This is a genomic window from Candidatus Formimonas warabiya, from assembly GCF_002777255.1.
Classification (GTDB): Bacteria; Bacillota; Dehalobacteriia; order Dehalobacteriales; family Dehalobacteriaceae; genus Formimonas; species Formimonas warabiya.
Window position 1 is genome coordinate 1,210,959 of the sequence record NZ_CP017634.1, and the last position, 57,671, is coordinate 1,268,629.

At 47.6% G+C, this 57,671-nt stretch carries 54 protein-coding genes, 3 tRNA genes and 1 other annotated feature (2 of these 58 cut by a window edge); of the genes, 8 read left to right on the plus strand and 49 right to left on the minus strand.

Translation table 11 applies throughout. The features are described 5' to 3' along the window. The 7 genes from DCMF_RS05750 to DCMF_RS05780 form a co-directional block, all read right to left on the minus strand. On the minus strand, positions 1–296 hold the 5' end (the start) of the coding sequence (locus DCMF_RS05750; protein ID WP_148133542.1) for a sodium ion-translocating decarboxylase subunit beta. Its footprint begins 955 nt before the window's first position; the window shows 296 of its 1,251 coding nt (coding positions 1–296); it begins with the start codon at positions 294–296; its stop codon lies off the left edge, out of view. A gap of 215 nt (positions 297–511) precedes the next feature. Continuing rightward, positions 512–928 (minus strand): biotin/lipoyl-containing protein, encoded by a 417-nt coding sequence (locus tag DCMF_RS05755; protein ID WP_335582388.1) that lies wholly within the window; start codon positions 926–928, stop codon positions 512–514. Further along, positions 925–1,287, minus strand: a complete 363-nt coding sequence (locus tag DCMF_RS05760) for an OadG family protein (protein ID WP_148133543.1) — start codon at positions 1,285–1,287, stop codon at positions 925–927. The genes DCMF_RS05755 and DCMF_RS05760 overlap by 4 nt, the downstream gene beginning before the upstream one ends. A gap of 17 nt (positions 1,288–1,304) precedes the next feature. Continuing rightward, complete coding sequence (locus DCMF_RS05765; RefSeq protein ID WP_148133544.1) at positions 1,305–2,855, minus strand: acyl-CoA carboxylase subunit beta; 1,551 nt, start codon at positions 2,853–2,855, stop codon at positions 1,305–1,307. 18 nt (positions 2,856–2,873) lie between these two features. Beyond that, a complete protein-coding gene (gene mce / locus DCMF_RS05770) occupies positions 2,874–3,275 on the minus strand; it encodes a methylmalonyl-CoA epimerase (RefSeq protein WP_148133545.1) in 402 nt (133 codons plus the stop codon). 38 nt (positions 3,276–3,313) lie between these two features. Next, positions 3,314–3,709: a cobalamin B12-binding domain-containing protein gene (locus tag DCMF_RS05775; protein WP_148133546.1), complete on the minus strand. Its 396-nt coding sequence runs from the start codon at positions 3,707–3,709 to the stop codon at positions 3,314–3,316. A 14-nt stretch (positions 3,710–3,723) separates the two neighbouring features. Next, positions 3,724–5,400, minus strand: coding sequence for an acyl-CoA mutase large subunit family protein (locus DCMF_RS05780; protein WP_148133547.1), 1,677 nt, complete (start codon positions 5,398–5,400; stop codon positions 3,724–3,726). A gap of 713 nt (positions 5,401–6,113) precedes the next feature. Here DCMF_RS05780 and DCMF_RS05785 point away from each other — a divergent pair. Next, positions 6,114–6,332 (plus strand): helix-turn-helix domain-containing protein, encoded by a 219-nt coding sequence (locus tag DCMF_RS05785; RefSeq protein WP_148133548.1) that lies wholly within the window; start codon positions 6,114–6,116, stop codon positions 6,330–6,332. Here the strand turns inward: DCMF_RS05785 and DCMF_RS05790 are convergent. Continuing rightward, the gene (locus DCMF_RS05790) at positions 6,329–7,576 is read right to left on the minus strand and encodes an adenosylhomocysteinase (RefSeq protein WP_148133549.1); all 1,248 of its coding nucleotides are present in this window, start codon (positions 7,574–7,576) and stop codon (positions 6,329–6,331) included. The genes DCMF_RS05785 and DCMF_RS05790 overlap by 4 nt on opposite strands. Positions 7,577–7,668: 92 nt before the next feature. Beyond that, positions 7,669–8,277, minus strand: a complete 609-nt coding sequence (locus tag DCMF_RS05795) for a DUF3786 domain-containing protein (protein WP_148133550.1) — start codon at positions 8,275–8,277, stop codon at positions 7,669–7,671. Between the two features lie 90 nt (positions 8,278–8,367). Here DCMF_RS05795 and DCMF_RS05800 point away from each other — a divergent pair. After that, positions 8,368–8,443: transfer RNA gene (locus DCMF_RS05800), tRNA-Arg, on the plus strand. Between the two features lie 127 nt (positions 8,444–8,570). Here DCMF_RS05800 and DCMF_RS05805 read toward each other — a convergent pair. The 6 genes from DCMF_RS05805 to trkA form a co-directional block, all read right to left on the minus strand. Then, positions 8,571–9,377, minus strand: coding sequence for a carbon-nitrogen family hydrolase (locus DCMF_RS05805; protein ID WP_214659130.1), 807 nt, complete (start codon positions 9,375–9,377; stop codon positions 8,571–8,573). Between the two features lie 99 nt (positions 9,378–9,476). Then, positions 9,477–10,181, minus strand: coding sequence for an HAD family hydrolase (locus DCMF_RS05810; RefSeq protein WP_148133552.1), 705 nt, complete (start codon positions 10,179–10,181; stop codon positions 9,477–9,479). Positions 10,182–10,208: 27 nt separating this feature from the next. Then, entirely contained in the window at positions 10,209–11,000 is a 792-nt protein-coding gene (locus DCMF_RS05815) for an ATP-binding protein (RefSeq protein ID WP_148133553.1), read from the minus strand. A gap of 15 nt (positions 11,001–11,015) precedes the next feature. Continuing rightward, positions 11,016–11,750, minus strand: coding sequence for a DnaD domain-containing protein (locus DCMF_RS05820; RefSeq protein WP_148133554.1), 735 nt, complete (start codon positions 11,748–11,750; stop codon positions 11,016–11,018). A 26-nt stretch (positions 11,751–11,776) separates the two neighbouring features. After that, positions 11,777–13,219, minus strand: coding sequence for a TrkH family potassium uptake protein (locus tag DCMF_RS05825; RefSeq protein ID WP_148133555.1), 1,443 nt, complete (start codon positions 13,217–13,219; stop codon positions 11,777–11,779). Between the two features lie 15 nt (positions 13,220–13,234). Next, a complete protein-coding gene (gene trkA / locus DCMF_RS05830; RefSeq protein ID WP_148133556.1) occupies positions 13,235–14,569 on the minus strand; it encodes a Trk system potassium transporter TrkA in 1,335 nt (444 codons plus the stop codon). A gap of 216 nt (positions 14,570–14,785) precedes the next feature. Between trkA and DCMF_RS05835 the strand changes: the two genes are divergently transcribed. Beyond that, complete coding sequence (locus tag DCMF_RS05835) at positions 14,786–15,637, plus strand: Asp23/Gls24 family envelope stress response protein (protein WP_148133557.1); 852 nt, start codon at positions 14,786–14,788, stop codon at positions 15,635–15,637. Here DCMF_RS05835 and DCMF_RS05840 read toward each other — a convergent pair. The 13 genes from DCMF_RS05840 to DCMF_RS05900 all read right to left on the minus strand — a co-directional run bounded on the left by DCMF_RS05840 (position 15,605) and on the right by DCMF_RS05900 (position 33,469). Beyond that, entirely contained in the window at positions 15,605–17,146 is a 1,542-nt protein-coding gene (locus tag DCMF_RS05840) for an MBL fold metallo-hydrolase RNA specificity domain-containing protein (protein WP_236860200.1), read from the minus strand. The genes DCMF_RS05835 and DCMF_RS05840 overlap by 33 nt on opposite strands. Before the next feature lie 9 nt (positions 17,147–17,155). Next, entirely contained in the window at positions 17,156–18,331 is a 1,176-nt protein-coding gene (locus DCMF_RS05845; RefSeq protein ID WP_148133558.1) for an aminotransferase class I/II-fold pyridoxal phosphate-dependent enzyme, read from the minus strand. Continuing rightward, complete coding sequence (locus DCMF_RS05850; protein ID WP_148133559.1) at positions 18,328–18,810, minus strand: Lrp/AsnC family transcriptional regulator; 483 nt, start codon at positions 18,808–18,810, stop codon at positions 18,328–18,330. Before DCMF_RS05850 ends, DCMF_RS05845 begins: the two co-directional genes overlap by 4 nt. A gap of 44 nt (positions 18,811–18,854) precedes the next feature. Continuing rightward, positions 18,855–19,314: a binding site (T-box leader), on the minus strand. 56 nt (positions 19,315–19,370) lie between these two features. After that, positions 19,371–20,954, minus strand: a complete 1,584-nt coding sequence (locus DCMF_RS05855; RefSeq protein WP_148133560.1) for a methylenetetrahydrofolate reductase C-terminal domain-containing protein — start codon at positions 20,952–20,954, stop codon at positions 19,371–19,373. Between the two features lie 166 nt (positions 20,955–21,120). Continuing rightward, positions 21,121–21,909, minus strand: a complete 789-nt coding sequence (locus DCMF_RS05860; RefSeq protein ID WP_148133561.1) for a methyltetrahydrofolate cobalamin methyltransferase — start codon at positions 21,907–21,909, stop codon at positions 21,121–21,123. 24 nt (positions 21,910–21,933) lie between these two features. Next, the gene (cdhD, locus tag DCMF_RS05865; RefSeq protein ID WP_148133562.1) at positions 21,934–22,899 is read right to left on the minus strand and encodes a CO dehydrogenase/acetyl-CoA synthase subunit delta; all 966 of its coding nucleotides are present in this window, start codon (positions 22,897–22,899) and stop codon (positions 21,934–21,936) included. A 37-nt stretch (positions 22,900–22,936) separates the two neighbouring features. After that, positions 22,937–23,689 carry an ATP-binding protein gene (locus tag DCMF_RS05870; protein WP_148133563.1) on the minus strand — a complete coding sequence of 251 codons (753 nt, stop codon included), beginning with the start codon at positions 23,687–23,689 and terminating at the stop codon, positions 22,937–22,939. 22 nt (positions 23,690–23,711) lie between these two features. Further along, positions 23,712–25,607: an ASKHA domain-containing protein gene (locus DCMF_RS05875; RefSeq protein ID WP_148133564.1), complete on the minus strand. Its 1,896-nt coding sequence runs from the start codon at positions 25,605–25,607 to the stop codon at positions 23,712–23,714. Between the two features lie 10 nt (positions 25,608–25,617). Next, positions 25,618–26,958 (minus strand): acetyl-CoA decarbonylase/synthase complex subunit gamma, encoded by a 1,341-nt coding sequence (acsC, locus tag DCMF_RS05880; protein ID WP_148133565.1) that lies wholly within the window; start codon positions 26,956–26,958, stop codon positions 25,618–25,620. A 75-nt stretch (positions 26,959–27,033) separates the two neighbouring features. Continuing rightward, on the minus strand, positions 27,034–29,211 hold the full coding sequence (gene acsB / locus DCMF_RS05885) for an acetyl-CoA decarbonylase/synthase complex subunit alpha/beta (protein WP_148133566.1): 2,178 nt from the start codon (positions 29,209–29,211) through the stop codon (positions 27,034–27,036). 36 nt (positions 29,212–29,247) lie between these two features. Beyond that, the gene (gene cooS, locus DCMF_RS05890) at positions 29,248–31,275 is read right to left on the minus strand and encodes an anaerobic carbon-monoxide dehydrogenase catalytic subunit (protein ID WP_148133567.1); all 2,028 of its coding nucleotides are present in this window, start codon (positions 31,273–31,275) and stop codon (positions 29,248–29,250) included. A 50-nt stretch (positions 31,276–31,325) separates the two neighbouring features. Continuing rightward, a complete protein-coding gene (locus DCMF_RS05895; protein ID WP_148133568.1) occupies positions 31,326–32,090 on the minus strand; it encodes an ATP-binding protein in 765 nt (254 codons plus the stop codon). A 542-nt stretch (positions 32,091–32,632) separates the two neighbouring features. After that, entirely contained in the window at positions 32,633–33,469 is an 837-nt protein-coding gene (locus DCMF_RS05900) for a DegV family protein (RefSeq protein ID WP_214659132.1), read from the minus strand. A gap of 340 nt (positions 33,470–33,809) precedes the next feature. Here DCMF_RS05900 and DCMF_RS05905 point away from each other — a divergent pair. From DCMF_RS05905 to DCMF_RS05915, 3 genes are all read left to right on the plus strand, one after another. Next, positions 33,810–33,886, plus strand: a tRNA-Pro gene (locus DCMF_RS05905). A gap of 12 nt (positions 33,887–33,898) precedes the next feature. After that, positions 33,899–33,973 (plus strand) — tRNA-Gln (locus DCMF_RS05910). A gap of 198 nt (positions 33,974–34,171) precedes the next feature. After that, entirely contained in the window at positions 34,172–34,699 is a 528-nt protein-coding gene (locus tag DCMF_RS05915; protein ID WP_236860201.1) for a Gx transporter family protein, read from the plus strand. Here the strand turns inward: DCMF_RS05915 and trpA are convergent. The 8 genes from trpA to aroF form a co-directional block, all read right to left on the minus strand. Next, on the minus strand, positions 34,658–35,500 hold the full coding sequence (gene trpA, locus DCMF_RS05920; protein ID WP_148133570.1) for a tryptophan synthase subunit alpha: 843 nt from the start codon (positions 35,498–35,500) through the stop codon (positions 34,658–34,660). The genes DCMF_RS05915 and trpA overlap by 42 nt on opposite strands. Before the next feature lies 1 nt (position 35,501). Beyond that, the gene (gene trpB / locus DCMF_RS05925) at positions 35,502–36,683 is read right to left on the minus strand and encodes a tryptophan synthase subunit beta (RefSeq protein ID WP_148133571.1); all 1,182 of its coding nucleotides are present in this window, start codon (positions 36,681–36,683) and stop codon (positions 35,502–35,504) included. Next, positions 36,680–37,321 carry a phosphoribosylanthranilate isomerase gene (locus DCMF_RS05930; protein ID WP_148133572.1) on the minus strand — a complete coding sequence of 214 codons (642 nt, stop codon included), beginning with the start codon at positions 37,319–37,321 and terminating at the stop codon, positions 36,680–36,682. The genes trpB and DCMF_RS05930 overlap by 4 nt, the downstream gene beginning before the upstream one ends. Then, positions 37,318–38,097, minus strand: coding sequence for an indole-3-glycerol phosphate synthase TrpC (gene trpC, locus DCMF_RS05935; RefSeq protein ID WP_148133573.1), 780 nt, complete (start codon positions 38,095–38,097; stop codon positions 37,318–37,320). Before trpC ends, DCMF_RS05930 begins: the two co-directional genes overlap by 4 nt. A gap of 2 nt (positions 38,098–38,099) precedes the next feature. Further along, the gene (trpD, locus tag DCMF_RS05940) at positions 38,100–39,128 is read right to left on the minus strand and encodes an anthranilate phosphoribosyltransferase (protein WP_148137756.1); all 1,029 of its coding nucleotides are present in this window, start codon (positions 39,126–39,128) and stop codon (positions 38,100–38,102) included. A gap of 70 nt (positions 39,129–39,198) precedes the next feature. Beyond that, the gene (locus DCMF_RS05945) at positions 39,199–39,765 is read right to left on the minus strand and encodes an anthranilate synthase component II (RefSeq protein WP_148133574.1); all 567 of its coding nucleotides are present in this window, start codon (positions 39,763–39,765) and stop codon (positions 39,199–39,201) included. Continuing rightward, positions 39,746–41,242: an anthranilate synthase component I gene (gene trpE, locus DCMF_RS05950; protein ID WP_236860202.1), complete on the minus strand. Its 1,497-nt coding sequence runs from the start codon at positions 41,240–41,242 to the stop codon at positions 39,746–39,748. The genes DCMF_RS05945 and trpE overlap by 20 nt, the downstream gene beginning before the upstream one ends. Then, on the minus strand, positions 41,232–41,999 hold the full coding sequence (aroF, locus tag DCMF_RS05955; protein ID WP_148133576.1) for a 3-deoxy-7-phosphoheptulonate synthase: 768 nt from the start codon (positions 41,997–41,999) through the stop codon (positions 41,232–41,234). Before aroF ends, trpE begins: the two co-directional genes overlap by 11 nt. Positions 42,000–42,744: 745 nt before the next feature. Here aroF and DCMF_RS05960 point away from each other — a divergent pair. Both DCMF_RS05960 and DCMF_RS05965 read left to right on the plus strand, forming a co-directional pair. After that, positions 42,745–42,987, plus strand: coding sequence for a hypothetical protein (locus tag DCMF_RS05960; protein WP_148133577.1), 243 nt, complete (start codon positions 42,745–42,747; stop codon positions 42,985–42,987). Positions 42,988–43,170: 183 nt separating this feature from the next. Next, positions 43,171–43,419 (plus strand): hypothetical protein, encoded by a 249-nt coding sequence (locus tag DCMF_RS05965; RefSeq protein ID WP_148133578.1) that lies wholly within the window; start codon positions 43,171–43,173, stop codon positions 43,417–43,419. Positions 43,420–43,533: 114 nt separating this feature from the next. Here the strand turns inward: DCMF_RS05965 and DCMF_RS05970 are convergent, their stop codons facing one another. The 13 genes from DCMF_RS05970 to DCMF_RS06030 all read right to left on the minus strand — a co-directional run. Next, the gene (locus DCMF_RS05970) at positions 43,534–44,709 is read right to left on the minus strand and encodes an ABC transporter permease (RefSeq protein ID WP_148133579.1); all 1,176 of its coding nucleotides are present in this window, start codon (positions 44,707–44,709) and stop codon (positions 43,534–43,536) included. Next, complete coding sequence (locus DCMF_RS05975; protein WP_148133580.1) at positions 44,710–45,390, minus strand: ABC transporter ATP-binding protein; 681 nt, start codon at positions 45,388–45,390, stop codon at positions 44,710–44,712. It abuts the gene before it with no gap. Beyond that, positions 45,387–46,997, minus strand: a complete 1,611-nt coding sequence (locus DCMF_RS05980; protein ID WP_148133581.1) for an efflux RND transporter periplasmic adaptor subunit — start codon at positions 46,995–46,997, stop codon at positions 45,387–45,389. Before DCMF_RS05980 ends, DCMF_RS05975 begins: the two co-directional genes overlap by 4 nt. Before the next feature lie 108 nt (positions 46,998–47,105). Then, entirely contained in the window at positions 47,106–48,269 is a 1,164-nt protein-coding gene (locus tag DCMF_RS05985; protein ID WP_148133582.1) for a hypothetical protein, read from the minus strand. Between the two features lie 91 nt (positions 48,270–48,360). Beyond that, on the minus strand, positions 48,361–49,839 hold the full coding sequence (locus DCMF_RS05990) for a sensor histidine kinase (RefSeq protein WP_148133583.1): 1,479 nt from the start codon (positions 49,837–49,839) through the stop codon (positions 48,361–48,363). After that, positions 49,836–50,513: a response regulator transcription factor gene (locus DCMF_RS05995; protein WP_148137757.1), complete on the minus strand. Its 678-nt coding sequence runs from the start codon at positions 50,511–50,513 to the stop codon at positions 49,836–49,838. Before DCMF_RS05995 ends, DCMF_RS05990 begins: the two co-directional genes overlap by 4 nt. A gap of 111 nt (positions 50,514–50,624) precedes the next feature. Beyond that, complete coding sequence (locus tag DCMF_RS06000; RefSeq protein ID WP_214659133.1) at positions 50,625–51,932, minus strand: hexokinase family protein; 1,308 nt, start codon at positions 51,930–51,932, stop codon at positions 50,625–50,627. 6 nt (positions 51,933–51,938) lie between these two features. Further along, on the minus strand, positions 51,939–52,619 hold the full coding sequence (deoC, locus tag DCMF_RS06005) for a deoxyribose-phosphate aldolase (protein ID WP_148133584.1): 681 nt from the start codon (positions 52,617–52,619) through the stop codon (positions 51,939–51,941). A gap of 310 nt (positions 52,620–52,929) precedes the next feature. After that, positions 52,930–54,126, minus strand: coding sequence for a cation:proton antiporter (locus DCMF_RS06010; RefSeq protein WP_148133585.1), 1,197 nt, complete (start codon positions 54,124–54,126; stop codon positions 52,930–52,932). Between the two features lie 100 nt (positions 54,127–54,226). Then, positions 54,227–55,093 carry a uroporphyrinogen decarboxylase family protein gene (locus DCMF_RS06015; protein ID WP_214659134.1) on the minus strand — a complete coding sequence of 289 codons (867 nt, stop codon included), beginning with the start codon at positions 55,091–55,093 and terminating at the stop codon, positions 54,227–54,229. A 160-nt stretch (positions 55,094–55,253) separates the two neighbouring features. Further along, a complete protein-coding gene (locus tag DCMF_RS06020) occupies positions 55,254–56,153 on the minus strand; it encodes a hypothetical protein (protein ID WP_214659135.1) in 900 nt (299 codons plus the stop codon). 13 nt (positions 56,154–56,166) lie between these two features. Next, a complete protein-coding gene (locus tag DCMF_RS06025; RefSeq protein WP_148133588.1) occupies positions 56,167–57,180 on the minus strand; it encodes a uroporphyrinogen decarboxylase family protein in 1,014 nt (337 codons plus the stop codon). A gap of 7 nt (positions 57,181–57,187) precedes the next feature. After that, positions 57,188–57,671, minus strand: the 3' portion of a protein-coding gene (locus tag DCMF_RS06030; protein ID WP_148133589.1) for a response regulator transcription factor. The gene runs 335 nt beyond the window's last position; 484 of the gene's 819 nt are visible here — the last part of the coding sequence; the start codon falls outside the window, past its right edge; it ends in the stop codon at positions 57,188–57,190.

A 57,671-nucleotide genomic window follows, 5' to 3' on the forward strand; every position in this document is an offset into this window, starting at 1 on the left:
GGTTCCACTTGAAAGGCCTGGCCATTTTGAAAAATATAATGCAGGTTCTGTTCAAAATAACTTTGCAGCAAAGGATAATTGGCGACAATATTTGTCACGGTCTGGTCAAACTCCGGCTCGTAGTGCCAAATCGACTGCAAAGGAATATTTACTAAAATGGCGCCAAACCCGATGGGCAGTAACAGCATGGGCTCATAATCCTTTTTGATGGCCAGATAGATTAAAAGTCCCCCAATGCCATACATCACCAAGTACTGCCATTTGAACATTAAAATTCCTTTAAACAATTCTTCCATTGTCATTCCCCCTGATTGTTACTTTTTTCTCTCTCTGCCTCTTGACAAATGCTTCGGCAATTTAGCCGGCCAGTAGCCATCCCCGGGTTTTCCTAAGGATACAAGTACTTTGTATGCAGTATACGACAAAAAAACAAATATCCATCGGGCCCTCCATCACCTGGGAGTGCTGGAAAACTAGCTCACCGGCATGCCGAACCCGATGGACCTCAACCTTATCCTAACGTAAATAGCAAGTCTCCCGCCTGAACACTGTCACCTTTTTTTACAGGGATCGATATGATGGTTCCCCCTTCGGGAGCTACAATTTCATTTTCCATTTTCATAGCTTCAATGATCAGTACCACATCGCCTGAATTGACTGTCTGGCCCTCCTTGGCACTAATATTCAGCACAGTACCGGGCAGCGGGCTCGTTACTTCATTTGCCGCTCCCGTCGGTGCCGGTTTTGGAGCAGCTGGCTTAGGAGCAGCAGGCTTTGGGGCTTCCGGTTGAGGAGCGGAAGCTTTTGGTGCGGAAGCAACAGCATTCGCCGCCGGGGTGGAAGGTGCGGTTGCAGGACTTCCCCCTACCTCTTCAATTTCTACCTCAAATGTTTCACCGTTGACAACAACCTTAAATTTTTTCATCATCTATTTCCCCTTTCAATGAATCTTTGGCGTGTGGCAATAATGTCTGTTGTTCCGACAAAAGACCAGACAGGATGGCTGCCTGAGACTCTCCGAATCGCGGTAAAGGTAAATTCCTCTGCGGACTTTCCGGTCATGGCACAAATAGAGGCGGTAATTGCCGCAACAAGAGCAGGTGAAATACCCTTTGGGGTCTGCACAGGAGTCAGTACCGGCGCTTTGGCCGGCACGGGCGGTTCCGGTTTCACAACTGCTTCTACTCCCGAAGTGCGGTTTTTCTTAAAAAGAGAAGGGAGTAAGGCCAGGATAATAAAAATGCCCAAACCGAGAAGTACGGTTAATGGTCCTTGTGAGATATGCATTATTTTTTACACCACCCTTAGACCGGAATGTTCCCGTGTTTTTTGCCGGGCCGGGCTTCCCTTTTCGTCAATAACGATTCTAAAGACTTAATTAAGTAATACCTGGTCTTTTCCGGCTCAATCACCAGATCGGCAAATCCCCGGGCCGCCGCACAGTAAGGATTAGAAAAACGTTCTTCATAATCGGCTATTTTTTCCTGTCTTTTCTCATTGGGATTCTCCGCACCTTCAATTTCTTTCCTAAATACAATGTTGGCAGCACCTTGGGCTCCCATTACGGCGATTTGGGCACTGGGCCAGGCAATGGCCATATCCGCTCCCAATGATTTGGCACACATGGCCAGATAGGCTCCCCCGTATGCTTTCCGGGTAATTAATTGAATTTTGGGCACGGTTGCCTCTGAATAGGCATACAACAATTTGGCCCCGTGGCGAATGATCCCGCCGTGTTCTTGACCTACTCCCGGCAAATAGCCCGGGGTATCGACAATGGTGAGCAGGGGAATGCCAAAGGCATCACAGAAGCGAATGAACCGGCTGGCTTTGTCGGAGCAGTTGATATCTAAGCATCCCGCCATGACTTTAGGCTGGTTGGCAATCACCCCTACGGACATGCCCTTGAGACGCATAAACCCGATGATAATGTTTTGGGCAAAGTGGGGCTGAATCTCAAAAAATTCCCGGTTATCAGCCAGGGCCGCAATCACATCCATCATGTTATAGGCTTTATTGGGATCATCGGGAACCACGGTCTGAAGGATTTCATCCATCCGTTCTACCGGGTCATCGGTTCCTACCACGGGAACCGGATCCAGATTGTTGGACGGAATAAAACTTAAAAGCTTTTTAATCTGGCTGATACATTCTTCTTCATTCGCGGCAAAAAAGTGGGCATTCCCGCTGGCCTGATTGTGGGCCATTGCCCCCCCCAAGTCTTCGGCACTGACTTCTTCCCCGGTCACAGCCTTAATTACTTGGGGGCCGGTAATAAACATTTGGCTGGTCTGGTTCACCATGAAGATAAAATCGGTTAAAGCGGGAGAATACACCGCTCCACCGGCACAAGGTCCCATAATCACAGAAAGTTGGGGCACTACTCCCGAAGCTAAGGTATTCCGTTTAAAAATCTCTCCGTACCCGTTTAAAGCATCTATTCCTTCCTGAATCCGGGCCCCGCCCGAGTCATTGATGCCGATGAAAGGTGCACCCATCTTGGTGGCCAGATCCATCACCTTGCATATTTTAGCGGCATGCATTTCACCCAAGGATCCGCCCAGCACGGTAAAATCCTGGGAAAACAAATAGACCAACCGGCCCTCGATGGTGCCATAACCGGTGACGACGCCTTCACCCGGGGCGTCCACATCCTGCATGCCAAATTCTACTCCCCGGTGTACCACAAATTGATCCAGTTCTACAAAGCTACCTGGATCCAACAATTTGTCAATGCGTTCCCGGGCAGTGAGCTTGCCGTCTTTGTGTTGCTTCTCAATTCTCTTCGCTCCGCCCCCGTTCAGTACCTTTTCCCGTTTGGCCGCTAATTTGTCCAACTTTTCTTCTCTTGACATTACCTTACCTCCTACACTCTAATCCCGTTCACATAATTCCACCAAAGTGCCCAAGGTTGCCTTGGGGTGTACAAAGGCAATCTTGGCGCCTCCGGCTCCGTAGCGCGGCTTTTCATCAATTAAACGTACGCCCTTTGCTTTTAGTTCTTCCAGTACCGCTTCCAGATTTTTTACCCGGAAGGCCACATGCTGAATCCCTTCCCCTTTCGTTTCAATAAATTTAGCGATGGGGCCGTCCGGTTCAGTAGATTCAAGCAGTTCAACTTCACTCTCTCCCACAGGCAGGAAAGCTACCTTTACCTTTTGTTCGGCAACCACTTCTTCGTCAGTCATTTTGATGCCTAAAACGCCTTCCCAAAATTTGCGTGCTTCCGCAATACTCTTCACAGCCACACCAATATGATCAATTTTTTCCACCATATGATATCCCTTCCTTTCTAGGGCTCATTGCACCCTTCTTATTTCACATTGGCCCGAATGTAATCAACGATTTCCTGGGTAGAAGTTCCTGGGGTAAAGATCTGAGAAACGCCCGCTTCTTTTAAAACAGGAATATCGTCATCCGGGATAATACCGCCGCCGATCACCAGGATGTCCGTAACCCCCTGCTTTTTCAAGAGTTCAACAACGGGAGGAAACAAGTGCAAATGGGCTCCAGATAAAATACTTAATCCGATTACTTGAACATCCTCTTGGATGGCTGCTTCCACAATTTGTTCCGGCGTCTGGCGCAACCCAGTATAGATAACCTCCATTCCTGCATCACGACAAGCCTGGGCAATTACTTTCGCTCCCCGATCATGCCCGTCTAACCCGGGCTTCGCAACCAGTACCCTAATCTTTTTCTCCGACATGCTTCATCCCTCCTTTAAATAGTCGCTACTGCCTGGTACTCACCGAATACTTCCCGTAATACGTCACAAATCTCGCCCAAGGTAGCATATGCTTTCACGGCGTCAATCATGAGTGGCATCAGATTGGCATCGGTCTTTGCGGCCTCTTTCAGGTTGCTTAAGCATTTTTCCACAGCCTTGTTGTCTCGTTCTTCCCGTACTTTCCGGGTTTTAGCTACCTGTAGTTGTTCCACGGCCGGATCAACGCGCATCAACTCTTGGGGAGGCTCTTTCTTCATTTGGAACTTGTTCACACCGATCACTACCTGACTTCCGCTTTCCACCGCCTTTTGATAACGATAGGCGCTTTCCTGAATCTCTTTTTGCATATATCCCCGTTCGATAGATTTCGTCGCACCGCCCAGATCCTCAATTTTTTGAATATACTCCCAAACCTTGCTTTCTATTTCATTGGTAAGCTTTTCAATAAAGTAGGATCCTCCTAAGGGATCAACGGTGTCGGCTACGCCGATCTCATAGCCGATGACCTGTTGGGTCCGTAAAGCAATCAAAACAGAATGCTCTGTAGGCAGTGCTAAGGCCTCGTCCCGGGAATTGGTATGTAAGGATTGGGTTCCCCCTAATACGGCGCTTAAGGCCTGGAATGCCACCCGCATAATATTGACATCGGGCTGTTGGGCGGTAAGCGTACTTCCCGCAGTCTGGGTATGAAAACGGAGCATCATGGATTTCGCATCTTTCGCACCAAAACGCTCCTTCATAATTTTCGCCCAAATCCGGCGGGCAGCTCTAAACTTGGCAATTTCTTCAGAAAAGTTCACATGGGCATTAAAAAAGAAAGAAAGGCGCGGGGCAAACTGGTCCACATCCAAACCGGCCTTGATGGCGGCATCTACATAAGCTATGCCGTCCGCAAGGGTAAAAGCAATTTCCTGTACGGCAGTTGCTCCGGCTTCACGGATATGATACCCGGAAATGCTAATGGTATTCCAGTTGGGAACACTCTTTGCACAATAGGCAAAGATATTGGTAATTAAGCGCATGGATTCTGCCGGAGGAAAGATATAGGTTCCCCGGGCTACATATTCCTTCAGGATATCGTTTTGAATCGTTCCGGACAATTTATCCGGGCTAATCCCTTGCTTTTCAGCTACCGCAATATACATCGCCAGTAAAACCGAGGCGGGAGCATTAATCGTCATGGAAGTACTCACCTTGTCCAGAGGAATACCGTCAAATAAAATCTCCATATCTTTTAAGGAATCTATGGCCACCCCTACCTTCCCCACTTCACCGCGGGATAAGGGTTGGTCTGAATCATAACCGATCTGGGTGGGCAGGTCAAAAGCGCAGCTTAATCCGGTCTGACCTTGTTGCAGCAAATATTTGAACCTTTCATTGGTTTCCTCTGCCGACCCAAAACCGGCGTACTGCCGCATGGTCCAATGCCTTCCCCGGTACATGGTAGGCTGCACGCCCCGGGTAAATGGGTATTCTCCCGGGAAACCCAGCTGTTCCTCATACTCAAACTCATTCAGGTCCGCCGGGGTATAGAGGCGGTCGATGGTAATCTGGGAATCTGTGGCAAACTCCGTTTTTCTTTCTGGTCTTTTCTTTAACGATGCTTCAACTTTTTCTGTCCATCCCTGCTTTCTTGCTTCAAGTTCTTTCACCTGGGTTGAATCCGACATGAAAGCAATCCCCCTTCGCATAATAAATGTGCCTGTTTGGCTTTCACCTGACTAATTTGTGCGTAGGTCTCCCGCATCATTGAGGACATTCCTGTAGCGGTCAAGGGACACACCTCTTGCAGAGGAATATCCCCAATTAGTGTGTCCCCTGACCGCTAACGGCGAGAGACAACGCCCAATTAAGTCATGTATTTGCAGTTCTAAAATTTAGATGGAGTCAAACAATCTCCATCTGAATTAAGAACTTGCTTCAACAGTTTAATATATTAAACTGTCATGAAATCATATTTCCTCCAATTTTATATTTTAAGGTAATTGTATCACTATTTGTAATTTGTACAATATTTCTGCAAAAAGATGCAATGTTAAAATAGTTTTCAACCGTCACAAATATTAGAAAAAGCTGAAAACTTGGCAATTTTGCTTTGCCAATATTATTACCTGGTCATAATCTATTATATCTTTTTTCGCACAAGTAAACAAATAAAATATCTGCAAAACTCCCGGTTCTCCCCTGAATTCCCAAATTATTCTTAAAAGCAGCTCTTCTCTCCCATCTGCGTAAGTATTTTTTGCGGCATATACAGTATATGTCTAAAAATTATACAGTTCCAATTTATAATAATTAATTCCAGCATAACTTAAAGTTATAGTATAATGGTACCATAGCTTGATTGGCCTTTTTATCTATGGCAATCGAAAATGGGAGGAATATGTGCTATGAACTTACACACTTAAGGCTATTTCATGTGCTTGCTTTACAGGGAGCTTTTACCAAAGCTGCCGAATCATTGCACATAAGCCAGCCTGCTTTGTCTGTCCAAATGAAAAAAGCCCTAGGGGCTTTTTTTCGGGAACCGGAGCCGGGTATCATATCCCCCAATAAATGCGGGAAGCGCACACCAAGGTATTATGCTCCGCATCCTCGCTAACTTCTCCAACCGGCCAAATATTCTTTTTGCTCCTCTGTAAGGCGGTCGATCTTTACATCCAAAGTATCCAGCTTCATCCGGGCCACTTTTTGATCGATTTCCTCCGGCACCGGATATACTTTATTTTCTAAACGGCCCTGATTCTCATAGGCATACTTTAAGGACAGGGCCTGCAAAGCAAAGGTCATATCCATGATTTCCGCCGGGTGACCGTCCCCCGCGGCCAGATTCACCAGCCGCCCCTCTGCCAAAAGATATACTTTTCTGCCGTCAGGCAGAACGTATTCTTCGATGTTGTTCCGCACTGTCCGTTTGGAAACCGCGACTGCACCTAAATCCCCTTTCGATATCTCTACGTCAAAATGCCCCGCATTGGCCAAAAGGGCCTGATCTTTGATGACGGCCAGATGCTCTTTCCTAATCACGTTGACATTTCCCGTCACCGTGATGAAAAAGTCCCCTAAGGGAGCAGCCTCCTCCATGGTCATGACGGAAAAGCCGTCCATGATCGCTTCCATGGCCTTAATGGGATCAATCTCCGTGACAATCACACGGGCGCCTAATCCTTTTGCCCTCATGGCGACACCTTTCCCGCACCATCCATATCCTGCAATTACTACCGTTTTGCCTGCCACGACCAAGTTTGTCGTCCGGTTGATGCCGTTCCACACCGACTGGCCGGTTCCATAGCGATTGTCAAACAGGTATTTGGAGTAGGCATCATTTACCGCGATCATAGGAAACCTCAGGGCATCACTTTTTTCCATGGATCTCAGCCGAAGGATGCCGGTTGTCGTCTCTTCGCACCCGCCGATAATCTCTTTGGTCTGATCCCCCCGATGGGAATGAAGCAGGGATACCAAATCACCTCCATCGTCAATGATGAGGTCTGGGTGGAAATCCAACGCCTGATTCAAATGCATGTGATATTCTTCATCACTGGCATTGTACCAGGCACAGGCATGAATACCATTCTTAACCAAAGCGGCTACCACATCGTCCTGGGTAGAAAGAGGGTTGCTTGCCACCATACAAACCTCCGCCCCCCCAGCTTGCATCACCGTAGCTAAATAACCGGTTTTTGCCTCTAAATGTAAGCAAATGGTTACTTTTTTCCCTTGAAATGGCTTTTCTCTTTCAAAACCGGACCGAATTAAATTAAGTAAAGGCATATGCGCCTGCACCCAATCTAATTTTAGCTGCCCGCCGGGCGCCAGATTGACATCACGAATCATTGATTCCATTGCTTCATACCTCCATATTTTTTCGGGATCTGGGGACCGGGGAAAAATAACACTTCCTCCAGTGCCATTCCCCGGATCCTGGTATCCGTGTATTATTTACTGAGACATCCTTTCAATTTGCCAAACAGCATACCGCAAAGAAAGGCATAGTCTTCCGTAGGCAGGTAATCAGATGCCGATTCATCCAAAATAATGTTGGCATTTGGGGGAAACTCTTCATCTTCCCCCCAAAGAACAAAGGTCACCGGAATCCGGGGCAAAGGATAGAAACGGAAACTGATATCGCCAAAGGCCTGTTTCTCGCCGCCAAACTTTTCTCCGGCAGACCGGAAACGATCCAAATCCTTCCCAAAAACATGGATCAGCGGTCTGATACACCGGTTGGAAAAAGGATCAATATAAATATTCCCTCCCGGAAGCTCTTTAAACGTAATATTTTTGTTCAGAATAGGACTTCCTCCGGAATGGGTAAAGTAATGAAGGATCAGAATTCTTTCAATCAGCCCGATCTCTTCTCCGGTAATTTTGTTTACCACAACTCCTTCAGGATAGGTGACCTCAACGGGTAAATTTAAAAAGGTCAAAGAGAATTTTCCGTCCCGATACTCTGTTCCTGTTTTCCAGGCCATATCCTCGGCTCTTTTACTCTTAAATTCTTCCAAAGATTTTTTTAAAGTCACATCAAGATTAAAATTAGCCAAAACCCTGTCCTCCTTCAGATATTTCCTCAGAAATTACATTTGACTTCATGCCTCATTTACGTTAAAATTATTAACTGTGAACAGTAATTTGCGCTCGTAGCTCAGTGGATAGAGTGACGGATTCCGATTCCGGAGGTCGCAGGTTCAAATCCTGTCGAGCGCACCATCTTTTTTAAAAAGCCTTTCAGGCTTTTTTTATTATGTGTACAGGATTCCCCTGTAAGTCGCAGACAGCAGTTCCCGCATTTTTACAATCACCAAACCGTAAAACCTTTCCCCGGTAACCGGATTTTCTAGAATTGACTGTTATCAATCTCATCCAAGATACTGCGCCGTTCGAACAAGGCGGGCAGAGCCTCCCGGGCTTTATCCACTTCGTCCATATCGATGTCAGCAAGGACTACTTCCTGATTGCTGGTACCTTCTTTGATCACATCACCCCATGGGGAAACAATCAATGATTTCCCCGGATAAGGGATTTCCAGGTCTGTTCCGGTGCAATTTGTCCCAAACAAATAGACTTGATTTTCCAAGGCCCGGGCTTTACAGAAAGTAATCCATTGATCCACCTTGGACTCCGGCCATTGAGCTGGAACAACGATAAACCTAGCTCCTCTCAACGCCAGGTTACGCATTAATTCAGGGAATCTCAAATCATAACAAATAATCATTCCCGCCAAACCCCAGGGCGTTTCCACCAATCCCCAATCCTCACCGCCGGAAAAAAATTTATCTTCCTCAAAACCCAAAGAAAACAAATGAATCTTGCGGTATTTTCCCACGATAGAACCCTTTTGATCGATGGCCACTGTCGTATTATAATAGACGCCGTCTTTTTTTTCCGCTATAGAGCCGGCAAAAATAAACAACTTATATTTCTTGGCCAGCTCCCTGATCGTGCTCACAGTAGGACCCTGCAGGCCTTGAGCCAAATGGGGCAAATGGAGCAGATCATATCCGCAGTTCCATAATTCCGGTAACAGGATTAAATCCGCGTGCCCTTGGGCGGCAATTTCAATCTGTTCCGTTACCGTGGTGAGGTTATGATCCAAGTCTCCCGACACAATATTAAATTGAATGAGTGCAACTTTCACAACCACAGACACGTCCCCCTCACAAAAACAATCCTTTAAGCGACTGTTTTTTATCAATGGTGCCGTTCAAAATCATAGCATATTTACTGCCAAGATGCTACTTATTTAGCGTGCATTGACATTTTTCCCTTCAATGATGCTGATAATTTCTCTTAGGTGGTCTACTTGATAGTATTCCCCCTGGGATTCCTCATGTTCAAAATCCCAAGAAGGTGTTAGGACATGAATACAATTCATCCCCGCCCGCAAAGCCGGGTTAATATCTGCTTTAATGCTATTTCCCACAGACCAGGATTGCTTGGGGGAGATGGCATGCTGCTCCATAATACCGCGGAAAACATGATCATTTTTCTCTAATACCACATAAATCCGGGTAAAAAAATCTTTTAACCCGCTTTGGGATATCTTTAAAGTTTGCAGTTCCTGGTCCCCTTTCGTAATTAAAAACAATTGATAGGAGTAAGATAATCTTTCTAAGACTTCTTCAGCCCCTTCTAAAAGTTCCGGTTTTTGATACAGCGCTTTCCAGCCAAGCTCTTCCATTTCCTTCATTTTCTCTTGGCAAGCTGCTTCTCCCCTGTGTGCGCAATAATGGAGGTAAGTTTGGACTAAGGCCTGGGGGAAACATTCCTTGGCAAATCCCCCGCACTTCTTCACATTTTCAATGTCATAATAATTTAAGGTATCCAGGATTTTTCCATCTCCTAAATTCCATTCCTGCATGGTTTGGAGAAACTTTAATTTTACATCATCAAAAATCACATTCGTATAAACCAGGGTATCATCAAAGTCAAAAAATACTGCTTTAATAGTCTCACCGCCATTATCATTTTTTACCTACAATTTACGCATGGCAACCCGGATATCTTCTTCTACGTTTAACCGGTAAATTTTACATATTTCCACAATTCGGGAAACGGTCCGTTCTCCAATCACTTCATTCATTTGTCCGATGGAAAGATTTGTTGTAATCACACAAGGGAGTCCGTAGTTCGTTCGATAATTAATTAAAGTAAAAATCTTATTTTGGGTCCACTCCGTAAAATTATGAGCGCCCAGATCATCCAACACCAAAACATCTGATCTTCGCGCGGCATCCATTAAATCCGCTTCACTAAATTCCCCTTGTTTTTGGTAGGTCGCCCTTAGATCATCCAAAAAATCAGGCACCACCAAAAACAACACTTGCTTTTCATGTTCTAAAAGGGCATTGGTAATAGCGCCGGCTAAAAAAGATTTTCCACTCCCTACGTTTCCTTCAAAAAGAATGCCAAGGCCTGTCTTTTGCTCTAAATACCGGGCGACAAACTCCTTGGCCCCGTCGAGAGCTTTTTCAGCTAATGCCCGGTAAGAAGGGCCTTCATGATCTAAACGCAAATGACGGGAATAAAACTTTAAATTGAACTTATCAAAAGTATTGGACGCCATCATGGGCATCAAGTTGGCAGAGGCAAATTTTTTTAATGCGGCTTGCTGTTTGACACATTGACACTGATAAGCTACATCGCCTTGCACAATAACTCCTTTATCTTCACAATAGGGGCAGTGATACTTTACTTCTCCCCGCCCTGTTTTATCCGGTTCCACCCGGAATAAATTCCTGTTTAAATATTGAGATATTTTTTCCATCTCTCTCACAACCTTTTACAGTTCATACAGGTCTTCCAAGTTTTTGGCGTGATTTTTCCCCGCGGTTATTTTCCTAGGTGCACTTTTTCCTTTCGCCATTCGTCCTTTTTCATGGTTTAATACTTCGTTTACCGTCCGCACATTGGATTTTTTCCATTCTAAGAGAATTTTGTCAATATAGTTTAAATTATAGACACCCCGTAAAACCGCCCTTTTTAAAGATTCTAAAACAACTTCCGGGGAATATCCCAGCTCGTCCAGCCATTCCGCTATTTTTTCGTTTTCCATGGGAGATAAAGGCCGGCCAAATTCCTTTTCGAAGGCCCGAAAAACGGTGGCAAATTCCTGTTCATAGACCACCCGGCTTTTCTCCGATCCGGCGGCAATTTCCGTTTTTCCTGCCATTTCATAAGCCCAGAGATCCATCAACTTGTCATATAAACCGTCGAAATAATACCGGGAAATAGTAGTCTTCTCCGCATCCATACTGTTTTCCGGAACAATGAATCCTTTTTCGATCAAAGCGGCTAAATTTTGTTTCACCACAGCAACTTCCAGACTAAGGATCTCAGAAATCTCAGGAGGCGATGGCAGTCCGTTTTTTCCCATCATAAAAATCTGCAGCAAAAACACGAATTCCCCTTCCGATAAACCTAACTGATGAAAATACTTGAGCAGGAGATTGGGCACGGGTGTACTGTCCCTGGTAATATCAAATAAAAATCGTTTTTCCCATTTGTTTTCTGTCAAATCATTCGCACCTCACGTCACTAAAATTAACTCTTCCACACTTCTGGAACAAACAAAACCAATACCGTAAATATTTCCAGACGACCCAAAAGCATGAACAAACTGAGAAACCACTTGCCTGCCTCCGGAATCGCCGCAAAATTTCCCATCGGACCCACCAGGCCAAATCCCGGTCCCACATTGCCCAGGGTAGTGGCAACGGAACTAAAAGCTTCAATCATATTCAAGCCGAAAGCAGCCATGACCGCTGTGCCTAAAAAAAAGATCAATAAATACAAAAAGAAAAACTGCAATACATTGATCACTACGGCATCCGGAACAGTCTTGTCCCCGATTTTCAGGCATTTCACGCTCCGGGGATGGATTAACCGAAGAATTTCAATAAACGTATGCTTTAAGAGAATTAAGATCCGCCCAACTTTTACCGCACCGCCGGTAGACCCGGAACATCCCCCGATAAACATGGTGATCAATAAAATTATTTTTGAAAAGGTAGGCCACTTTTCGAAATCTACCGTAGCATACCCGGTGGTCGTGATGATGGAAACGACCTGAAAGGCCGCATCACGTACCGTTTTCTCCAGTCCCGAGGGCTGGTTCAAGGCCAAATCGGCACAAATGAATAAAATACTCCCTAAAGTAATCCATAAATAAAGGCGGAATTCTTCATTTTGCCAAAAACTGTTTGTTCTTTTCTTCACCATTTGGTAGTAAAGAGCAAAATTAGCCCCCGCAGCAAACATAAAAATAGTGATCACCCACTGAATATAAGGGCTAGGGTAATAACCGATACTTAAATTTTTCGTCGAAAAACCTCCCGTTGCCATGGTTCCGAAGGTGTGGCACAAGGCATCGAAAAGATTCATGCCGCCAAACAAAAGAAGGATTACTTGGAGCAAAGACAGAATCACATAAGTAAGCCACAGGGCCTTTGCCGTTTCCTGAATGCGGGGTTTTATTCTTTCCGCTACCGGTCCGGGGGATTCAGCTTTAAACATTTGCAGCCCGCCGCCCCCTAACTGGGAGAGCAGAGCGACAAACAGAACCATGATGCCCATTCCCCCCAACCAGTGAGTCAAACTGCGCCAAAAAAGAATGCCGTGGGGTAGGACTTCAATATTGGTAAGAACGCTGGCACCGGTGGTTGTAAAACCCGACATCGTTTCAAAAAAAGCATCGGTAAATGACACAAAGGTTCCCGAAAAAAGATAAGGCAATGACCCAAATAAAGAGGCAAAGATCCAGCCCAGGCTCACAATGGCAAAACCCTCCCGTTGGCGAATGGTTTCCCGGGACTTCAGGAAAAATGTCATCAGCCCGCCCACAACCATTGTCACCGCCAGAGCATATAAAATGGCCAAAGCATCCGGTTCCCGGTAATAAACAGACCATCCCAGGGGAAAAATCATCGATCCCCCTATAATCAGCAGCAGCTTGCCCAAGAGATAAAAAACCAGTCTGATGCGCACACAAGACCCCCCGTATTACGAAAAAAATTGCTCGATCTTTTGAATAGAATTAGGCAGGGCAAATACGATGACCCGGTCGCCCGGGCAGACGATATCGCGACCCCGGGGAATAATAATTTTATTTTCTTGCACCAAAGCCCCGATAATGGCACCGGAAGGGAATCCTACATCCTTCAGGCATTTTCCCGCATATCGATATGATTCGGGAACGATCAACTCCATCATTTCTGCCTGGGCATCGTTTAACAAGGTTACGGAAACAATTTTCCCTTTCCGGACAAAACGCAGAATGGCACTGGCCGCCAACTTTCTGGGACTTACGGCCCGGTCAATGCCCACCTTTTCCACCAAAGGGGTGTAATCAGACCGGCGAATTTGGGCAATCGTTTTTTTGGTGCCTAAGTGTTTTGCTAACAAGGATACCAGGAGATTGATCTTATCGTCTCCGGTCACGGCAACAAATAAATCCGTGGCACCCACATTTTCATCCTCCAATAATTGGAGATCCGTCCCGTCGCCGTGAATCACCAGGCAGCGGTGTAAATTTTGGGCAATAAATTGACACTGGTTGAAATCCTTCTCAATTATTTTCACGTTCATATGTTTATGTTCCAGTAACTGAGCAAGATAATAGCCTATTCTGCCCCCGCCCAGAATGACCACATTTTGCATCCTGGTACGGCGCTGGCCGAAAAACCTCTCCACTTCCCCCATTTCTTTCGTCTGGGCTAGAACAAAGATCATGTCTCCTACCTTAATCATGTCTTTACCCCGGGGAATAATCACTTTTCCCTCGCGCAGAATGGCAGCGATCAAAAACTGTTGCGGGCACTCTAAATACTTTAATTCCAGATTACAGACAGGGGAATTTTCCATCATTTTAAGTTCTAATAATTGTACTTTTCCCCCGGCAAAATACTCTACAATCTGTGCTTCCGGTTTGGTGATCAATTTTGCAATTTCATGTGCGGTGACCCTTTCCGGATTTATGATTAAATCAATTCCCAAGGCGTTTTTCTGTGTCATCTGGTCCAGGTCCACGTATTCCGGCTCACGTACGCGGGCGATGGTCCGTTTCACCCCTAATGACTTGGCCAAAAGACAGGATACAATATTCAATTCATCAAGTTCCGTAACAGCAGCCAGTAAATCCGACTCCTCAACCCCGGCCTCTTTCAAGACAGAGGGATTGGCTCCGTTCCCGCAGATGGTCTGAACATCTAAATGCTCTTCCACAGTATGCAGCCTGGTGGGATCAATTTCAATCACAATCACATCGTGCCCCTCGGAAGAAAGCATTTGGGCGATACTGTACCCCACTTTTCCTGCCCCAACAATAATGGATTTCACAAAAGCAGCCTCCTAATCATCATCTGCCTGTCCCAAATCAGTTTAACGTTAATACATTTATTCTACCACGATTAAAATTAGAATTGAGGGGAAAATTATGCTATAATATCTCAATACTAAAATAATATTATTAATCTTTTTCATCACTTGCAACATAATTTTATTTTATTCGGCCCGGTTTTTTCTCAACTATTCGAAAAAAGGATGTATCAATCCATGCAGGTATTGGCGTTTATTGGCCCCAGCGGTACGGGAAAGAGTCATCATGCCATCTTTGTGGCCCAAGAGTATCATGCGGAAATGATCATTGATGACGGCCTTTTAATTCAAGGAAGTCGGATCTTGGCAGGAAGTTCCGCCAAAAGATCTCCCACCAAGGTGGGCGCGATCAAAACAGCCCTTTTTACGGAGGATGCCCATGCAGAGGAAGTAAAAAATCAGATTGCCGAGAGCCAACCCTCCCGCATTTTGATTTTGGGCACGTCCACCAGTATGGTAGAAAAGATTGCCCTTCGCCTGGAGCTGCCCCTTCCGGAAACCGTGATCAACATTGACGACATCGTCTCCCCGGAAAGCATAAAAAAAGCCCGGCAAATCCGGGAACAATTGGGCACCCATGTTGTTCCCGCCCCCACGGTAGAAGTAAAACAGCGGTTCTCCGGGAATATTATCGATCCTCTGCGTTCCTTTTTCAGAAAAAGAAATCCCGGCAACCGCCCTTTAACCTCCAAACACTTGTGGGTGGAACAGACCGTGGTACGTCCTACCTTTAATTTTTGGGGGAAATTTTATATCTCCAATTACGTGATTATCGAGATTATTAAATACGTCAGCCTGGATGTTCCGGGTATTGACCGTGTGATGCGGTCAAATGTGGAAAACAGCGAACAAGGCCTTGCGCTCCATGTAGACGTTTCTTTGGTCTATGGTTACTTTTTACCGGATGTGATGGTCCAGGCCCAGAAGACCATCCAAAAGCATGTAGAATATATGACTTCTTTAAACGTGATCTCCATCGATATTCATGCCGTGAAACTAGTGATGCGGGAACAAGGAACAGAAGAGTAAGGGTGTCAGGGCTACCAACTGACTATTGATCAGTTGATAAAGTTCTTCACTATGATCCGGAATTTCCTGTGTGATCGGGCAGGTTTCTTCAATAAATTGTTTTGCTGTTAAATCAAAGGCTTCTCCCATGCAGGGAACAAGCGTTTCCACATGAAAACGGTCTTGAACCAAACGAGCGAAACTCTCCGCGACCAGTTCTTCTCCATGGGTAATAAATATTTTTTCCGGCAACTTCTTGAACCCTGCTAACCAGTGCAGAAGTTCATTTTGGTCCGCATGGGCCGAGTACCCTTCCAGCATCATAATTTTGGCACGCACGGCAATCTCTTCCCCGTGAATTTTCACCTTTCGCTCCCCGTCTACAATCCGGCGGCCTAAAGTACCTTCGGCCTGGTATCCCACAAAGATGACCGTACACTCCGGACGCCATAAGTTATGCTTTAAATGGTGCTTAATCCGGCCGGCGTCAGCCATGCCGCTGGCAGAGATAATAATCGCCCCTTGTTTGATCTGGTTTAAGGCCATGGATTCCTCCGACGTGCGGGAATAATTCAGATTGGGCAGCAGGAACGGGCATTGTCCATATTCCTCCATAAATTCTGTGGTCTCGGAATCAAAATACTGGGGATGTTTGCAAAAAATTTCAGTCGCGGCAATCGCCAGAGGACTGTCCACATAAATGGATTTGGGATCAATCTGGCCTTCTTCGATCATCCTGTTCAGCGTTAGCAGCAAATCCTGGGTCCGGTCTACGGCAAAAGCCGGAATAATTACGTTACCACCCCGCCGAAAGGTGGCATTAATGGCATCGGCAAAGGCCACCTCGTTATTCTCTATTTGTTCATGAAACCGGTTGCCATAGGTTGATTCCATTACTAAATAATCTGCGGCCTCCATAACCGTGGGATCCTTCACGATGGGACGGTCGCTTCTCCCCAGGTCTCCGGTAAAGACAATTTTGGTCTTTTTACCCTGTTCCGTAAACCATATTTCCAGCATCGCCGATCCCAGGATGTGGCCGGCATCCCTCATGATCACATGGATTCCGGGAGCAGGCTCAAATTCCTCATCATAATTCATTTTACGGAAGAATTTTGTACATTCCTCCGCCTCCAATGCGGTGTAAATCGGGGCTAGCCCATTATTTCCCGCCCGGAGAAGCTTCCGGTTTTTCCGTTCTACCTCCATCTCCTGAATATGCCCGCTGTCCGGCAGCATCACTTGACATAATTCTACCGTACCCCCTGTGGCGTAAGTGGGACCGGAAAAGCCCCGCTGGTATAATTTGGGCAATAAACCGCTGTGGTCAATATGGGCATGGGTCAGCAGTACAAAATCAATATCCCCCGGATGGAAGGGAAAATCCCCGTAATTGCGTTCTTTTAAAACCTTATTTCCCTGAAACATCCCGCAATCTACTAAGAACCTGGCATGATCATGCTCCAGTAAATAACAGGAACCGGTCACCACTCGGGCAGCTCCGCAAAAAGTAATCTTAATTGTCTCCACTCCCCTTCTCTAGTTGATCAGCTTGGAAACAAAGCGCTCCATTCTGTCCATAGCCTCCATAATTTGCTTTACTGAGGAAGCATAAGAGCAGCGGATGAAACCTTCCCCGCACTCGGCAAAAGCACTTCCCGGCACCACTGCTACCTTGCCCTCTTTCAGCAATCTACCGGCAAATTCCTCAGAGCTTAGGCCGGTGTTTTTGATGGACGGGAAAATATAAAATGCTCCCTTCGGTTCTACAACAGAAAGTCCCATGTCGCGCATCCTTTTTAATATAATTCTCCTTCTTTGGTCATATTCCTCTATCATCCGGGAAACCTCGTCGAAACAGGAGGAAAAGGCTTCAATGGCTGCCTTTTGACCCATAATCGGTGCACATAACATGGTATACTGATGTATTTTGACCATGTTTTGAATAAAATCCTCATGGGCCGCTACATAGCCGATTCTCCATCCCGTCATGGCAAAAGCCTTTGACATCCCGCTGATTAAAATGGTCCGGTCCTTCATATCCGGTAGGGAAGCAATACAGGTATGGGTTCCCGCATAGGTCAGTTCCGCATAGATTTCATCCGATATCACCACCAGATTGTGCTTTATCAACACCTTGCTGATGGCAGCCAACTCTTCCCGGGTCATGATCGCTCCGGTGGGATTGTTGGGATAGCTGATGACAATCCCTTTTGTCCTGGGTGTAATATAAGTCTCAATCACCTCTGGAGTAAGCTTAAACTCATCTACATCAGAGGTCGGGATGGCAACAGGAACCGCTCCCGCCAATACCACACAGGGCTTATAGGACACATAGCAGGGTTCCGGAATCAATATTTCGTCTCCTGGGGAACAAATCGTGCGCAAGGCCATATCCACCGCTTCACTGGCGCCCACGGTGACGATAATTTCTTTTTTGTCGTCATACAAGACGTCAAATCGCTTATCCAGGTATTTGGCAATGGCGGAACGCAGTTCCGGCAAGCCAAAATTGGACGTATACATGGTATAGCCCTTTTCTAAGGAATAGACGCAGGCTTCCCGGACATGCCAGGGGGAAACAAAATCAGGCTCCCCAACACCCAAAGAAATAATGTCTTTTGCTCCGGACACCAAATCAAAAAATTTTCTGATCCCGGAGGGAGGAAGATTCTTCACGGTAGGAGTGATATAATTCTGAGGGATAAAGGTCATGGGGTTACCACCTCTCTTCGGTCTTCTTCCGCATCTTCAAAAATCACACCGGCCATTTTATATCTCTTTAAGATAAAATGGGTTCTCGTACTTAATACATGTTCAATGGTGGCCAGCTTTTGCGCTACAAACAGCGCCACATCTTTCATACTTTTTCCTTCGATCGACACCGAGAGATCATAGTCACCCGACATCAGAGACACGGAACGCACCTCGGGAAACCGATAGATTCTCTGGGCCACGGCATCAAATCCTACCTCCCGCTGGGGCGATACTTTCACGTCGATAATCGCCACGGCGGTTTCCGCACCGGCTTTTTCCCAGTTGATCACGGTGGAATATTTTAAAATGATCTTTTCTTCCTCCAACTCTTTGATGATGCCCTCCACTTCCTCAACGGTCGTATCCAGCATCACCGCTATCTGGTCCAAGGGCATCCGGCTGTTGCACGCCAAAAGTTTTAATATTTTGTTTCTCATCTCTGCATAACCTCCCTTTTTCAAATAAAAAACCCCTCATCCCATAAAGGGACGAGAGGCTTATTCTCGTGGTACCACCCTAATTCACCGTATCATGATTAAAGCAAGCTCTTAATTCAGATGGAGATTCTTTTACTCCATCTGAATTTTAGAACTGCAAATGCATGACTTAGTTGGCGTTTGATTCCCGCATATTTGGGGACATTCCTAAGAGAGGTGTGTCCCCTGACCGCTGATGGCGGGAGACTGAAGCAAGTTCTTGGTTTGGTTGCTTTTTACCAAACCTTAGAACTGCGAATACAGAGTAAGCCAAGTTAGTCAGGTTAAAATACGATGCACTTAGCAGGATAACGGACCATTTCCCGGAAGGAACTAATTGGTTTTTTACCGTTCATTCCCCCTCTCCAGGGTGGCTGTTCAGATACTGGGCCTGCCGGATTTCCACCACCACCGGCTCTCTATAAGTGCTGACAGCGTCTTACTTTTCCCTATCATAGAGTTCACAGTATATAATTGCAGTTATCTTAACATTTATTTTTATTGGTGTCAATGCTTCCTGATTACTTCCCTACCGCCTTTCCCCCGGCGTCCACTTTTTTGCTGTCTTTATTCAAGCCCAGCCGCTCTGCGGAATGGTCCTTACCCAAATAGAAGTTGATCCAGGAAGAAGTCTGGTACAAATCCCAGTTGCATGGTGACACATGGTAGGAGTCTAGCTGGCTTTCATGGCCGTAATCCTTCAAACGGGCATACGCGCGGACGTAGACACATTTCTTTTTCTCCGGATGAACCTCACACCAGCCGTTGTAGCTCCCGCCGCAGGCCCCGTTGCGCTGGTTTTTCGGGCACTGGGACATGGGACAGGCATAGGCCAGGTCGATCAGGGCGCAGTCTCCACAGTCCTTACAGTCATAAAGAGTCACTTTCGCCATGTGTTCAAGGAAGTGGTAGCATTTTTCAATCTTCTTCCCCTCTACGAACTTGGAAATTCCTTTCATCAGGCCAAAGAAATTTTTATGCGGCTCAAAAACCAGGCTGTGGAACACCCGGGACACCCGGTAAATAAATTCCACCTTTGTATCCAGGGGGCGTCCTTTTCTTTCTGTGGGTATTTCGCTGTTTAGGCCGGTTTTTTCATCTTTCTGATAATAGTAAAAACCATTGTCCATGGGATAGTCAAACTCATGGACCAGATCCATCCAATTGGCGCTCAGCTCTTCCCCTTTTTCAATGATATATTCTACTTGGGCATATTTGATGCCATGGCCGCCGATGTGTACGCCGTTGAAACCCATCCCTTTCATGAAGGCATACATTTTGGCCGCCCGAAGAAGCCGTGCCTCGACTCCCTTGTCCGCCAATGTCCGCTCCCGGTCTAATTCTGCCAGGAGCTTGTTGGTAACCACACAGCCCGGTACTTTGTTTTCATTCATCAGTTTCCCTGCTCCATAGGGCAGAATATAGATGTTGCCTACGACAGGAACATTTAGGTTATTCTGTCTCATGAACTGAATTAATTCATGGAATTTACGGGCATCGTATCCCAGCTGGGGAACGATGAACTGGGCGCCTGACGCCACCTTTTTCTTCAGTTTATAATATTGCACCATTTGTTCCGCCTCATGCGCCTTAAAGGGCGATACGGCAGCCCCGGCGAAGAAGTCGCTGGCTTGGTGCTTCACGGTCCCTTTCAGTCCGGGGTATTCCAGGCCCTGGTTCATTTCACCGATCAGCTCCAAGGCATGGGTGGGATCAATATCAAATACGGGTTTCGGCCGCCCTTGAAAGCCGGTGACAGGATAATCTCCCGTCATTACCAGAAGGCTTCTGACCTGGGCCCGGTCTAAGGCATATAGCTGGCTTTCCATTTGGTTGCGGTTTTTATCTTTGCAAGTGAAATGTACCAGGGGTTCAATCCCCCTTTTTAGTATTTCTTCGCCCAAGTAATCAGCCAGCATGGCCGGATTGCCTCCGGGGTTGTCCGTAATCGTCAGGGCATGGATCTTTCCCCCTTTGGCAGCCTGCTCCGCCGCCTCCAAAGCACTTTCCTGAGATTTTTCCCGGGCTCCTCTCCCCGGCACCAATTCCCAGGTAACCGACATGGTATTGGGATTCAGTAATGATTCTTTAAATCGGTTTTCCACTTTATTTCCTCCTCGCCCAAACAGAATAACATTGTCTCTTTTTTTCATTTTATCATATTCTTGTCCTACTTTAACATGCCAATTTGTTGCAAAAAATTAATTATTTTGTCAATATCAAAAAAAAAAAATTCCTTGTCCTGTTCAGACAAGGAATTTTTTTTTGAATTTATCTGGTTCTAAACACTTTAACATAGGAATCACAGTAGATGCTCAGGTTCAGGAGAACTTCCGTAGATGCGGCTGTTTCCATTAAGGCATCGTCATTGGCATCAGCAATTACGGCATCCAATCCGCACGCAGCACCCATCGCCAAATAGACTCGATTGAGCAACGGTCGGTCAGGAGATTTCTGGGAAACGTTACTTAGTCCAAGCACAGTCTTAGGAGCCGGATCAGCGAGTAGTTTTACCTGACGGATGGCTTCCAGAACCTCGGGAACATGGTCTTGAGCAACATTTACCGGAAGAATCAGCGGGTCAATAAACAGGTCTTCCATGGGAAGGCCGAATTCATCGGCAGCAGCAACCAGTTCCATGGCCAACGCCACACGGTTTTCCGCATTCTTGGGAATACCCTTTTCATTCATGGTCAAACCGATCACTTTGGCATTATGTTTCACTGCCATGGGGAAGACTCTTTCAATCTTCGGCCGTTCAGCAGGGCAGGAGTTGATCATGGCAGGTCTTTTGCATAATTCTAAGCTGGCTTCAATGGCATCGTAGTTGGTGGAATCCAGTACCAGGGGAAGATCGCTGACTTCCTGAACCACTTCCACCATCCACTTCATACCGGCAACCCGGTCTTCACAAGCCGGTCCGGTATTAATATCCAGGTAGTGCGCACCGCCCTCTTTTTGTTTGATGGCCCACTCTTGGAGGGGTTTGGGGTTCTTTTCTGCTACAGCCTGGCCGATGTCTTTGAACATCCCGTTAATTCTTTCACCGATAATAATCATGCGGTCAAACCTCCTTATTTTTATTTATTTTGTTTCCATTAACTGTTCAATATTCTTCTTGAGCACTTTTACCGCTTGGGGATGTCTCATCACAAAGATATTTCCCCCTGCCTGCATTAAAGCGCCGGCAGTCATGGCTTCCCAAACAGGGCCTCTTTCCGCCTGGGCTCCCCAACCCGGGAAATCCGCTTCACTGGCCCAAGCTTCTTTCGCTCTCCAGGATTCAAAACCAGCGGTACAGATTAAGGGCATGGCAAGCATTTTATCCCCTTGCAGAGCGCCCATGCGGCCACGTTCCATAATGGAATAACCGTATTCGATTCCATAACCGAGACCGGCGATCATGGGGTCAATGACGATTCTGTCCGCAGGCATGTTCATTTCCGTAATCAAAATGTTTAACTGTTTGCAGATGTTAATATCAAGAGGCGACCGGGCAATAATGGAATGCCCGCTTCCTAAGCAAGCAGCAACCAGCGACTTATAGTTTTCCTGTTCGGCTACGCCCAGGAGCAATTTTTCCCCGGCGGTTTCTTCGGCAACCTTTACCAGTACTTCATGGTCTTTCTCTGCATCACCGCAGCCGACCACGATCAAAGGAACGCCTACAGCCCCTAAAATATCTTTCACAGCTTTGGCACATTCTTCAGGAGATTTGTTCGCTCCGTCCGGGTCTGCACCCTCCAGTTTCACGTAGATGGCATCAGCGCCCCACTCATCAACGCATTTTTTCGCCCAGGCAACGGCATCTTTCACCACATCGCCAAGGGCATCCTTCAAAGGCTGCGGCCAATTGGGCTCTACATCCACAACCTCCATGGCCACGATGGGACGGTTGGGAATGGTTCCTTCATAATGCTGGAACGGTAAAGCGGATTCTCCACCAACTGTTAGACTTACGGACCGGGTTCCCCCTTTCTCCTTGGTGGCACCTAAAACTACTGTGCCCACCTGGCTGGCATATCTTTCTTTTAAAACCTGAACAGCCATTTATCGATCGCTCCTTTCCAATTCTCAAATTCCACGATTAAATTCCTGCTTTTCTCAATATGTCGTAAACAGCTTTCACGGCCGATGATTCAGCCGGAAGCTGAAACAGCGGTTTTCCTTCTACATCAAACTGCAGCACCATTTCATCATAGGGTACCCACCCGATCATGTTCAAACCGGTTTCCACAATAGCAGGCTCAAGACCTCCCATGATATCCGGCGTTCCTTTGGTTACCACCAGGTACATCTGACGTACGGTGGTTTTCAGGGCCTTGACCAGGTCAGCGAGACGCCCCGCCGTACGAATCCCGCGCACGGAAGCATCGCTGATCAAAAACAGGTGATCTACATCCTGAATGGTTCTCCGGCTGATATGTTCCATCCCGGCTTCATTGTCTATGACCAGATAATCATATCCTTGCTCCAGGCGTTCCATATATTTGCGCAGTAAATCATTGGGGTAACAGTAGCACCCTGGGCCCTGAGGGCCTCCCATCACCAGAAGGTCCACTTTCTGGGTTTCTACCAAAGACTGCTGCAGCTTGTATTCAATAAAGGTTTCCTTTGTCATGCCCACCGGAAGTGCTTTCGGGTCCTTCGTCTGCTCAATCAATTGCGAAATAGTGGTGGTAATGCCCATGCCTAATGCTTCATTTAAATTAGCATTGGGATCGGCGTCCACTGCTAAAACGGACCCCCGATCCTTTTCCACGAGATACCGGGCCGTCAACGCAGAAAACGTCGTTTTCCCGGTCCCTCCTTTTCCAACCACTGCGATATGCTTTGCCATCTCTACCTACCACCTTTCGAAATCATTCTTTCACGGAAGGAAACAGGGACAAATCCGTATGCGGTAAGAACAAGGCGGAAACGTATTCGTCCATAAAAGCATTGCCCAAGGATAGTTCCAGGTAAGTCATGCTGCGCCCCAAATCATCGGCAAAGCCAAAAGCTTCCCGTGATAATAAAGCGAGATGGGCCCCTTTTAAGGAACTGTTGCCGATAAAATCAAACTTGTCACGGGGAAGATCGGGCAAAAGGCCAATACGGATGGAATCAGGAACATTCAAGTAATTCCCGAACCCGCCGGCAATCAAAATCCGGTCAATGGCCTCCACGGGAAGATCCGCCATCGTGAGCATAATTCTTACCCCGGCAAAAATGGCTCCTTTGGCCCGGATCAAATTTTTAATATCACTTTCCGTGATCACAATATCCTGATCAATTCCGGATTCTTCCGCAAAAGCCAGAATAAACTCGGGCCCGTCATCGCCCTTTCTGATCCTGGGTGTATCCACATCCTGAATCTTACCGGAACGGTCAATAATACCCGCTACCCTTAATTTGGCCAGACAGTCAATTAACCCGGAACCGCAAATTCCCACGGGGGGCAAGTCTCCCACGGTTTGGAACTTGACTTTAAATGTTTTCCGGTTAATGTTCACCCTTTCAATAGCCCCGGGCATAGCCCGCATGCCGTGGGTAATGCCGCCCCCTTCAAAGGCCGGTCCCGCCGAACAGGCACAGCACATCAACCAGTCCTTATTTCCCAACACCATTTCCCCGTTGGTGCCAATGTCGATAAAAAGAGTAATTTCTTCTCTCTTATCCAATTCAGCCACCAGGGCGCCGGAGACAATGTCTCCTCCCACGTAGCTTGCCACGGAAGGAAAATTAAATACCAAACCCTGAGGATTAATTTTTAAACCAATTTCTTTGGCTTTGACCACCGGGTATTGAGCGGCTGCGGGAATATAAGGCTCCAGCCGGATATATTTGGGGTTAATGCCCAGAAACAGGTGGGTCATGGTAGTGTTCCCAGCCACAACGACCACCGGTATTTCTTCAATACTGACATGGTACTGGGCAAATATTTTATCCAGCAAATCATTCACCGTTTCAATGACAACCTGCTGTAGCTTTTCCAATCCATGGAACTCATCCGCATAGATAATGCGGGAAATCACATCATCCCCATAATCCGCCTGCCGGTTATATGTACCCTGTTTTGCCAAAACCGCGCCGGTAGCCAAATCAATCAAAGCCACAACAACGGTGGTCGTCCCTGCATCAACGGCAATCCCATAAGCCGGAAAGTCATCTTTACCCGGCGTGATCCGAACGATCTCTCCCCCGCCTTCGTAAAATGCCACAGTCACTGTAACCTTCCAATCGCCGGCCCGTAAAATATCCGGCAGTGTTTTCAACACATCATTGGAAATATTCAACCAGTTTGCAGGTACATGTTTCTTTAATTCTGTGATCAACCGGGAATAATCACTGATATTTTCCGTCAAGTTGGGAGGGGATAGTTCAATATAAAACTTTTCCGCCAAAGGATTGAGGGGGTACTCTCCTAAAATGTCAAGTTTCCCTTCAGCCAAAACCCCTTCGCCATTTTCTTCCAACAGTACCTGATGCTCATGCAAGCGGAATTCCTCCGGGATTTCCACTTGTACATCGCTTTCAATCACAGCGGTACAAGCCAAAATGAAACCCTCTTCCCTAAGCTGGGCGGGAATGTTTCCGTGACCGCCGGACACTTTTCCTTCCATCACTTTCACGGTACACTTTCCGCAGGTTCCTTTTCCTCCACAGGTGCTCTTTACATGAATCCCTGCCTGCCGTGCCGCTTCCAGCAAAGTGGTGCCGGCCTCCACCTCGATTTTTAAATGGTCCGGTAATAAAACCACAGAATATTTTTCCATTTAGTTCACCTTATGAGAAATTAGCCCGGGCAAAGGGGGAAATACCGGCTGCTTCTCTCGGTCCCACCATCACGTTCCACCCGGAATCTTCCTTCAATTTCGCAGCAATGACGGCAACATAACCGGGGATGACCACATTCCGGTGACTGACTTTCTGTTCAATACCAAGGCTCTTCATCACTTCCGCAATTTTGTCCCCGCCGAACTTACCGGCCGCCCAAGCCGTTAAAACAGATGTGCCGTCGGTATCAATGGGAATAATATAGGAAGGAATCTTACTGGCTTCTACTTCCCCTTCTACACTGTAGTAGGAAAGTGAGAAGTTGGTGGTAATATAGACGGGAGAATTCTCGTTTACCGCGCCCACTTCATAAATCTTGGATTCCACTTGAATCGGTTTCTGCGGGTCGGTATAGATATTTTGTCTCCAGGAGAGAATCGGCATCACGAATTGTTTTTCCACGGTTTTCAACACGATCATGCTGGCATACTTAGAAATATAAACTTGGGCCTGCATAGCTTCGTCCATGGGGTCGGTTTCCGTGGTGAAAGCCATCACAGGATAGCCGAAAGGACGGAATTTCTTCTTAATGGTCATTCTTCTTAATTGGGTAAGGTCTGCTAAGACATCTACGGTCTTTCTGCTGCCAGGATCAAGAACCAGATCTTTATGACCCAGGGCAACAACTTTATTTACTACATCTTCCAATTCATCAAGGTTAGCGCCTTTCACGGCCAAAGGTGCTTCATATTTCTTTGCTAGAGCAGTCATGGCTTCGAAATTGTCGGTGGTGGCGGCATAAATCAAAGGTTTACGGGCAGTTACAGTTTCCAAAGCCTTCTCCATGGCCGCAGAATCATCGGACATGAGGACAAGGGCTAATTTACTCGCTTCAGCTACTTTTTTCACGGCACCGGCAAAGGTATCCGCATTACCGGAAGCATTTTTAATTGCTACCATATCAACGGTATAGTGCAGACCAACCCGGTCAAATTCTAAATCGTTAATCTGGGCAATTTTTTCCGTTAAGGCTGCCTCATCTAAAGTATCTTCTACTTCAAAGGCAATCCCGGTAGGATGATAGAAAGTTTTGTCATGACGGAACATGACAGTTTCGTCACCCAGTTCAACCACCTTGCTGTCCCCCGCACCAACCTTCACTAATTTAATGGGAGGAGCAGAAGCAGATCCTAATGCCTCTTTTGCTGCCTCAGTTACGTAAGGACAAGTTTCCAATGTGGCTTTTCCTGCTGCTAATGCCATAGCAAATGCCAGACAGGTGGGAACTCCACATTCCCCACAGTTCTTTTTAGGAAGCTCTTTAAAAATCGCTAAACCTGTTAAGCCCATTCAACACAACTCCTTTCTTTTTTCGTGAATTTATTAAATCCAGCGGGAGAAAATCTCCCGCCGGATTTGGCCAAATTACAGCATGAAATCCATGGCTAATGCCGGATGGCCTTTCTCTTCCAGGAAGGGTAAAATATCCTCTACCGTGGTGCCCACGGTTTCGTCGGCGATCTTATCGATAAAATCTTCGCCTAAGCCTTCTTCCACACTTCTCCGGACGAAGTCCTCTCTCAAGAACTCTTTCAATTCTTTCGGCATCCAAACAATTCTGCCTAAGCCGCCGTCAGCAGGAATAAATTTCTTACTGATCAAATAACTGCGGCCAATACCCATAAAACCAGGCGTCTGCACGCCCCCGCCGCAGGAGCCGGCCAAGGTGGAGAAGGTCATGCCGCAGGGAGTCATCCCGGTATGCTCACGGGTCGTAATCATGATGCCGTTTGCTTCCGGTACAATAGCCATAATGGCTTCAAAGCAACCGCAGGAAGTCATGGGACGATCCATCATGGTGTATAGGTTAACTTCTTCCAGAGTCCGGTTGGATGCGGTATAGAAGTAATCGTTACAGCTCTGCCACATACCTTTCAATTCGTCAATCGCAGGACCTTTTATAATGGGCTGGTTAGGTCCTTTGGGGTTAATTTCATAGGACGCCTTCGCATCCAGCCAGCTGACGGCACCGCACAGACCAACCCGTTCCGGTGTTACGATACAGACGTGGTTAGGCGCAAATGACTGACAGAGCAGACAAGAATAGAAGGTATCTGTGGAATTGTCTGTCAGAGAGCGCATGCGGTCATCACGTTTGGTATACACTTGTCTGGCAATTTTATGCTTCTCTGCAACCAGTTCGGGATCGGTATAAATGGTGATCTGTACCCGGTCCACAATGGCGGGGAATTCTGCCTTATACTTAGCAATCAGCAACTCTCCGTAGTGTTTAAACAAGAAGCCCTTTGCAGCTGCTTCTTTACTAATGCGCAGCCAGCACAAATCTCTCTGCGCCACGTGCCACAAGCCTTCCCCGTAGTTGACGAAGTAATGCACACGACGCTCCAGCACGCCTTCAAAGTCATCTTGCATCTTACGTCCATAAATATCAATCACCAAACCGAAGGGTACCTTATCCCCTTCTTTCAGGCTGTCCAGTTCCGGCCCAATCACAGTGATTTTGCCGTCTTCAATTTCGTCCGGACCAACCATTCTCACCAATTCGAAGGCTTCGGTCTTGCCGCCGCCCATTTCCACATAGGTGTCCGCTTTACGAATGGTTTCTCCTTCAAAAGCAGGTCCGTGGTTGATGGGAATGTCAATCTCGATATTGGTCATTTTAATGCCCCGGATTTCCATGGCCATCTTTATTATTTTGTCGTAATCAGGCTCGGAAATATACCAATCCGGAATAATTTCATCTTCCGCGAGAGGCTGATCGGTGATCACCGGGAAACCTACATAAATACAGCCCATTTCAGCGGCGGTTTTCACTTCGTCTCTTTCACCCAGGTGCAGGACGAAAGCCATCACGCGCCGTCTTTGATAATCTCTCTGCTCATCGGTAAGTCCAGGCGTAATGCCCCCGAACATCATACCGGCGCGCAGCGCATAGTTGGCTGCATGGACAACCTGGGTAAAGTTGCCCAGAGGATAAGCAATATAATCCAAGCCAAGTTTTACGTTTACTTCCATCAGCTGTTCGATAATTTCATCACTCAGGAACAGCATCATCCCTTTACTCTGAAGGTCGGTGACAATTTTCTTAGCCAGTTCAGGCGTCTTGGCCCGGCCAATGATCACGGCTTCACCGGGAATGGTCCAGTCTACCATCTTAATTCCGTATTTTCTTACGACCGGGTCCCCAATAAATCCGGTCCAGGGTTCTTGATAAGGATTTCCCTCAATATACCGCAGGGCTTCGATAATTTCCGCCGCATATACGGTAGCTTCCCCGGCCAATCTGGCATTTTCAAAGGTCAGCTCTTCCTTAATCTGATCTCTCTTTTTGTTTAAGATCGCGGGCAGTTCACCCAGTTTGGTCACCGATTCTCCGCTTAAGCAGCGGATGACAGGAAGATAATAAGCGGTGTCGGGATATTGTACCGGTTTGTCCGGACCATACTTCTTCAGTGCTTGGGTTAAGAGAATTTCGGCATAACTGGTGGCAATCACAGCACCGTCATAGGTTTGTTTAAATAGTTTTTTCGGTTCCTTGCCTTCTGGAATTACACCGTCATAAATCTGATCAAAATTAGACATACTCTTCCTCCTTTCAATCACTAGGTTGCCAATTTATTAATAGTTTTCGCAAAGCTTGGTTTCGTATCTTTCCGCCGTCTTCTTGTGAATACCAAGCTTCCAGGTACGATAATCAAGAGCGGCTGTTAATTTGGTTGCCGCAGCGACCGGATCGGTTTCAAAAATGAAGTAGCCGCCGTATACGTCACTGGCAATCTGCGTGGCAATGCCGTAAACAAGAGAGCTTCCTTCAATGGGAGGCATGGTACCCACATGAGTCGGAATACCCATGGCAACAGCGCCGCCACCGATGGAAACGGCTTTTTCACTCATCGCTTCAGGAGCCGTAGCAACAAAGGGAACCTTCGGAATATCCACGCCCATTTGCTCTGCCATCATGGTGCACAGGTCATGAGCACGGGAATTGTCTACACAAGATCCCATGTGGAACATCAAGGGCAGACCGTCCGCCAGTTTATCTTTGTTCGCATCAGCTAATTTCTTCAAGAAGCTCTTCAAACCTTCACCGGCATATTCTTCGACAGCCTCAGGAGCGAGCAGTCCAGCTTTGGCCAAAGCCTGAGCAGAGCATCCGGTACCTACTAAGAACACATTATTCTTCGCCAATTCCTTGGCAATCGTCAGGTGATTATTATCATGAGGTGCTTCTAAGTTGTTGCACCCGGCAAACAGAGCTACACCGGCGATTTCACCCGCTTCAATGGCATCGGTCAATACTTTTATCGGAGTTTCCGGATTGAGGGCTGCAAACAATTCCAGCAGCGCTTCCAGACTGAATCCGGCAATGACCTTGTTTTTAATTTGGGGAATTTCGCAGGTTTTTCCTTTTCTCGTTTTGAAAGCTTCGATCGCCAACCGGATAATTCCTTTTGCGCTTTCAACGGCATGGTGCTCATCAAAGGCATAATGATAAGAACCGGGTATCTTAGAATTATCCATGGTGGTCACAATCTTGGTATGGAAGCATTCGGATATTGCTCTCACACCTGGCATAATGCACTGTACGTCCACAACCATCACGTCGACAGCACCGGTCATGATGGCCAATTCTTGAGAGGCAAAGTTGGTGGCAATGGGCACGCCGGAACGCATCAGTACTTCATTTCCCGTACAGCAGATACCGGACAGCTGGATACCGGCAGCGCCGGCAGCCTTGGCTTCTGCTTCCATTTCCTTGGCAACATTGACGACAGTTTGACTCAGCAGCGGGTTGTGCCCGTGCACCACGATATTTACTTTATCGGCTTTTAAAACACCTAAGTTGGCTTCCGTAATCACAGGTTTCGGGGTCCCAAACAGGACGTCCGATAGGTCGGTAGAAATGTGCATCCCTGTATAGTCCGCCAAGGAAGTCTTTAAACCGCCGAAAATAATGTTAACCGGGTCAGCGTCCACGCCAATATGGGTCTGGTGCATCATCGCCACAACGGCTCTGTCAATGGAGGTGGGAGCAATATTGCAATCTTCAAATTTTTTCTTTCTGCCTTCCGTAATATAGGACCACAGCCAGGTGCAGGGTTCATCGGTTTGACGTCCGAAGTCCTCTAAAGCTGCCTGGGAAACTTCGATCGCTAATTCGTTGGCTGTTTTGCCTTCCGTGCTGATGCCGACTCTTTCCGCGACTCTTTTTAACTTCTCCACGTCGGTTACTTTGTAGTCAGCAATTTTACCTTCTGCAGCATGCAATAAGGCATGGGCAATGTGGCGACCATGGTCGGAGTGGGCAGAGGCGCCGCCCGCCATCATCCGGGCTACGTTACGGGATACAATGGTGTATCCGTGCGCACCGCAGATACCTTTGCTTCCCGGTCCTTCTTCGGATTTGATCCGGCAGGGTCCCTGGAAGCAAATACGACAGCAGATACCTTCATAACCGAAAGCACACTGAGGTTGTTGTGCCGCAAACCGGTCATAAGCAGAAAGCAAATTCTTTTCTTTGGCCTTTTCCAGCATTAATAAAGCTGCAGGATCCACTGAACGCATCACGTTTTTGGGATCCTTGATCCGTTCCTTTCTGGGTACGGATGGAGTTGATTTGAGAGTTGTTTCTCTAAATCTTGGCATACATTAAACCTCCTTCACCTTGATGTACATAGATATTGATGGTGCGGAAACTAAACCTGAACGTCTTTAACTAAATTTTGAAAGATCTGGTCCATTTCTTCTTCAAATCCCGCGGATCCTTCAGTCGTCTCAATGCCCAGGGCGGCATCGAGCATGTGATCGTTGTAACTTACACACCCAAGGATATCTGCGGCAGGCAGTTGTTTGAGCAAAAACTCCTTCTCCTCAGGACGGCGAATTTTATTGCCTACAAACTTGACACTTTTGATCTCCAGTTCCCGTGCCAGGTTGCTTACCACTTTGGCAGTCTGCACACTCACTACGGTTGGTTCCGTGACTACCACAATAGCATCTACTCCCTTGGACGTTCCCCGGGTCAGATGTTCGATACCCGCACCCATATCCAACACGACCACATCATTCTTCTTTAACAGCAGGGAATTCATTAAAGAATTCAAAAAAGAATTCTCCCGGCAGTAACAGGAACTGCCTCCCTGTTTTACCGCACCCATCTTGAAAAACTTAATATTCCCCAGATTTATGGCGTATTCATCAAGCACATCGTCCACATCAGGATTTAATGAATAAAACGAACCGCCCCCTCCACTTTTCGCGGCAATTACGTCCCTCATATCCACAATAGGCTTCAGGTTTGCAATATCACTGTTCTCAATGCCTAAAACCGTGCCCAAGCTGAGGTCAGGATCGGCATCAACCGCATATACTTGATATCCTTCTTTGGCAAATCTTTTGGCAAAATAAGCGGAAATGGTGGTTTTCCCCACTCCCCCCTTGCCAGAAACAGCAATCTTCATGATATCACCTCGTTTCTACGGCAACTAAGAACTATCTGTGTTTTGTTCGGCGTTTTGAACATGATTAGTACGTTGTTTTGGACGTCTGGTACGGTTCCATGAACATTGTTGCATACATGTTACGCCCTGTCAATAAGAGTTGTTTTTTTCCAAGATGACATTTTACGACAGACTGTCTCACATGTAATTGTACGTGATAAGTTACATTCTTCACAAGGTTAATTTATTGCTAAATGTTTATTTTGTTGTTCAGTACAAAAAAAGGAACAGTCTATCGTCAAACCGGATTAAATGTCCAATAATTAGGATCCCCACCGTATTTTTGGATTATCCCTCCGCCCAAAGGGGGAAACATCCGAATAGATGAAAAAGGATAAAATACTGTATATTGTATACTGCATGCAATAATACTTCTCTTATTGATATGGTCCAGCCCGCGTATAAACGATGTCCCCCATGTCTCTATCGTCCCGGCTGTCATTGCCGCCATCATACCCTTTTTTTCTAACACAGCAAGGCCTCTAGTCTCCAGGCCGAATCCACTAATTTACTTCACTAATGGCAACCCCTACGCTCCCAGGGCCTACATGGCTTCCTACCACCGGCCCCACTTCAAATTGATCCGGCTTGATGCCGGGAAACCTCTGTTCCAACAGAAAACCTAGGTTCTCTCCCTTTGCAGGATCGTCCACATGCAAAACACCCATCCTGATCCTGGGCACATGCATGTTTTGAATTTGTCCGGCTACTTCCTGCATTAACTGTTGAACAGCTTTTTCCCGCGTTCTTACCTTTGTTAATACGTCTATCACGCCATCCTTCACATATAAAATGGGTTTAATCTGCAAAATAGTGCCAAAAAGCGCCGCCGCGCCGCCAATCCGGCCGCCCCGGTACAAATAATCCAAGGAATCGACCAGAAAGAAAAGATGGGAATGATCCCGCATAAAATTGATCCGGGCTAAAATGTCGTTTTTACTTTTTCCTTCTGCCGCCATTTTCCCGGCTTCTTCCACCATATAGCCTAATACCGCGACCGTGTACAAGGAATCCACCACACAAATATCCTTATCTTCCAGCATGTCCGCAGCGGTATGGGCAGCCTGGGCCGTGCCGCTAAACCTTCCGGAAATATGAAGAGATATTACAGATGAGCCGTCGGCGGTAAGACGCCGATAGGTTTCCACGAAATCGCCCACCGCAGGTTGTGAGGTAGTGGGAAAGAGTTTAGAGTGACGCAGTCTCTCATAAAAATCATGATACTTCCGCTCTTTACCTTCCGGAAAACTCCTTCCGTAAAAATTCACCGTCAAGGAAACTTCAGAAATATGGTAACGTTCCATTAAATCCTGCCCTAAATAAGCCGTACTATCTGTCACAATTTTTACCCCAATGACAACATCCCCCATATCTCTACAAAATCTTCCTTAAACTCCTTTCCTAATGATATACAGGTCCCTATGTAAAGTCAATAAATAATAGCATCCTGAAAAGCCCCGTTAATCTTGCGCTTTTTTTCTATTTTACCGGCCGGAGTGAAGGCCGGAAAGCAATCTCCGGCCAAAGGAAATAAATCCGCCCTATTTGGTGCTTCCAGCTGTTAAAGGGTTTTCATGAATAGGAAAGCGTCGAATTGACCATTCTATTCTTAAGGTAAATTATTAAAGAATTAGTTATTGACTTCTTTCCTGTTATTCAGTATAATAAGTTTTGCTTATCCGGGACGTAGCGCAGCTTGGTAGCGCACCTGATTTGGGATCAGGTGGTCGCAGGTTCAAATCCTGTCGTCCCGACCACTATTCATACATTGGGGTGTAGCCAAACGGTAAGGCAGCGGACTCTGGATCCGCCACCTGTTGGTTCGAATCCAGCCACCCCAGCCAAAAGATAAAGGACCAGATTTCGCTCAAATCTGGTCCTTTATCATATTCAATTCAGGGACGGTTCTTGAATTGAATGGATGAAAGAATAAAAGCTTCTTGCCAACAGGAACTAGCCGTAATAAACTAATACCGAATAATAATGAAAATATCTTCCCAAAATAATCTTGTTACGCGAGATGATGCGGAGGGGGAAAAGAATTGCGTTCCGCCAAAAGACTAACCACGATATCGGTTCTGGTGGCTTTAGCCACCGTTCTTCATATCATTGAAGCCTTGTTTCCCAACCCTTTTCCCATTCCCGGCGTAAAGCTGGGTTTAGCCAACATTATAACTTTGATGGCTTTGGTGATTTTTGATTTCAAAACCGTGCTCCAGATTGTGGTCCTGCGCATCCTCTTAGGTTCCTTGTTAAGCGGCACCTTTCTGTCCACCGGGTTTTTTTTAAGCTTTTCCGGGGCCTTGGCCAGCACCTGTATCATGGCTTTCCTGCAAAAAGTTTTATCCGGGTTCAGCCTCATCGGCATCAGTGTTGCCGGGGCCGCCGCCCACAACCTGGGGCAGCTGGCCATGGCCGCATTCCTGATTGCCCATGTGGGCATCTTCTTTTACCTGCCCATCATGCTTTTTTCCTCTATTCCCACGGGGATCATCACCGGATTGATGCTACAATTTGTGCTCAAATACTTAAAATCTTCCGGCCAGTTGGACCGCCTCTCCTCTTCTTAATTCGCTTTTTAACGTTTTCACAAAACTGCATCCTTCCTTCATCGCCCGGTGATAATCTTCCGGATGCTGTGTTAAACTTTGCTCCATGCGATCGATGAGGGCACTTCCTACAATCACGCCGTCCGCTAGGGCCGCCGCTTTCCGGGCATTTTCCGGTCCGGAGATCCCAAAGCCTGCCGCCAGTGGAATCCGGGTCTCTTGCCGGAGCCTCTTTACCAGAAGGGAAAGCTGATCTGAGATATCCTGCCTGGCCCCGGTTACTCCCGTAACACTGACACAATAGATAAAACCTTGCGCCAGACGGGCAATTTTCTTCAGCCGGTCACTTGTACTGGTCGGCGTGGCGAGAAAAATCAAGTTCATGCCCTTTTTCTCCAGGGCCTCCTGTACCGGACCGGCTTCTTCCAAAGGAAGATCGGGAATGATCAGGCCGTCTACTCCCGCCGCACGCCCCTGCTCAATAAAATGGTCCACACCCATGACATAAACCGGGTTGTAATAGGTCATGATGAGCAGGGGAATTTGTGTTTTCTGCCGGACCCGGGCCGCCAAAGAAAATATTTTATCCAAAGTGATTTTGCCCGCTAAGGCGCGCACAGAAGCTTTTTGCACCGTAGGCCCGTCTGCCACGGGATCGGAATAGGGGACCCCCAGTTCGATCAGGTCTGCCCCGCTTTCCGCCAGTTTCACCACCAGTTCCTCCGTAAAGGCTACCGTAGGATCACCGCAGCAGACATACGGGATCAGGGCTTTTTCTTTCTTTCGGTCCAATTCTCCAAAAATATAGTCGATCCTGTTCATCTTATTTCCCTCCTCCGCTTAGTTCCGCAACCTGAGCGACATCCTTATCTCCCCGGCCGGACAGGCAAACGACGATAATTTGTTCTGGGGAAAGCCGAGGAGCAATCCGGCATGCTCCGGCAATGGCATGGGCACTTTCCAGAGCCGGGATGATCCCTTCCAGCCGGGAGAGCAGTCGGAAAGCATCCAGCGCCTCCCCATCTGTAGCGGTAAGATATTGGGCTCTCCCGCTTGCTTTGAAAAAGCTGTGCTCCGGTCCTACCCCCGGATAATCAAGTCCCGCGGAGATAGAATGGGCCGGAAGAATTTGCCCGTCTCCGTCCTGAAGCAGAAAACTTAAGGCACCGTGCAAAACTCCCTTGGTCCCGGCCGTAAGAGAGGCGGCGTGTTTTCCGGTAGAAATTCCTGCTCCGCCCGCTTCCACGCCCACCAGCGCTACTTCCCGGTCCTCCCTAAAAGGATAAAAAAGCCCCATGGAGTTGCTGCCCCCACCCACACAAGCGATCAAATAATCCGGCAGCCGCCCTTCCATTTCATGTAACTGCTCTTTGGTTTCCCCGCCGATGACACTTTGAAAATCCCGGACCAGAGTAGGATAAGGATGGGGTCCCACTACAGAACCGATCACATAATAAGTGTCTTCCACGGTAGAAACCCAGTTGCGCATAGCCTCGTTGGTGGCATCTTTTAAGGTTTGGCTCCCTGATTTCACCTCCGTCACCTTAGCGCCGAGAATCTCCATACGAAACACATTCAAGGCCTGGCGCCGGATGTCTTCCGCACCCATGAAAACCTCACATTCCAGGTCCAGTAAAGCAGCGGCCGTGGCCGTGGCCACCCCGTGCTGACCGGCCCCGGTTTCCGCAATAATTCTTTTTTTACCCATTTTTTTGGCTAATAGAGCCTGACCCAGGCTGTTCGTGATCTTATGGGACCCGGTATGGTTTAAGTCCTCTCTTTTTAAATAAATCTTCCCTCCCCCCAGGTGCCGGGTCAATTTTTCCGCAAAATATAACCGTGACGGCCTGCCTACATACTGCTTCAAATAATACTGGAATTCCTCCTGAAAATTTTTCTCATTGCGGTATTTCTCATAGGCGGCTTCCAGCTCATTTAAAGCCGCCATTAAAGTCTCCGGGACAAAACGCCCGCCGAATTCTCCAAAATATCCTGTCCCTTTCATGCCTCTTTAGCCTCCCTCTCTCTTACCTTCCTGACCAGTTCCTTTAACTTATCCCCGTTTTTCCGTCCCGGTTCCTCTTCCACACCGCTCCCTACATCGATGCCGAAAGGCTGTGCTTCCGTGATCGCTTGCAAGACGTTAGACGGGTTGATCCCCCCGGCCACAATCACCGGCACACCCCGAAAATCCTGCTCCCTGACCACTTTCCAGGGAAAGGTCTGTCCCGTGCCTCCGGGTGTCCCCGGCACATAAGTATCGAATAACAGATAATCCACAGCCTCACTCTTAAGATAGGAGTCTATTTGCTCCCAGCCCGTGGATTCATTGACCCGAAAGGCCTTTATCACCCGGTAGCCAAAAAATCTTTTACAGTATTCGGGGGTCTCACTGCCGTGAAACTGCAGGCCGGTGAGGCGGCAGGAAGCGGCAATGCCCTTGACCTCTTCCTCTCTCTGATCCAGGAAAACACCTATTTTTTCCGGTCCTTCCGGCAACCCGGCCACAATTTCCTGCACCCGCTCCGCCTTTACCTGACGCTTACTGGGCGCGAAAATGAACCCCAGGGCGTCTACTCCTAAAGACACCGCCAAGCGGGCATCTGCCCCATTGGTGATGCCGCATATTTTGATCCAGGTCATCCTTCTTCCCCCTCCAGCAGCTCTTTCATCTTCTTCATCACATGGGGCGCGGTGACTAAAGCCTCACCCACCAAAACGGCGTGAACACCGGCCTGTGCTAAAGTTTTCACATCCGCCCCGGTATGAATGCCGCTTTCACTTACCAGGACACAGGATGGGGGTACAAGCGGGGCTAATTCCAGGGTAACGGCCAGATCGACTTGAAAGGTCCTTAAGTCACGATTATTGATGCCGATAATTTCTCCTCCGCTGTCCAGCGCCTTCACTAATTCTTCCCGGGAATGGACCTCCACCAGGGCGTCCATGCCCAGTTGTCCCGCCAGTTCCACCAGACTTTTCAACCGGCCCCCGTCCAGGACCGCGGCAATCAATAAAACCGCATCCGCCCCCATTTGCCCTGCCTCATAGATCTGCACAGGATCAATGATAAAGTCCTTGCGCAGCACCGGTATTGCCACCGTGCTTTTCACGGCGATGAAATCCTCCCTGCTTCCTTTAAAAAACCGGCTGTCCGTCAAAACGGAAATGGCCGCCGCTCCCCCGTGCTGGTATACCCCAGCCAATTTTGCAGGATTTAAACCTTCCTTTAATATTCCTTTAGAAGGGGATGCTTTTTTCACTTCCGCAATCAAATTGATGCCCGGCTTCTGGAGAGCCTTTTTAAACACCCCTTTTCCTCCGGAAGCAAAATCACCCCCACCGGCACCCAGGCCCAAACGCAGTTTCAGTTCCTCGACTTCCCGTTTTTTATGAGCCACAATTTCATCCAGAATCATGGTCATGCCCCCCGTCTCAGGCTGCTGTTGCTCACGGCAATCAATTGGTCCATCTTTTCCTTCGCCTGCCCGTGATCAATCACATGGGCGGCCATTTTCATCCCTTCCGCAAAATCCTTTGCCGTACCGCAGGCCAAAAAGGCTGCCGCGGCATTTAAGAGCACGATTTCCCGGGCCGGGCCCTTTTCGCCATTCAATACCTGCCTGGTTATTTGCGCATTATAGCAAGCATCATCACCTTGGATATCAGACAGTTTTCGGACGGGCAAGCCGAACTCCTCCGGCGCAATGCGGAAGGTCTCCATCTTTCCCTGTCTTAATAAAGTAATTTTGCTCGGACCCAGGGTGGATACTTCGTCCAGTCCGCCGGCGCCGTGGACCACACAGGCCCCTTCCACGCCCAGACAGTCCAGCACGGCGGCAAGGGTCTCGGTCAACTTTTCATCGTAGACGCCTACCACCTGATACCTGGCCCGGGCCGGATTCGTCAGTGGACCCAGAATATTGAAAATACTGCGAATGCCGATTTCCCGGCGCGGTCCCACCGCATACTTCATCGCTTGATGAAAAACCGGGGCAAACAGAAAACCGATGCCCGTCCGGTCCAGGACCAGCTCCACCTCTTCGGGGCTGAGCTGGATATTGACGCCCAGGGCGTTCAAGACATCGGCGCTGCCGCTTTTACTGGATACGGAACGATTGCCATGTTTGGCCACCGCCAAACCGGCTCCGGCCACCACAAAGGCAACGGTGGTAGAAATGTTGAAAGTACCCGTACCGTCCCCTCCCGTACCGCAGGTATCGACGACCTGGGTATGGCAGGTACGAAAAGGAACCGCCTTGTCCCGCATCACCTGGGCACAGCCGAAAATCTCCTCCACCGTCTCCCCTTTGATCCTCAAACCGGTGAGAAAACTGCCGATTTGGGCGTCGGTGGCCCTTCCCTCCATCATCTGTCCCATTACCGCCTCCGCTTCTGCGGAAGTTAGGTTCGTACCCATGATCACTTTGCTGATTGCTTCTTTCATCATTTTTCTCTGCTCCTCTCTGCTGGTTTTCGCTCTTTTCGTTTTTTCCGTTTTTCCCTTCTCATCGTCCAAACTAATTAGCCCGAAGGAAATTAGCCAACATTTCCATCCCATACTCACTGGCAATGGATTCCGGGTGAAACTGGACGCCGAAAGTGGGGTGCCCTTTACGCTGTATCCCCATCACCGTGCCATCCTCTGCCGCCGCGGTAACTTCAAGTTCCTCCGGCATCTGCTCTTGATCCAAAATCAGAGAATGATAGCGGGTCACCACAATGCCTTGGGGGATTCCGGCAAAAATTCCTCTGCCCCCATGGAAAATAGGGGAAGTCTTCCCGTGCACCGGCTCTTTTCCCCGGCACACCCGGGCCCCAAAGGCCTCCCCAATACACTGGTGTCCTAAACAAACGCCCAGGATGGGAACTTTCCCGGAAAACCGCCTGATCACCTCCAGGCAGATGCCGGCTTTTTGAGGATGACCCGGCCCGGGAGAAATCACGATCTTTTCCGGATGCAGTTTCTCCAAGGTGTCTAAATCCGTTTTATCATTCCGCACCACGGCGGGTTCCTGTCCCAACTGGCCCAGATACTGGACCAGGTTGTAGACAAAAGAATCATAATTATCGATGACCAGCAACATGGATTTCACCCCTTTCCGCCCGTTCCAAAGCATGGATCAGGGCCTGAGCTTTGAGGCAGGTTTCCCGGTATTCCGTTGCCGGATCGGAATCAGCGACAATACCTGCCCCGGCCTGAATAAATCCCCGGTGATTCCGGCAAAAAACGGTGCGGATGGCAATACACAGATCCATGTCCCCGGAAAAACCGATATATCCTACCGCTCCCGCATAGGGCCCTCTGCCTTCCCCTTCCAGTTCGTCAATAATCTCCATGGCCCGGATTTTGGGAGCGCCGGACACCGTTCCCGCGGGAAAAGAGGCGCGCAGAACATCAAAACAGCTGTATTCTTTTCTCAGCTTTCCCGTCACTTTGGAAACAAGATGCATCACATGGGAATAGTTTTCAATGACCATAAATTCATCCATCTTCACGCTCCCGTATTCGCTCACCCGGCCCACATCATTACGTCCTAAATCTACCAGCATTAAATGCTCCGCTCTTTCCTTCTCATCCGCCAGCAGTTCTGCGGCCAGCTTCCGGTCTTCCTCTTCTTCTTTTCCTCTCGGTCTGGTTCCCGCAATGGGACGCAGCTCTGCCCTGCCCTTTTCCACTTTGACCATAATTTCCGGTGATGAGCCTATCAGCTGAATCTCACCAAAAGACAGGTAGAACATATAGGGGGAAGGGTTAATGTTTCTTAAACTGCAGTAAAGAGCGATGGGATCCGCCCGGAGATCAAAACTGATTTTTCGGGACAGCACCACCTGAAAAATATCCCCGGACCGGATATACTCTTTCGCTTTTACTACCATGTCCATAAAGGACTTTTCCGGGCAACCGTCCCGATATGCTTTCTCTTCCGGATTGCGGTCAGCACCAAATACCGGAAGCTGGGGCAGGCTTTGATCAATCCGTTCACGAATCTTCGTTATTTTTTCTTTTCCCTGCAGGTAACCGGCTCCGGGGTCCGCCCCTACCGGTACGTTCACAACGATTTTCATGGTCTGCAGCACATGATCAAAGATCACCAGGGTATGGGCCAGCATAAAAGCACAGTCAGGATAATCCGTGTCCTTGGCACCGTCTTTGGGCAGTTCCTCCCAGTAGCGGATCATATCATAACCCAGGTAGCCTACCGCTCCTCCGCTGAATACAGATAAACCGGGGACCTGAACCGGCCGATAGCGGCAAAAGATCTTCTCCAATTCCTTTAAGGGGTCCGACGAGCGCACTTCTGTCCTCCTGCCTGCTTCCTGAATCAGCACCTTTCCCTCTTTTGCTTCAAAAAGCAGGGCCGGCTCGGCACCGATAAAAGAGTATCTGCCCGGGCGCGTGCCGCCGTCCACACTTTCCAGCAAAAAGGCATATCCCTCTTGCTTGAGTTTTAAAAATACGGAGAGAGGTGTTTCCAGGGCAGCGGAATACTCCTCATATACCGGGATTAAATTGGCTTCCCGGGCCATTTGCTCGAACTCTTCTTTGCTCTTAGGAAACACGGTACTGTCTCCTTTCTTCATCCTCACCCATCTCTATCATAAAATCCCGAAACTCCTCCAGGTTGAGCGACTGGTCCCCGTCACAGAGAGCATGGGCCGGGTCAGGATGTATTTCCAGCATTAAGCCGTCGCAGCCGGCGGCTACCGCCGCCCGGGCCATGGGAATCACCAGGGTGCGATCGCCGGTGGCATGGCTGGGATCTACCACCACGGGATAAGGGCACCGCTGTTTCAGGTAAGGTACCACGCTCAGGTCCAGCGTGTTCCTGGTAAAATCGGAAAAAGTGCGGATCCCCCTCTCACAGAGCATAATTCTTTCATTGCCTTCCACCCGGATATATTCTGCGGCATCCAGCCACTCCTGTGCCGTAGCTGCCAAGCCCCTTTTGAGCAGTACCGGATACCCGCTCCGGCCCACCTCTTTTAAGAGGCTAAAATTTTGCATATTCCGGGAGCCGATTTGCAGCACCTGGGCATACCGGGCCACCAGTTCCACATCCCTGGGATCCATCACCTCCGTCACCACCTGGAGTCCAAAAAACCGGTGGGCTTGCCCCAGCATCTCCAGTCCCTTTTCCCGTAAACCTTGAAAAGAATGGGGGGAAGTCCGGGGTTTAAACGCCCCGCCTCTTAAATATTGTCCTCCTGCCTCTTTTACCACCTGGGCGGTTTGAAAAAGCTGCTCCTCACTCTCCACCGCACAGGGTCCAGCCATCACAAAGGGACTCTGGGCCCCGTTACGATCCTTTTTCATCATCTCCACTCCTTTCTTAACGTTTAAGATAAAACCTGGCAACTATTTTCTGCCTACTGGAAAACCTTTGTTTTTTCACCATCTGCTCCAGCCGGCAACAATAAAAAAAGCCCTTCATTCCTCCATATAGGAACGAAAAGCTTATTTTCGCGGGCCATCCTACAGTTCCGCTTTTCAAGTACGGGAACCAATTGGCCTCACCAATAAATTCAGGCTGATAAGAAAACTTGACTTACACCGAAGCTCCGGCGTGGGCGAAAGCCTTAGCTGCACTTAGATCTCTCAGAAAAAGGTGATAGTTCCGGAGAGACAAATAAAAAAACCTTCCGTCCTAAGAAGACGAAAGGTTGCTTTCGCTGTGCCACTCTTAATCAAGCCTGCATTCACAAAGTACGGGACCATTTTAGTCCGATACCCGCCTCCTTTTAACGGTAAAGGCTCCGGTAGGCTGCTACTCTTGCCGAAACAATTTCGACCTACAGCTTGTGGGTCCATTCACCTTACCCGTTGCACACCGGACTCGCACCAAATGCCGGCTCTCTGAGTGCCTGCAGTACGGCTACTCTTCCCACGCATTGCTTTTTCCTTATAAAATTATTTTATATAATATGCTCTTCCTTCTTTTTTGTCAATAGGAAAATAAAATTTTTTCTAAAATTTTTTTAAACTTGGTCTTTTTTCACCGTTGGCAAAAGGCCCCCATATTATAGAGTACAAACATAATCCAACCGTGAAAGGAGATTTCCTTATGTCAAAAAGAGAGAGAGCCCCCGAAATGCCCCAAATTTTAAACACCGAGGCCATTAAGGTAGTGGCAGAAAATGCGGAAATGCTAAAAGGAGTGTTAAATTCCGGAGACGAAGCAGCAGCTCTTAACGGCAACTGGTGCACCACCTGTTGTTGTCCCAAATTCCTAAAGTTCAAATTCGTCTTGTGCAATGTATGGATCGAAAACGAGAATGCCGCATGCAGCGGAACAGACTCAGAATAAGAGGCGAGAAAAAATAAGAAACCTTTTTTCCTTCACCAGAAAAGAGGTTTCATTTTTTCTTTCCCGACCTGGTTTCGCGCAGCCTTGCCCCAACAATTTTTAAGTTTTTCTCTCACTCTTGTCGGCTAGTCTCCATATTAATATAGTACAAACAATATTAAACCCTGAAAGGAGAATTCCCTTATGTCCACACCAGATAAAACCCCCGGAATGCCCCAATTGTTAAACGTGGAAACGATCCAGGCGGTAGCCGAAAATGCGGAGCTTCTTAGAGGAATGTTAAGCTCCGGAGACGAACAAACTGCCCTTAAAGACAGCGGCGGCTGCTGCCCTACCTGCTGTTGCCCTAAATTTGTCAAGTTTAAATTTATCCTGTGCAATGTTTGGATTTACAACGAAAACGCGGCCTGCATTGATGGAGTCGCAGACTAATCGACGGCAAAGCAAAATGGAACCTCTTTTCTGCACAGAAAAGAGGTTTCCTTATACCATGAACCCTATCACCGTAAGACTCTTCTTCCTTTCAACGATTTCTTCGGTGTTTTTTTATTCAAACCGCAACGCATCCACCGGTTTTAGTTTGGAAGCTTTATTGGCGGGATAAAGGCCAAAAAATATGCCTACCACCAGAGAAAAGGAAAAAGCGATCACTAGGATGGCCAAGGTAGATTGGGTATTAATGCCGGCCAACTTCGTTAAAAGCTTATTTACTCCCAGGCCGAACAACACGCCTATAATGCCCCCGACACCGCTGATAGTGGCAGATTCCAGCAGAAACTGGCGCAAGATGTCCTTCCGTTTCGCCCCAATCGCCTTTCTGATGCCGATCTCCCTGGTTCTTTCCGTCACGGTCACCAGCATAATATTCATAATGCCGATCCCGCCCACCAAAAGAGAAATCCCGGCGATTCCTCCCAGCATTAAGGTCATACTTTGAGACACTTCGTTCACCGTATCCAGCATTTCCGTCTGATTAAACACCCGGTAAGCATCTTCGTCCTGATCAAACTTCTTCAAGAGATACTGTTCTATTTCTGCCACAACCAGAGTCACGACTTCCGGCGATTCCGCCGCTACATAGATATTGCGTACCCCTTCCGATTTGAGCATGCGCTGGGCGGTGGTGATGGGAATGATCACTTTCTCGTCACTGCTCCCTTGCATGGAGCTGCCCTTTGATTCCAGGACGCCAATAACGCGATAATCGATGCCGTCGATTTGTACCGTCTCGCCGATGGGATTGACCGAACCGAATATTTCGTTTACCACATCGATGCCCAACACCGCTACTTTCTGGCGATACTCCACATCCAGAGGTAAAATAAAGCGGCCGCTCTGAACCCCCTGGTTCCGCACTTGGGCGTAATCTCCGTTCACGCCCTCCAAAGAAACATCTTCCATGGTTTTCGTTCCATACTTCGCCGTGATGGATCCGCTGGCCACCGGGGCCACTCCGGATACCCCGGTTTTTTCCGACATGGACATGGCTTCTTCATAAGTAAGAGAATTATTGATCCCCCGGCCGGTGATCATTACCGTCACCAAATTGGTTCCCATGCTCTGAATATTTTCCGTCACACTTGCCGTGGTTCCCCTGCCGACGGATACCAGGATAATCACCGCCGAAACACCGATAATAATCCCCAGCATGGTCAAAAAGGTTCTCATTTTGTTGGCCACGATCCCTTTTAAGGCAAGCCTCACTGCCATGGCAAAACTCATTTAGGACACCTTCTCCCCTTCTTCTTCGATTAACCCGTCCCGGATCACAATGATTCGCTCCGCTTGTCTTGCCACATTGATATCATGGGTAATCAAAATGATGGTCCTGCCGCTTTGATGCAATCGTTTTAAGATCTCCAGCACCTCTCCGCCGGATTTACTGTCCAAAGCTCCCGTGGGCTCATCCGCCAGAATCATGGGAGGATTTCCCGCCAAAGCCCGGGCAATGGCCACCCGCTGCTGCTGGCCCCCGGAAAGCTCACTGGGTTTATGGGTGATGCGGTCGCTCAATCCTACCTGTTCTAAAGCCTGCAAAGCCAAATCCCGGCGTTGTTTAGACGATATGCCCCGGTAAATCAAGGGAAGCTCCACATTTTCGATGGCGTTGATCTTTGCTAAAAGGTTAAACTGTTGAAAAACAAAGCCGATTTTCTGGTTGCGGATTTCCGCCAGCTGATCTTCCGAATACTTGCTGATTTCCTGGCCTTCAAAATAAAATTCTCCCGTCGAGGGGGTGTCCAGACACCCTAAAATGTTCATCAGAGTTGACTTTCCCGAACCGCTGGGCCCCATAATGGCGACATATTCACCGATATGTATGTTCAGGGAAACACCGCGCAGGGCCTGGCACTGAATGGCGCCGGTATCATAGGTTTTGGTCACATTTCTGATATCAATCAATTGCCACTCCTCCCACTGCCGGTTCTGTTACCGCCTCCACTGCCGCCGCCCGGACCCGGCCCCATCATCATCACCCTAGCAGACCGGGAATTGCTGTCCGCTGATGAAAGCGTATAGACCACTTGATCTCCTTCTTTTAACCCCTCGGTAATTTCCGCCATTTCCTCGGAAACCAGGCCCACTTTCACAACCACCGGTTCATCTTTTCCTTCTTTGCGCACCAGCACGAACTTTTCTTTACCCCGTTGCTGGATCGCTTCCACAGGCACCGTCAGAATGTTTTCTTTTTGGGTAATGATCACTTCTCCCGTTGCGCTCATGCCAGGTTTCAGCCCTTCGATGTTTTTCAAGGTAAGGGTCACATCAAAGGTAGCCACGCCGTTTTCTACCGTGCCCTCCTTGGCGATTTCCGTTACGGCCGCTTTAAACTCGGTATCCGGCACAGAATTCACGGTAATGGTAGCTGGCATGCCCAGGGTCACATTATTGATATCCAGCTCATCCACAGGAATCACCAGCTCCAGGGCATTCATGTCGGAAACCACCGCTACCGTGCTGTTTTCCGAAACCCGTTCCCCGGCAGTGACGTCAACCTCGGAAATCACGCCGGAAATGGGGGCATAGACCACCATATCGTCCATGGTTTCCATTACTTCTTGTAAATTCAACCGGCTCTGTTCAATCTCCAGTTTTTGGGTTTTAATGTCGTTTGCCAGGCTTTGGCTTTCCAGGGAGGCCAACAGGTCTCCTTTCTTGACGGTATCACCCTCTTCTACATAAAGCTTTTGCACGGTACCCCCGGTTTTCAGGCTAACCGTTTTCGGGCTTTTATTTTCTAAAGTGGCCGAATCCGCCGCCTGGTAACTGCCTTCACCGCTCGTCACGGTAACCTGGGCAGTCATCCCGGCGGATAAGCCCCCCTGATTCGGTACCACTACCGTTACTTCATAACCCACCGTGCTGTCGCTGCTGTCCACCGGACTGGTACCCACATCGGTAACCGTTCCCTTTATGGTGGCGAAACTGTCGATCAGTACGATTTGAGCCTGATTGCCCACCCGGATATGCTTGATTTGAGCTGCATTAAACACCCCGGTAATTTCCAGACTTTTTTTGTCGGTGATGGATGTTAAAGCAAATCCGCCCGAAACATCTTCCCCTTCTTCCGTATTGATGGCTCCTACCACACCCGCCGCCGGAGCATAGACTTTTAATTCGGCAAGGTCACGATTCAATTCAGCCAGTTTGTTCTCTTGAATCTCCAGACTCAGTCTGGCCGACTCCAGTTGGGACTCTGCCTGTTCATTCTGGAAGGTGAGAATCTTATCACCCTCCTGGACGGACTGTCCTTCCTCCACAAAGATCTCATCCACAATGCCGTTGTCCAGCGTTTTAATTTCTTTGCGCACACTGGACGCAATATTGCCTGTTCCGCTCGCCTTGTTGATAATACTGCCTTTTTCTACCGGCATCACCACTTGGGCAGAACTGGCACTTGCTTTTTGCTCCTTTCGGGAAGAAAGCCAAAAGTATCCTGCGCCGATGGCGATGAGGCAGATCAAAGTAATTAAGAGCGGTTTGGCATACTTTTTTTTCATCATTTTCATCACATCACCTCAAAGTTCTCTCAAATTCATCCTGGATTCATGCAGCCAAAGACTCCCTGATCCATTTTTAACCAGGGAGTCGGGGGGAATATATCTGGAGAAAATACCTTATTCCTGTTCTTCCGGCTGAGAAGCACCGTTTCTCTGCCCAAAATGTGCAGGCCCGGGCATTTTCAGAGTAATCTGATCGGCCTGATCCTGGCTGATGATGCCTTCATCCACCATTTGGTCCAGAACGTTCACGCCTTTCGTTTTATTCTCCTCAAAAAATGCTTGTCTTTCTTCCTCTGTCATGTTTTTCAGCTCTTCCATCCGGGCCTTCTGTTCTTCAGCTTTGTCTGCTAAAAACGCTTTCATTTCATCAGCCTGGTCCTCAGAAATGATCCCGTCTTCTACCAGCTGCTCGAACTGGGCATCCATCGCTTCCTCACGCTCAGCTTCCCGGGCTGCTGCTTCATACTCCTGAATGGCATCCGCTTCCTCTTGGGTAATGATTTCCTCATCCACCGCTTCCGCTAAAAAACCGCCGTCTTTTTTGAGAAAGCCATCCTTTAAGGTTTTCTTTTCCGCCACGGCCTCTTTTCGTTCTTCAGCGGTCATGTCTTTCCGTTCCTCAGCCTGAGTCATTCTCTCTTCTTCCTTTTGTGCCCAGAGATCGATCAAGGCATCGGCCTGGTCCTCTGAAATGATTTCCTCGTCCACCAGCTGGTCAAATCTTTCTTCCGTCATTTCCTGGCGTTTTTCAGCCATTTCTTCCTGCTGGTCCGCCATTTTTTCCTCCAGCTTTTCCTGAATGGCGTCGGCTTCCTCCTGGGTGATGATTTCCTCATCCACTAATTCACTGAGCAGGCCGGCTTTGTGTTTTTCACTCATGGCCGCTTTTTTTTCTTCCGGGGTCGTGTTTTTCATTTTTTCCAGGCGCTCTTTCAGTTCTTCCTTGGTGAGATTTTTCATTTCTTCCACCTGCGCCTGTTTTGCTTCCACTTTTTGATCACAAAAATCGGAAATTTCGGCTACCTGTTCCTCCGTAAGGGTTCCCTCGTCCACCAGTTCATCGAGAACGGCCTGTAAATTTTCCTGCCCTTTTCCCATCAAATCGGGGGCCATCTGACCCGGTCCTCTCATGCCAAATCCTTTGCCCATCCAGCCCTGCTTCACGGAAGAATTTGCATCCGTACCATTGTCTCCTTCCGCAAAAGCCGCTCCTACACAGAAAAGGCTTCCCACTAATATGCCGCCGAGTACCGCAGTCATGAATCTACTTCGCTTCATCTTTCACTTTCTCCTTTCGTTCCACTAATTTGTTCGGAAATTTTTTCCGTCTCCAGCCTTAGTGTACCTAAGGTTTGTTACAGCTTTGTTACTATTCCGTTGCAATTTCTTGTGAATTTGGAGCAGCACGGTCCAATTCAAACCAAAACAGGACTCCCCCGGGGACATTCTCCCCGCCATAACGGTTTTCGTGCAGTTCCATAATACCGCGCACAATGGAGAGCCCTAATCCGGTTCCCCCAAAGGTCCTGGTTCTGGCCTTATCCACCTTATAAAAGCTGGTCCAGATTTTATCCAGGCATTCTTCCGGAATGGGGTGGCCCGTATTAAAAACGGAGACATGAACTTTGTCCCCCTCCTCCCGGGCGGTAATTCTGATGATTTTGTCAAAGTCCGTAAACTGAATGGCATTATTGAGATAATTGACCAGAACCTGCTCCACCCGGGACAGGTCGGCGTCTACATACAAAGGTTCACCTTTTTCTACCGAGAGCGTAATCTGCTTCTCGTGAAAAACGGAGCGATATTTTTCCGCCACCCGGTCGATCAGGGGAGAAAGGTCAAAAATACTTCTTTCCAACCGGGAAAAATCCGACTCCAGCTGGCACAAACTCAACAATTCCTTCACCATTTTATCCATACGGGCCGCCTCATCGATAATCACATCGCAATAAAAGTTCTTGTTTTCTTCATCCTCATTTACATTGACCTTCAACCCTTCGGCATACCCCTGGATCAGGCTGATGGGCGTCTTTAATTCGTGGGAAACATTGGAAATGAATTCTTTGCGCATTTCATCAATCTGCCGCTCCCGTTCAATATCTTTTTCCAGCTGCTTATTCTTGGCATGCAGTTCTCCGATCAAGCGCTCCAAATCCTCCGAGAGGAAATTAATGCTGTTGGCCAGTTCTCCTATTTCGTCATCACTGTCCACCCGGCATTTTCTGCTGAAATCAAGGTTGGCTAAATTTCTCGCGATTTCATTAATCTCCAGGATGGGCCGGGTAAATTTTCGGGAAAAGAGAAAGGCGACAATAATGCCAAATCCGATCACAAAAATTCCCGTAAAAAAGAAGAAACGGTTGGCAATAGCCACGCTTTGGGCTACGGAAGCCAAGGGTACGATAAAAGCCAGCCGGTCCCCATTGTCGAAGCCGTAGAAAAAAGTTAAGAACTGGCTGTTGGACGTGGGCTCCTGTTCGATCTCATACTGATACTTGCCGATCCAGACCACCCGCTTTTTCACAAAGGGAAAAGGAGGGGAATGGCGCGGTTTCTCAAAATTGTCCGGATCAAAAAAAGAACTGTATTTAATCCCGCCTGCGGGATCAATGATAAAAGTATATCCCCCCAGTTCGCTTTCCGCCTTTTTCAGATCCGCCTGAATCTCCCAGGGATCTCCCCGGTACACCCTTTCAATTTTTTGGGCGCTCTCCAAAAGCATATTCTTTTTTTGGCTGATATAATAGCGGTGAAAAAGACCCGCATTCAACATCCAGGACAGCAAGATAAAAAAGATCCCCAGACAGCTGATCCAGACAAAAAGCTTTTTGCTGATGGAATTCTTCATGCTTTCACCTCAAAACGGTACCCTAAGCCGCGTACCGTTTGAATCAGATTGCTTTCCTTGCCCAGCTTGGTGCGCAGCCTGGTGATATGGGTATCCACGGTCCGGTTATCCCCAAAATAATCGTACCCCCACACCGCATTGACAATCTGCTCCCTGCTTAAAGCCCTTCCCTTATTGGCCACCAGGTATTGAAGCAAATCATATTCCGTAGGACTCAAATCAACGGCCTGGCCATCCACACTGACTTGGTGGCCGCTCAAATCAATTTCCAGGGTACCGAACTGCATCACTTTTTTCTCCTGGCTCTCCAAACGGCGGAACAAGGCATTGACCCGGGCCACCAACACATTGGGGCTAAAAGGCTTGGTCACATATTCATCGGCCCCCAATTCAAAGCCGAAGAGTTCATCGGATTCCTGACTCCGGGCCGTCAGCATCACAACAGGAATATCCGAGCTTTTCCGGATTTCCCGGCACACGGTCCAGCCGTCTTTTTCCGGCATCATCACATCCAGAATCACCAAATCGATGGATTCGGTACTCTCCAGAATTTCCAGTGCTTCTCTGCCATTGGCCGCTTCATCCACTTTATATCCTGCTTTTTTCAGGAAGTCCGCCACCAGTTTTCTCATGCGCGGCTCGTCTTCCGCGATCAGTATTTCCTTGGACAGCACAGGGATCACACTCCGTTAGGGGAAAAAATAATAAATTTTTTTCTAGTTTAACATGAATTTGTTACAATTTTGTCACACTTCATCATTTTCTTTTGATTTTTTGTCAATTGCTTAATTGGTTAAACCGGCGATGGCGGTGCCGATTAAGGTGGCATTCTCCACATGAATCATTTCTCCATAAAGCCCCTTTTCATCTTCTAGGTATTTTTTCAGATAGTAGTTTAATTTATCCCGGTAACCTTTTAGCGTAAAAAGGGTGGTTCCCTCCGCTGTAATGCAGACAGGCCTTAAGGGATTGGTCCCCTTTCCGGTTTTCATCACCAGGGCGGAGATATTGATCGCCGTGAGGAGGCTGGCCCGTTCCATGAGCTGATCCATCAAATGATAAAGCACCAAGGCATCCTCCTCACTTCCCGCCTGCACGCATCTGGTGAGAGGATTGTCTGAAGAAGGCGGATAATAGAGAAAATCAGTCATGTCCTTGGTTTCCGTTTCCCCCAAACTTGACATAGCTTGGGCGAAACCCGGGGAAAACAGCCCTTCTTCCCCTGCTTTCCGGATTACGGCACCGGTCAGTTTGCCCAGGTAGGCCCCGGAAATCATTTTTTCAAAGGCATAAACCCCCGGGTTGCTCAGGGTATTGTCTAATTCCAGGTCCACCGTACCCCGGGGCGCTTTGCCATATGACCCGGACTCCACATTGATAATCATGCTTCCGGGCGGAAGGCCCGGAACCTTGCCGATGTTGCTATTCTCTTCTATGTAACAGGTATTGGTGCCGGTGCCCAGGACCAATCCCAGGTACCCGCTGTAATTCCGGCCGGAAGACGCAGCTTTGCCGGCAAGAAGGGCGGCTGCCGTATCATTGAGCAAGACGACTCTCTGATTTGCCTGGTAGCCCAACTTTTTTAGGGCCGCTAAAAGATTTGCCCCCACTAACTGCCCTTCCACCCCTTTGGTTTGGATCTCCTTGGACCACCGGATCAGCTTGCCATCCTGATTGGGCAGGATCTCCGTGGCATAAGAAAAACAAAAACCAATCCGGGAACTGATGGAGATCAGGGCTTCGATGCGTCCGGCCAAGGCCAGGAAAAATTCCTCCCGGGACATGGCCCCGTAAGTGCCGGGCATGGGATATTTCATGTAGTTCTCCAGCACCGGTTTTTTTCCCTGGTCAAAATATACCGTGGCGACGCGCAGGTGGGTCCCTCCCGCATCCAGCACGACAATCGGCTCCCCGGAAGGAATCTCCCGGTCCGCATCAATATAAGTCGGGATCATTTCCAGAGAGCTTTTTGCGCCTTTTAGGCCCCTTTTCATTTCCGCCAAAAATATTTCACAGTGCCGGGAAAAATCAATATCTTCGACCGCCATACCCTGTTTTTTGTAAAAATCCTTTACCTTTGCTTTTAGCTCCACCTTATTTCATTCCTTTGCCGATTTCCTCAGCCGCCCCAGAATCTCTCCTGTGGCGGTACAGCCCAGGCGGGTACAACCCGCTTCCTTCAGGGCGATGGCCTGCTCTAACGTGCGCACGCCCCCGGCAGCCTTGACCTGAATTTTCGGGTCCAAATGTTCCCGCATCAATTTCACATCAGCGATTTCCGCCCCTCCGGTGCCGAAACCGGTTGATGTTTTGGCAAAGTCTGCCCCCAGCTCCGTGCAGATTGTGCAGGCCGCTATTTTTTCTTCCGCCGTCAAATAACAATTTTCAAAGATCACTTTTACAGGCACATGGCCCTCATGGGCCAGGTCGATCACCTCTTTTAAATCTTGTTTCACATAGTGGTATGCCCCGGACTTTAATTTACCGATATGCAAAACCACATCCAGTTCTACCGCCCCGTTTTCCATGGCCTCTTTTGCCTCGTTTACTTTGGTCCGGGTTGTCGTCGTGCCGTGGGGAAAACCGATCACAGTGGTAACCAGCACCTTGCTGTCTTTCAGTATTTCCTTGGCCAGGGCCACATCAGAGGGACGCACGCACACAGCGGCCACGCCATAGTCATGGGCCATTTTGCACCCTTCAACTATTTCCTGGTCCGTTGCAAAAGGTTTTAGCAGGGCATGATCGATCATCCCGGCAATTTCTTCATAAGTAGCCATTTTTTCCTCCCCAAAATGAATTCTTCCCGTGCTCCGGGAGCTCTCTCTCCGGTGTAAGTTGAGGCTTCCCGGATAGTATTTTCCCAATCCCCGGCCCGGGATTCTTTCGCATATCTTCACCTGGCATGTCCAGATTTATCCTATTCTTATCCGGAACCTTATGGATTAATTCTATATTTAAGCTGTTTTCCTGCTATTTTTAAAAATTTTTTTCCCTATAAAGAAGAGAAGGCGGCTTCAGGATTAGATCAAAGCTGAAGTCACCTTCTTTTTTATCGGAACAAAGGGTGAAACATGTCATAGGGACATGTCACGTCTGAGCATGAAATAAATGATTAAACAGAAGAGGAGAAATAATACAGGAGATAATTGCTACTAAAATAACTGCCCCATTTATGTCATCACTTACAAGCCCTAATCTCGCTCCAATAGAGCTAGCTGCAATAATTAAGCTTAATCGAGAAGATAGCAGAGCGCCCCCGGCAAACGTCTCTCTCCATGAAGATTTCAGTTTAAAAATTAATGCCGGCACAAATTTCACCAGATATGCCGTAATTAACATAGCTGGTAGTAAATACATTGATTGGGGGTTACTTAATACCGTTTGAATCTCAAAATTTGCCCCTACTCGAATAAAAAAAATCGAAATAAAAAATCCATATCCGATTGCATCGAGTTTAAGATAGATTTGTGACGTCCCTCTTTCGTTTAAATACGAAACTATTACGCCCGCCAGAAAAGCACCTAGAATCATTTCCAGACCTAAAATTTGGGCTAATGAAACGAAGGTCAGAATTAAAACAAAAGCAATCCTAACCCTTATTTGAGAAGTCCCGTCTGCAAGCCCCTCCATAATTTTCAGCCTCATGATTTTACGTCCAATTTTATAAAAAATAAAAAAGGCAAAAAATATAAACGTGATTAATAGCATATGTAACATGTCCTTTGCGGAATACCATGAAACGAACAAAGTAATTAAAAACATGGTTGCGAAATCTGCCACCAGAGCAGAAAATAAAATAATTTGTCCATATTCGGTTCCTAACAACTGCTTTTCTTTTAAGGTAGGAACGACGACACCTAAGGAAGTTGTACTTAAAATGAGGGTCATAATGATTTTATTTGCTACCAGTCCGAACAGCCCCATCACATTAACGAGACTATATGCCAACAACAAAGTACCTAAGAACAACAAGGATGATAGAACCAATGGCGTACGATACCATTGGTTCTGATAACAGCCTGATTTAATAGAAAAAAATTTTAGGTCTATCTCTAAACCAGATAAAAACATTAAAAAGGCGAAGCCAAAATCTGCTAAGAAAACTAACGATACATTGTCATGAATCAAATCCAGTCCGCTTTTTCCTACGATCATACCCGCAATTATTTCTCCTACAACTATTGGTATCGCCACAATTTTTATCTTTTTTACTACTAAAGGGACAATTGCCGCAATAAAAATAATTAACAATAAAGAAGAATAGGATATTACTTCATTTACCATATGAATTACCTCAAGCACAAAATATTTACTATCACAGTCATCCCTGATAACAGACAGTATGACATGAAAAATATACCTTTTTTGATATTATCTCATCTATTTAATTCAATTTTATTCCCCAAATGAGAGACTGATCCATCTTCATTGAACCCCATGCGATACACTTGTGGCCCACAACAATAGGTTGAGTTAACTTATCCAGCAACCTTTCCAGAGCCTGGTCATAGGTTAATGCTTTACCGGCTTTAATAGTATAAGACCGGACCATACCTGTGTTTTCAAGTGCCGCGGAGGTTCTGCCACAAAGATGGATCAGAAATGTCCCCCCAGCTTCTTTTATCCCATTAATAATGCGCAGGCTTGACGGGCCGCTAAAATCCTGATATATTTCAGGTCCCGTCACATCCGGTACGCCTACCGCGTCCTCATAGGAAATAATTGAGGCGCCTCTTTTTACCCCCTCCATACCGTATTGAATAACACTCTTTTCAATAACAGCCATGATTTCCCTGACTTGTGCCGGATTTTTGCGCAAACCGTTGTAAAAGAATGTAAAATTGATCAAGGAATACAGGATTGTGAAGGGACCTACAATATTGAGTATTACTTTTTCCCCCGACTCAGCCAGGATTGCCACAGCGTCCAGTACTTCTCCCATTCGACCTTCGGAAATATCCGGCGTTTGGATCCCGGATAAGTCTTCAATAGACGAGAATCGGCGGCCATGGGGTCTTGGCCGGTGCCAAGCATCGCCCATTTTTATCTGTGCTCCGAAGGCTTCTGCTTCCACCGTAACACAGAAAGGCACCCTGGTAAATACATCATCCCGGTACTTCTTTAGCACTGTGGCAAGAGCAGCAATCTCATTTTTATCTGTGTAAGCGTTCGGGAAAGTTACGCCGGCTTCCTTTAAAGCTTCCTCTGGAATAGGATCTTGATTGTGTCCAGGACATTTAAATTCCACCATTCTTCTACCCTCCAATAAAGTTAGGAACCATCTTCCATGACGTCCAGGTATCATACTCGTTGATCATGCCGAAACATCGTTTCTCTAATCCTGGGCCGCTCTTTCCATTCCAAAGGATACTCAACTTACCAGGATAAAGGTGCCTAATGATACCTAAATTTTACTTAAAAACATGGTACAGAGGATGATCATGGCTGGCCGGCTTTACACCATGCTGCATACAGCTATAGGCAACCAAAGCGTCAACGGCCGCCATGGACGGCACTATTTCCGTTTGTTTGATTCCATACATAATAAAGTCGGCACCCAAAAGCTGCAGGCTGGTCGCCATACTGGTTTTGGTGGAAGCTACCTCTATTTTGTTATAGATAGAGGCTTTTTTCCATCCGGTAATCACCGTATGGGTTGGCGAGCAGCCGGCAGGATAGCCATATTTGTCTTTGAGCATATAGATGGCTTTAGCTGCCGGTCCCGGCTCCACGATGTCCAGTACGGCCATGTCAAGCAACAGCTTTTCAAAACCGTAGGATTTAGCCCGTTCAATCAGTGCTTCGGCAATATCTACTCTGCCCTGGGCTGTCGGCTTCTTTGAATTGTTCAGCATCACGATGGCGGTCTTCAAACCATGCTTTTTTACTTCGCTCAGTTCCTCATTTTTACTCTCAACGTTCACGGAATCAAAGACTGCCCTGTCCTGTAAACCAAGCTTGGCCGCCATTTCGACCCCGGCAATTCTCACTTTGGCCACCGTCCCGTCAATGATGAAAGGCAGCTCTGTGTGGCGTCCGATGAATTCAACATAGGCACGCATCGCATTTTCGCTGGATCCGACAATATCTATCATCAGAGGAAGCTTAACTTTTTGGCACATATCATCAATTTTGTTAATCCAGCAAAGGGCTCCTTCCTGATCAAAAGTTCCCTTTTCTTCATCTTGCACAAGCTTGTCACCCTGATAAAAGATGCTTGCCATTAATACGGTGGGATGCTGTCCGGGCTGGCCGCCGATGGTAACATTGCCGATTTGATAAACTTTCTGTTCGGCTTGAAATTTGAACAAACCGACACCCCCTTTACTCGTACCGCCCAAATTTCTCTGCTGCCCGCATCATGGCCTCTACATTTTCCGGCGGCACATCAGCGGTAATTTCACAACCCGGTGACAGCATGTACTGCCCTCCTTCTTTAGCTGCACAAATAATTTCTCCGCATTTTTCCTCTACCTCATCTGGGGAAGCCTGGGGCAAAAAGACAATATGGTCAAGGTTTCCGGCAAACCCAAGTTTCCCGGCATATTTCTTTTTAAACTTGAGCATATCTGTATGGTGCCCTAAACTGACCATGTGCAGTTTATCCATGTTAGCAAGGACACCCCCGTTAACTTCCATGTGGGATTCTACCTTCCCGCATAAATGCAAGATGTTATATTTATAGGTAAGAACCTGCTTTAAGTAAGGAAGGAAAAGCTCGGCCATCGTCACCGGAGAGAACATCTGCAGGTCGTGTTCACATATCACCAGGAATGATGCCCCTGCTTCCCTTAATGCTTGGGCATAAGCATTTACAATTTCGGTGCTTTTCTGGATCAGGGCATGGATAAATTCTTTGTTTCGGACACTTTTAATGAAACTTTCATAAGGAAATAGCTGCATGGAGAAGGTAAACGGCCCGGTTACATACGCTCCTACCGGGACATCTGTGCTTTCCGCTAAGATTCTGGTCCCCTCTACCATCACTTTTGAACCAGGCGCTTTAGCAAAATCCGGCATCTCAAATTTTTTGATATCTTCTTCCGTTAAAATAGGATTCTTGGTGATCCACGGGTATTTGTCAGAAGGATAAAAAATGACGCCGCCGCAGGCTTCTACTACCGGCCAGCTTGGCTCTACCTGGATCGCCACCGAATCATACTTGTAACGATTTAACGCCTTCAAGTGGGCGTCAGCTGCTCTTTGCGCATCCTTGTACATGACATCAAAAGTTAAACCATCAATAATTCCTGCATGGTCACCAACCTGGGCAAGTACAGGCACCCGGTCAGGTATCTTGCCGTCTAAAACAGCAAAAACTCTCTCTCTTGAATTCATAATTAAGTCACCTCGCAAGTTTAGTTAATAAATCCTCCCAGTCGTCTTCTTTCCCTTCCTGATTGTGATAACGGGAAGGAGCGGTCCCCACCTTTTGGCTGAAAACCTTACTAAAATAATCTGGATCCTGAAACCCTGTTTCACGGGCAATGGTCTTCATAGGCAGATTTGTATTCTCCAAAAGGACTTTAGCCCGTTCAATCCGGGATTGGATCACATATTCTTTAAATGTCATGTTCTCTTCTTTGCTAAACAAAGTACTAAAATAACTGACACTAAATCCTACATGGTCGGCTACTTCTTTCAATGTCAACTGTTTTCTAAGGTTTTGCAGCACATACGACTTGGCCGCATTGATGATACGCTTGGTCGGGTCTAAAGGGTTCCAGCAATGAATGTCTCCGGAAGCATTTTCCCCTTTTTTCAATATCAAATTTTGAGGGTCTACCATTTTCCAAAAAGCGTTGACAATTTCTCTCCGGCGTACCGGT

Excerpts from the sequence above, each read along its gene's own strand:
- DCMF_RS05755 (WP_335582388.1), bottom strand. The coding sequence starts at position 928 with ATGATGAAAAAATTTAAGGTTGTTGTCAACGGTGAAACATTTGAGGTA.
- DCMF_RS05760 (WP_148133543.1), bottom strand. The coding sequence starts at position 1,287 with ATGCATATCTCACAAGGACCATTAACCGTACTTCTCGGTTTGGGCATT.
- DCMF_RS05765 (WP_148133544.1), bottom strand. The coding sequence starts at position 2,855 with ATGTCAAGAGAAGAAAAGTTGGACAAATTAGCGGCCAAACGGGAAAAG.
- mce (WP_148133545.1), bottom strand. The coding sequence starts at position 3,275 with ATGGTGGAAAAAATTGATCATATTGGTGTGGCTGTGAAGAGTATTGCG.
- DCMF_RS05775 (WP_148133546.1), bottom strand. The coding sequence starts at position 3,709 with ATGTCGGAGAAAAAGATTAGGGTACTGGTTGCGAAGCCCGGGTTAGAC.
- DCMF_RS05780 (WP_148133547.1), bottom strand. The coding sequence starts at position 5,400 with ATGTCGGATTCAACCCAGGTGAAAGAACTTGAAGCAAGAAAGCAGGGA.
- DCMF_RS05785 (WP_148133548.1), top strand. The coding sequence starts at position 6,114 with ATGTGCTATGAACTTACACACTTAAGGCTATTTCATGTGCTTGCTTTA.
- DCMF_RS05790 (WP_148133549.1), bottom strand. The coding sequence starts at position 7,576 with ATGGAATCAATGATTCGTGATGTCAATCTGGCGCCCGGCGGGCAGCTA.
- DCMF_RS05815 (WP_148133553.1), bottom strand. The coding sequence starts at position 11,000 with ATGGAAAAAATATCTCAATATTTAAACAGGAATTTATTCCGGGTGGAA.
- DCMF_RS05835 (WP_148133557.1), top strand. The coding sequence starts at position 14,786 with ATGCAGGTATTGGCGTTTATTGGCCCCAGCGGTACGGGAAAGAGTCAT.
- DCMF_RS05845 (WP_148133558.1), bottom strand. The coding sequence starts at position 18,331 with ATGACCTTTATCCCTCAGAATTATATCACTCCTACCGTGAAGAATCTT.
- DCMF_RS05850 (WP_148133559.1), bottom strand. The coding sequence starts at position 18,810 with ATGAGAAACAAAATATTAAAACTTTTGGCGTGCAACAGCCGGATGCCC.
- DCMF_RS05860 (WP_148133561.1), bottom strand. The coding sequence starts at position 21,909 with ATGATTATTATCGGTGAAAGAATTAACGGGATGTTCAAAGACATCGGC.
- cdhD (WP_148133562.1), bottom strand. The coding sequence starts at position 22,899 with ATGGCTGTTCAGGTTTTAAAAGAAAGATATGCCAGCCAGGTGGGCACA.
- DCMF_RS05870 (WP_148133563.1), bottom strand. The coding sequence starts at position 23,689 with ATGGCAAAGCATATCGCAGTGGTTGGAAAAGGAGGGACCGGGAAAACG.
- DCMF_RS05875 (WP_148133564.1), bottom strand. The coding sequence starts at position 25,607 with ATGGAAAAATATTCTGTGGTTTTATTACCGGACCATTTAAAAATCGAG.
- acsC (WP_148133565.1), bottom strand. The coding sequence starts at position 26,958 with ATGGGCTTAACAGGTTTAGCGATTTTTAAAGAGCTTCCTAAAAAGAAC.
- acsB (WP_148133566.1), bottom strand. The coding sequence starts at position 29,211 with ATGTCTAATTTTGATCAGATTTATGACGGTGTAATTCCAGAAGGCAAG.
- cooS (WP_148133567.1), bottom strand. The coding sequence starts at position 31,275 with ATGCCAAGATTTAGAGAAACAACTCTCAAATCAACTCCATCCGTACCC.
- DCMF_RS05895 (WP_148133568.1), bottom strand. The coding sequence starts at position 32,090 with ATGAAGATTGCTGTTTCTGGCAAGGGGGGAGTGGGGAAAACCACCATT.
- trpA (WP_148133570.1), bottom strand. The coding sequence starts at position 35,500 with ATGAACAGGATCGACTATATTTTTGGAGAATTGGACCGAAAGAAAGAA.
- trpB (WP_148133571.1), bottom strand. The coding sequence starts at position 36,683 with ATGAAAGGGACAGGATATTTTGGAGAATTCGGCGGGCGTTTTGTCCCG.
- DCMF_RS05930 (WP_148133572.1), bottom strand. The coding sequence starts at position 37,321 with ATGACCTGGATCAAAATATGCGGCATCACCAATGGGGCAGATGCCCGC.
- trpC (WP_148133573.1), bottom strand. The coding sequence starts at position 38,097 with ATGATTCTGGATGAAATTGTGGCTCATAAAAAACGGGAAGTCGAGGAA.
- trpD (WP_148137756.1), bottom strand. The coding sequence starts at position 39,128 with ATGATGAAAGAAGCAATCAGCAAAGTGATCATGGGTACGAACCTAACT.
- DCMF_RS05945 (WP_148133574.1), bottom strand. The coding sequence starts at position 39,765 with ATGTTGCTGGTCATCGATAATTATGATTCTTTTGTCTACAACCTGGTC.
- aroF (WP_148133576.1), bottom strand. The coding sequence starts at position 41,999 with ATGATGAAAAAGGATCGTAACGGGGCCCAGAGTCCCTTTGTGATGGCT.
- DCMF_RS05960 (WP_148133577.1), top strand. The coding sequence starts at position 42,745 with ATGTCAAAAAGAGAGAGAGCCCCCGAAATGCCCCAAATTTTAAACACC.
- DCMF_RS05965 (WP_148133578.1), top strand. The coding sequence starts at position 43,171 with ATGTCCACACCAGATAAAACCCCCGGAATGCCCCAATTGTTAAACGTG.
- DCMF_RS05970 (WP_148133579.1), bottom strand. The coding sequence starts at position 44,709 with ATGAGTTTTGCCATGGCAGTGAGGCTTGCCTTAAAAGGGATCGTGGCC.
- DCMF_RS05980 (WP_148133581.1), bottom strand. The coding sequence starts at position 46,997 with ATGAAAATGATGAAAAAAAAGTATGCCAAACCGCTCTTAATTACTTTG.
- DCMF_RS05985 (WP_148133582.1), bottom strand. The coding sequence starts at position 48,269 with ATGAAGCGAAGTAGATTCATGACTGCGGTACTCGGCGGCATATTAGTG.
- DCMF_RS05990 (WP_148133583.1), bottom strand. The coding sequence starts at position 49,839 with ATGAAGAATTCCATCAGCAAAAAGCTTTTTGTCTGGATCAGCTGTCTG.
- deoC (WP_148133584.1), bottom strand. The coding sequence starts at position 52,619 with ATGGCTACTTATGAAGAAATTGCCGGGATGATCGATCATGCCCTGCTA.
- DCMF_RS06010 (WP_148133585.1), bottom strand. The coding sequence starts at position 54,126 with ATGGTAAATGAAGTAATATCCTATTCTTCTTTATTGTTAATTATTTTT.
- DCMF_RS06015 (WP_214659134.1), bottom strand. The coding sequence starts at position 55,093 with ATGGTGGAATTTAAATGTCCTGGACACAATCAAGATCCTATTCCAGAG.
- DCMF_RS06025 (WP_148133588.1), bottom strand. The coding sequence starts at position 57,180 with ATGAATTCAAGAGAGAGAGTTTTTGCTGTTTTAGACGGCAAGATACCT.